Genomic DNA, 54,241 nt, shown 5'->3' on the forward strand with positions numbered 1-54,241 from the left:
CCTGCTTGCTAAGGACCTTGATCTGCCATTAATAATTCATTCGAGGGGTGCTGAGGATGATATAATCAGGTTACTGAACAAGTATGGGCCTGTCAAATGCGTAATGCATGCATTCAGCGGTAGTAGGGAACAGGTAATGAAATTGCTCGAGCTTGGTTGTTACTTCTCAATACCACCGACCATAACCAGATCCCGACAAAAGAGGGACTTGGCCATGATGCTACCTCTAAATCGAATACTTCTCGAAAGTGATACGCCTGAACTTGGGCCTAGCCCTGGTGAGGAGTCAAGGCCTGTTCATATTAAGGTTGTGCTGATGGAATTGTCGAGGATCCTTGGTATTGACCCAATGGAGTTAGACAGTGTTATTTCTGAGAATACATTAACAATATTTCAATTAGGTAGGAAATGATCAGTCCTGCGTGGTTTCTTCACGGTTCATCTCTCCGGTCCTCATCATTGGCATGAATTTCTCTCTGGAGGGTAATAAATAATTTATTAACTTGCCATAGTATTACTTAAGGAATTGCTCATGGGAATTATCGATAGGATTATTGAGGAGTTTAGAAATAGAGGATTTAGAATTAGGATTGTCCGTGATGACTCAATAAAGGCCGACCTTAATAGATTAAGGGCTAAGGCCTGGGTTATTCCAGGGAGTTACTTTCCATGGTGGTCAAACCCACTTGACATGATTGAGGAGCTGGAACTTAGTGATGTCAATGCGTTATTCGTTATTTCTGAAAGGCCGTACGTGATTAGTGATTACATTGTTAATAATTTGTCGAAAGCTCGTTATTGGTTTAATAAGGAATTGAATATAAAAGTATACGCAATAAACATCGATAGGCTGGAGGAAGACCTAGAGGATGGTATTAACCTCGCAATAACGAACTTCTATGAGGAGGTCAGCAACGTAATGCTAAGAGGGAGTACCTGCCCAAGCTGTGGCTCGCCAATGACCTTAATGTACTCCTCGAGGTATTACTCACATAGGTGGAAGACGTGGGTCAACGAATACGTTGAAGTCTGCGAGAGGTGTAAGATTATTTCTCATAAATTGACCATTTCATATTTACAATAGTGAACTTTTACCCGAAAATAATGCTTATTAACCACTAAAGTGATAACCTATGGAAGCAGGTTTTTATGCCTGATTTACCATTTATGCCGTTAGATGCAAGGTTCGCAGATGTGCTCGGATTAATAGACACACTCGTCAATGAGTTTAAGGGGGGGCAGGCTGATATATTCATGATCGCGAAGGAGATGGAGTCCGACATCGATGATTTAATGCCTGCGCTCAATGCGGCTGTTTACCTTGGGTTTGTCGAGGTTAAGGGTGGTGATATAAAGATCACGAATGAGGGTAAGGAGTTTCTTAATGCTAAAATTAGCGATAGGAAGAAAATACTCCGGCAAAAGCTGCTTAATCTTGAGCCATTCCATACAGCTTACAGCCTGGGTCTGCGTAAACCATTTACAATCGATGACCTTATTGAGAAATTGAATGAGAAAGGCTACGTGGAGGCCAGAGAACCAGGGATTAGGCACTTGCTCGAGATATTACTAGCCGAGTGGGGGGGTGTATTCGCAGGCATGCTCAAGAAGAGGGGGGGTGATGTGTATATCGCAATACCGTGAAACTAAGTCACTTATTAACCCTGATGAACACCATCCCCCCCGAAACAATAACCTCCTCAATAACTCCATCATTCAATAACTGATTATATATCAATCGCCAATTATCAGAAACACTATTGCTAAGCCACTCCTCAAATTGAGGCTTTGGCACCATCCCCCCCTGGATCTCACTCCTTAGTTTATCCACAAGTCTCTGAAGGTTTAGTTTATTCCTGCCATTACCAGCATCATTAGAGTTATTTTTAGTACTGCCCACTGTGAAACTTTCAATAGCCCTTCTCTTTATATAAAATGTACCATCCAACGTACTATACATAACCTCAAAGAGGCCCGATCTACTTAACCTATTAATTAAGTCAATACCTATCTTCACGCCCAGTAAATGCTCCACCTCATCAATACTAACCCACTTATCATCAATAACCCCCCCATCAACCTCCTTATCAAGTCATCACTTATTGCCAATGTCACGCGGGAAATGTTGCGTACTGATATAAATCTTAAATAATTAATTTAAAAAGAGCGATTAATGATTACATCGTTTAAAGTACCCACGGTACTGGTAATCGGCAGGATAGGTAGAGAGTTAACTGTGTGGAGTATAGATGGTACTACCACGCCGCTGGGCAGTGTTAATGGTATTGAATTAGTTGATGAGCTCAAGATAGAGAGACAGGTAGTAGGCCACGTAGCAATTGCGTCCTTTGGGCAGTACGTAATTAAGGCCATGGACCTGGGTAGTAGGTATGGCTCATACACATTGAGCGAGGACTCCCTGGTCAGGATACCTAGCAGGGGTGGTATTGACCTTAGGAAGTACAATGATTGGGTAACCATAAGAAACGCCTTTATACTGATTGGAGACCCGAATTCTGGTTACTCTGATTATTACCCATTAATATGTCCATATAGGGTTGGTGATACGTTATTCATTAATGCGGGATACACCAATTCAGGAAGTATTAGGGCGGTATTAACCATACTTGGCATTCTACGTAACTATGCAGAGAGAGGTCGAGTAAATGCATCATGCATGTGCAGGATACCCTCAATGCCCCCCCTAGAAATGGCATTGATAAGCGGTGATAAGTACCTACTGGTTAGGACCTACCTCAATGATGGTCAGTCAATGGTAAGTAATAAGTACCTGGTCATACTGACCAAGGGAGGTAACGTAATTAATAGGTACTCGACGGATAATGACCCGGTGGACATTGTCATTAAAATGCTTAATGAAATGAGGAGCATCTAGGTAAGTAAAAGTAAGGATTAATAGTAACCATACTTTGTATTAATTTGTGAGTATAAACACAGGGCTTGAATTCGTCGCCGAGAATGTACTACCAATAATAAGGAGTTTAGTCGCCAAGAGATTACTCGAGAGTGGCTATAGCCAGCTTAGGGTGGCTAGGATACTGGGTGTAACGCAACCGGCGGTTAATAGGTACGTAAGTAAAGACTACGGTGAACTGCTCAGTAGGGCTGAGTCCCTAGGTATTAGTAAGGATTGGATCCTCAGGGTTGTTGATAACGTCGTTGAGTTAATACTAGGTAATAGGGAGTACGAGGCCCTTGAGTACCTAACCAATGCAGTATTAATGGAACTTGGTTCCCTAAGACTGTGCGATGCCCATAGGAGACTTGTACCATCACTACCAATAACCTGCAATGCATGTTCGATATTCATTACGGGTGTCTCCGATTCGGTAATTAAAAATATGGAGAAGGCATTATCAATTCTTGAAACGCACCCTGAAATTCAGGTTGTAATACCAAGGGTGTTGATGAATATTGTTGAAGCGAGGCCGGGCGCGGTCAATGAGAATGACGTAGTTGGTGTGCCAGGCAGGATTAATGCTCATGATGGAGGGTAATCATAGGCTCAAGGCCTATTTACGGCGGTAGTAAGCACTTAGGCAAATTAATCATTAAGTGCATGAATGTGAACCCGAGATACAGGTCTGTGGCTAGTATTAAATATGATAGTAAGATAGAGAATGCACTAAGGGAGTTGGGCATTCGTTACGCCAAGGCTGGTCCTCACGAGAGTTATAGCGAGGATGATGTCATAAATGCCGTGGCAAACTCACTCAATAAAGACCCAACAATAGAGGCTGTGATTGACCTTGGAGGTTATGCCCTGGAACCCGTCACCTACGTGTTTGGTATCGACTCGATAGACGTAGTATTAAAGGTAATAAAAATAGCCTCAAGGATTTCCTAAGCCTTTACCTTACTGACCAGGTAATTCACTATGTACCTAGCGGGGGGGTTAATGCCGGTGGCCCTCTTGAACCCCCCCTGCCAGGACATTGTTGGGTTAACCTCAAGTATGAAGTAGCCATCTTTAGTCTCGGCAATATCAACACCACCATAGTCAAGTCCGAGGACCTCGATAGTCTTCAACGCCAACTCACTTAATTCATCCGTGACCTTAGCGGGCTCAGGCTTAGCACCTTGAGCCACATTGCTCTTCCACGTAATGCCCCTCCTAAACTCGGCGCCTAATACCTCATTACCAACAACCACAACCCTGTAATCACCATTACCAACCTTATCAAGGAATTTCTGCACGTACATAGGCTTGTTTAGGTTCGTTAGGTAACTGAATATGTGCATGGCAACATCGGCATCATCAACCTGAAAAACCCGAATCCCATGGCACCCCTAATCTGCTTAATAACGGACTTTCCAAACTCCCTAACCGTGTTGTAGGCAACAAACATATTCTCGCTGACCACAGTATCGGGGGGGACAGGCAACCCGTGCTTAGCCAATAGCATTAATGATATGAATTTATCACTGGCCATCATCCAATTCATCACAGGATTCATTACATAAACACCACTAAGCTCAAGGGCCCTAACAACCCATAACCTATGCACGAACTGCTCAAAATCCCTAATTATACCGATATGCCTAAGTATCGCACCTGATACACTCAATTCCTCATAATTAGACCTACCAATTAATTGATAATAGTTAATGCGGCCCTTACTGAACCTGACCCCAATCATGTCAATGTAGATCCTCCTAACCCTATGGCCCAAGGACCTAATAGCGTCCTCTAAGTCAACCACGTCCTCAGGGTTATACTCAACCTCGTAAGGTCTGATAATTCCAATATCCACAAGTACGACACAGTAAAGTCTCCTTTTATTAATTTAGCCCAGGTATTAATTACAAAGGAATTATAGAATTAAGTATACGTAAAGTAAACGTATACCTACTTAAGCCTAATCTTGCTTAAGTCAACGGAGGCGGGAATAATTCCCTTTCTGAATCTACTCACATCTGAGTGAATCGGCCTTGTAGCATCAATACCAACCTTTGTGGTTATGCCTTGCACAGGATCAATAGCCACAGGATCAAGCGTGGAACCCCCCCTAGCATACTTAATGACCACTAGATCCTCATCAGCCCTGAACCTAGTCGCTATTGCCCATTCAACCTCACTTGGCTCATCTATGTTTACATCATCATCGACGACCACCACATGCTTAAGGCTTGGGTGGGCCGCAAAGGCAGCCATAATCGCGTTTTTGGGGTCACCATCACTCTGCTTCTTAATGGCAATGACCGCATGCAGCCATCCACAACCACCATCGGTGAGCCTGACAGCCCTAACCTCAGGGACTACGTTACTAACGAACTGCCAGATCTTAGCCTCCTTTTCAATACCCATTAGGAGCTTGTGCTCGGAATAACCAGCCACGAGGGCTTGGGCAATTAATGGGCTGTCCCTCCTAACGTAAATCCTCGTGATCCGGACAACTGGCTGTTCCCTAACCTCGTCATATGTACCCAGTATGTCCATGCATGGCCCCTCCCTAGCCGTTTCCTTGGCCGATATATAGCCCTCCATCACGACCTCCGCATAGGCGGGTGCAGGTACCCCATTATCCAGAACCTTAACCTTAAGTGAGCCATCAAGCAGTGCATTTGCCATATTCAATTCAAAGACCCCAAAGGGTGGTGATGAGGCTGCTGCTACGAGAATGGCTGGATGTAGGCCCCATGAAATTGATATGGGCGTGTCCTTACCGATCTCTCTATTCCTCATGTAAATCCTGTATAGGTGCCTGGGTACAAGCCTAATAACGAACTTATCAGGGCCTATTGGGGGGGTTAACCTATGGATACTTGCATTCAGTATGCCATCCCTTACATCCATGCCTATCACCACCGCGCTCGTTAGACAGGGCCCCGGTTCAAGTTCGAAGTACCTTGGTATGGGCATTTTCGTTAAGTCAGTGTTAGGTAATGGTTCATAAACGGCATCACTTACCTCAACTGGCTTGTAGGATGGCGCGGCATTCTCAGCCCAAAGAAGTCTCCTGTAAAACTCAGTATCGCTTTTTACATTGAGTGCCTTGTACACCTTATCCCTGGTATTAACTACATTGCCAATTACGTGAACATGCCTAAACTCACGTACGTTGGTGAACTCTAAAGTTGGTCCTTTATCGAATCGTGTGATTACATAAGGTATCTCGTAATTAATGCTTAACTCCTCATCAACGAACCTTAACATATCTGAATCTCTTAGATCGACCAAGTACTTTCTTAGGTCCATTGGTTCGGCACTAATTTTTTAGGTAAATAATTTTACTGCATCGTTAATGAATACGAAATATTATTTGATTGGCACGTTTATCGTGCCTTAACCTGCTCAAATATTGTATAACCGCACTTGCCGCATGAATAACGTGGCACTGGGACCTTGTGATAAGCCATTACCGAGCCACACCTCGGACAAATCCTCCTAAGGAACTTTATGGTGCCCTTCTCATAATCAACCTCATACCATGTGTGCGCCCTGGCCTTTACTTCCTTTGGCATTCGGGCATGGGCTTAATTCATCCCTTATAAGATTTTCCTTTATGGTCATGAACCATAAACTTATAAGGGACTTACTGATTTACTGCTTGCGATGATTAATGTGGCCAGGGCTGAATGATGATGTAAGAATCGTTTTATGATACGTGAAAAGTTGTTGATTTCTTATTGAATAATATGGGCGCTTATTCATATCTTTACATATGCTTATTGCTTTATTTCTTAGCGCCTGGGTTTAGTGGGCTTAAGGGTTCTTGTCGTGTTGCATTTATTTCCTGGTTAGGGTATGTTTGTTTAATGTGTGGAGATTAATGATGGGCTGAATGCAGTGAGGATTGAGCAACCAAAGGCTGGTTACAGGGAGGTTGGGCTAACCAAGCAGGGCAGGGCTACGTAGTATGCGTGGGCATGGACGCAATTAGGAAGTACTTCAAGCTCGTTAGCAAGGTCTGTGAGAAACTAAGGAGGATACCTGAGGAAGCAAATAAATGAGGGCAAAGGCAATAGTAAAGGCAAAAATGGCGAAACTAACCAGGACCCACGGGCTTAACAAAATAATCCTAATTCAAAACCCACACAAGATCCTTGCCCAAGATCTCAAGTCAGTTCATCAATAAATATATTATACCTACCTTAGTTAGCGACATTGCTAAGTCCATGTAAGTTTAAAGATTCACAGTTTTCATTAATTTCAGAATTAGAGTGGTGGCGGTTCTGCCCTCGTTGAGGTACCTATTAAGGGTCTAGGTCTTGAGGGCCGTGGTCAGCGGCCCAACGGTCCCGACCTAGCCACGTATAAAGAAGACAATACTGAGGAACAGGGGGGGTCCTTGGGATAACTCAAGCCCTTAATAGGTCTCCCTTTCTGATAATCACCATAGTGATACCCACTTCGTGCTTTCGCTCTCCCTAAGTACGTCTTGATAAACCTTCTTTGTCCAACGAGCAATCGACTGCCAACTATACCACCGATTCACGGAGTCCCTCGCATTCCTCGCTATGTTTCTTCTCAACTCATCATTGCTGAGTAGGATCTTGGCCACGTTTATTATCTCATCAACGTTATTAGGCGCTACCTTAACACCGTTGTACCAGTCACGCACTATCTCATCGGGTCCGCCAACTCTAGTTGTGATCACGGCTAGACCCGTGGCCATGGCCTCGAGTATTGTTATTCCAAAGGGCTCATACCTACTTGGCAGTATTGCCAAGTCCGAGACCTTCAGTATTGAGTAGAGCGTTTCATCATCGACCCTGCGTGAAGTATACCTTGCTCCAAATACCCCCAGTCATGGGCCAGACTCATTAGGTATTCCCTCATTGGTCCATCACCAACGATCAGAAGCTTCAAGTTCCAATCCCACTTCAGCAATTCCTTAAATGCCGCCAATACTAGGTCTGGTCCCTTCTCATGGACCAACCTACCAACGAAGACTATTATCTTCTCACTGGGCATTGCGTATAGATCCCTGAAGCCGGGCCTTACCTTAATAGAGTCTATGTAGGACACGTCAATGCCGTTGGGTATCATTATCAGTTTATCCTTTGGTAACCCATGCACAATCGAGACCTCGCTCATCATATAATTACTGCAGACAATCACCTTCCATGCCTCGTAGGTTGTCCTCCACTCCCACGAGTGAATTATGAATTGTTCCTCATTATGAACACCACCGCGCCTACCGGCCTCGGTGGCGTGTATTGTGGCGATTAAGGGCTTATGAAGCAGATGCTTAAGTGCGATGCCCGCGGGTCCCGTTAACCAATCATGGACATGAATCAAGTCAAACTCCCACTCATCATAAAGCCTGAGGGCTTCCTCAATCATCTCCTCATTGAAGTTCAATACCCAGGTGATGAAGCCCGTGGACCTAAACTTGAATGGGTCAACCCTCCTAACGTGAACCCCCCCCTCGACCTCCTCAGAGGGTGGTGAGCCAGGTAGTGCTATGCTCATTACGGTAGTATCAACGCCATCCCTAACCAAATGCCTGGTAATGTGATAAACATGTCTTCCTAATCCACCAACCATATGAGGCGGGTACTCCCAGCTGAGCATTAATACGCGTATTACCACAGGGATGTGTCTATGTACTTATTTAAAAGTAAGATTCTACGGCAAATGGTGATTTAGGTAGCCGTGTAATAAAATTTAAAATTAATGAAGATTTAGCTTTATCACGTGAAGATCGTACTTGTCGCTGTGCCGGGCAGTGGTAAGTCAACAACGTTGAAATTCGTTAAGGAGCTTCTCCCCCCCGACGTAACTGTCGTTAATTATGGCGATTACATGCTCGAAATCGCCAAGAGACAGTACGGGATCACAAATAGGGATGAGATGAGAAGGAAGCTGCCTGTGGAGGAGTACAGGAAGGTCCAGGAACTTGCTGCTGAAGAGATTGCTAAATTGCCTGGTGACGTTATTATAGATACCCATGCCAGCATTAGGGTTCAGGGTGGGTTTTACCCGGGTCTTCCAGACAGGATAATGGTAAAGCTTAGGCCAGATGCGATTGTGCTCATGGAGTTCGACCCAAAGGATATACTCGAGAGGAGGGCTAAGGACGTGGGCTCAGGGATAGGGAACCTGATTCTCCTGAGGAGATTGAAATGCATCAATTGGCCAATAGGTATTACGCATTCGCGGCTGCCAATGCTGGAGAGTGCTCGGTCTACATCCTAGACTTCAGAAGGAAACCTCAGTCAAGGCCCTTTGAGCATGCTGAAATTGCTGCTAAATTTATCGTTGATTTAATAATGAAAGGCAGGGGTGCAGGTAATAATAAGTAGTTTCATTATCAAGGCGCGAAATGCTTAAAATAATATGGAATTCTTCGAAGGGTTGTATGAAGGCGTTAATTATTGTTGCTGATGCATCATACAAAGGAGAGTACTCAATGACGGTACAGGCACTTAGGCAGTTGGGTATGGAGGTTAGTACGGGGGGGCTGGTAAGTAAGGCTGTAAGTATTAATTTTGACGTAGACTTAACAGATAAGTTGGGTGAGGGTGTCCTTGATGGCTACGACATTACTGCTTCATAGGCGGTTACTGGGCGTATTACGCCGTTACTGGTAAGGAAATGCCCGGTAAGACCAAGCCAATAGTAAATAAAGAGGTCTTTGAGAAGTTACTTATTCAATCAATAAGTACTGGTAAGAAGACGATATTACCCCCCCTGGCAACGCCAGCTTACGCGGCTAAACTTGGTCTATTGAAGGGTAAAAGGGCGACTGTTTACCCAACTACGGACCTAATAAGTGTCCTTAAGGGTAATGGTGTTGAGTTTGTTAATGGGGATTTCGTAATTGATGGTAATGTAGTTACCATGAAAAGGGTGACTGTAGATTTACTTACCAAGGCACTTAGTAAGTAATTGACCTTAGGTTTCATAGATTAAATTAATTTCGTTAATATAAGGGTAAAGAAATAGTTTAAATTACCAATATGCCTGCCTTAATTGGTAATGGCTTCACCACAGCGTAAATCGCTGGAGATGTATGAGATTCCTCGGGTCGTGGTATTCGGACCTAGTGCCATTAGTAAGGTACCCGAGATATTAAGTAAGTTGGGGCTTAACGGATTAAGGGGTTTAATCCTCATTGGTCCTCACTTCGGTAAGCACCTCATCGATAAGATTGAGTGCAGGATATGCGATATTGAGGAGGTTAATGAGGTAAGTCCTGAAAGGATAATTGAATTGTCAAATAAGTATGTTCATATTACGGACTATATAATAGCCCTGGGCGGTGGTAGAATAATTGACTTTGGTAAGGCCATGGCCCACATAATGAATGTTCCATACCTATCCATACCAACGATAGCGTCTCATGACGGAATAGCAAGCCCCTACGTATCCCACATACTTCAATTAGACCTTAATAGGTATGGAGTTGGTAAGGTCCAGAGATCCCCCCCCATAGCCATCATTGCCGACACTTCGATAATACTCGAAGCACCAAGGAGGTACTTACTGGCCGGCATTGGTGAGTTAGTTGGTAAGTTAATAGCCGTTAAGGACTGGGAATTGGCGGTCAGGGTTAAGGGTGAGGAGTTCAGTGAGTACGCGGCGGCCCTCGCCAGGGATAGCGCATTAATAGTCCTTAGGAATAGGGATAGTTGAAGATTCATAATGAGGAGAGCATTAGAATAGTGGTGAAGGCGTTACTTGGTTGTGGGGGGGTTGCATGGCAATCGCAGGTAGTTCGAGACCGTGCAGCGGCTCTGAGCATTTATTTAGCCATGCAATAGATATACTGGCAAGGGAGAAGGGATTTAGGCCCGCGCTGCATGGTGAGCAGGTGGCGCTTGGCGCGATAATGATGGCTTACTTACATGGCATGAGGTGGAGGAGGATAAAGTCATTCCTACAGGGCTTGAACATACCGGTCACAGCCAAGGAACTCGGTCTCGATAAGGAGATAGTAATAGAAGCATTAACAATGGCCCATAGCATAAGGCTGATAGATTTACCATATTAGGGGCGGGCTTAACGCGTAAGGCTGCTGAAAATCTTGTTGAAATTACGGGAGTAGCCTAAATAACCTTGATCAATATATAGCTAAGTGCAAGGCCGATGATTATTGATACTATGAACCCAAGTATTAACTCATTGAAGTATCTAAGGTTTATTATCCTAAATCTATGCGCCGCACCAACACCCACTAGGCCGAAAGACGTGGTTATAGTGACGGGCATCGGTACAGAGAATAGTGTCCCTATTTCCATGGCAATGAATGAGAATAACTGTACTGTGAAACTGGTCAGCGAGCCTATCGTAAACAAGCCAGAGCTAAGCCTATACAGGGTTCTCCAGCCAATCAATAGTACACCCAGTATTGAGCCGGCAATGACTAGAAGCATACCCTTATAACTAAAGCTTAGTAACGCCCATATTAATCCAAGGTTATTCGCGCCAAAGGAGAATGACAGTAAGAATACGGTGATTATCGACAGTGCGCGATAAATCCCGGCATATTTAAACGAAATCCTTGAGAACACGCTCAGGGATTTATAAAGGAGGTATGAAAAAAGCATCACTATTATAGGTAAAGATAACCAGTAACCAAGCACAAAGGCGGCGTTTCCCAGAATATGACCTACAGCCAGTGAAGCACCAACAAGGCTCGCATATAGTGAGCCTGTTAACGACATTGGGACTCTCATACTCTCGCCAATTATGAATATCACTATGGTAACGGCCATGGCCACCATGGCGACATCGCCACTCACCACATTAGCCTTCATGTAGGTACCCTGCAACCATAGGCCAAGTACATAACCGAGCAATGCAATTGCTATGGCATACTTATAATCAATAGACCTGGACCCAACGGCAGCCCCCCCTGCGTTAGCTGATAGGTTATTCCCAGAGACTAGGAACGACAGCAGGAATGCCAAAGCGTAATTTATAAACAGCGTATACGCCATATTGGGCAGGTATGACCCTTTAATAGCTTTTAAACCCAACCCATGTACTCATCATCGCTTCAAATCACTAATTATTAACTCAGCTACCCTCTTACCACTCATTATCATTGAGCCGAATATAGGCCCCCCCATCCTTGGCAGCCCATACACGGCTGCGACTGCCATGCCGGTCACGTAAAGACCCTCCATAACCCTACCCGTATACTTAACAACCAAGTCCTCGGCAACTGAGGCATACGCCGACTTCTCACCGGGCACCTTTAAGCCAAGGTCTGGGTTCTTCCTCGCGGCCACCGCCACGACCTCCGCATCATGTCCCGTGGCATCAACTACGGCCTTAGCCTCTATGAAGAACGGGTCTGTGTGTATGTTAGCCATTTGTATTGATGACCAGTAAACGGCGAGACCAGCTATTCTTGGGGGGGATTATCCCTAATTATGACATCCTCAACATTAATTCCAAGCAAAAACTTAGCGCCTGCGTCGATGGCCTTAGTCGCGAGTTTCGCCATCATTTCGGCAGGGTCAATGACAAATAATCCATCACCCACGTCCTGAAGCCTAACGCCGAAATCCTTACTAAGAATCTCAGAGGCCGGCGTCTCAACGACTATGCTCGGTAAGTGGCTTGCGGCACCGCCAATACCACCACCAAAGGAAAACCTCCTCTCAAGCACCACGGTCTTTAAGCCCGCCTTAGCTAGGTAATAAGCCGCGGTCATGCCTGAGGGACCGGCACCGACAATGGCGACATCAACGCTTGAGTACTCATCAAGTATTTTCAAGGCGCTCCTCATTATTGCACGGGTAATACTTGACTCCGAGATTGATACACCCACCATACAATCACCAAATTATTATTCATAAATAAACAAGTTATAAATTAATTCCCCAATAACTATTAGCTAATAACCTGCCCAAAGCCCACGGGCAAAACAAAACCCACAGGAACCAACACCAGGGTGGCGCCCCCGGCGGGATTTGAACCCGGGTCTGCGGCTCGACAGGCCGCCATACTAGACCGGGCTATACCACCGGGGCTACGTAGTGATTGGCTTTGTTGAGAATTTAAGTTTTTTGCCCTGATTGTTTATCGGCATTGTGTTAGGAGACTTCCTATGGTTTAAGTGGGATGTGGCATCTCCTCATTGCTGTATTTCTTGTCTAATTATTGACTGAGTAAACGCTTTAAATTGGCAGTTTCCCGCCTTAGGTATGGCGGTGAATAACACGAACAGTAACATGGGTGATAAAGAGGACGAGGAGTTGAGCAAGTTGTTGGAGAGGAAGGCTAGGGAGTTGGCTAAGGCCGTGGGTAATGAGCCTGTTGAGTTGAGCGCTGATAATTTTGATGATTTCGTAAGGAGTAGGAAGGTTGTGGTTGTTGATTTCTGGGCGCCTGGTGTGCGCCGTGTTTCCTACTTGAGCCAATCCTAAAGGCGTTGGCTAAGGAAATGCCTTGCGTTGGTTTTGGTAGGTTGAATACTCAGGAGTGGCCTGACGTTGCGGCTAAGTACGATGTAATGAGCCTACCGACCGTGATAATATTTAGGGATGGTGAACCTGCGGATTTCGTGGTTGGTGCAGTGCCTAAGAAAATAATTGCTGATAAGATAAGGAGGGTTCTTAACGAGAATTAAAAACAATAATTTTTACATGGGTAAAATAACCTAATTACTTAATATTCTCCTCCCTCTCAACCTCACCAAGTGACTTGTCAAGTACGTCTATGGCTTTATCAATGTGCTCCTGCTTAACGGTTAATGGTGGTGCAAACCTAATGACATTGCCATTCCAACCACTGGTCACGAAGAGGACACCCCTCTTCAACGCCCTGTTAAGGCATATGTCGCTGGTCTCCTTGGTCGCCGGCTCCTTGGTCTTCCTATTCTTAACGAGCTCAATGCCGATCATGAGCCCTAACCCCCCCCTGACCTCACCAATGAGTGGGTGCTTGTCATAAAGCTCCATTAACCTCTTCATTGCGTACTCACCCATCCTCTTGGCATTGCTCAGCAACTCCTCCTTATGCATGTTGTAGTAGTCAACGGTTGCCTTAACCGCAGCCATAATCAATGCTGAGGCTCCAAAGGTCGAGTGCTCATCATTCAACTGCATTGCTGAGGCAATCTCCTTCCTGGTCACCACGCTGATGCCGGTAATCCGCCGGTCATGCCCTTAGCCGCGACAACGATGTCGGGCCTAACATTGAATTGCTCGAAGGCCCAGGTGGTGCCTGTCCTGCCCATGCCTGTCTGGACCTCATCAAATACCAGCAATATCCCGTAGGTATCAAGGACCTTCTTTAGCCTCTCAAAGAAGTCCTTCGGTGGCACTACTATGCCGCCAACGCCCTGTATTGGCTCAGTGATTAGGCAGCACACGTCCTTAATGGCCACGTAATTAATGTAGTACTCAATGGTCTCAACGGCTGCCTTGCCGCACTCCTCAGGTGTCATGTCACCGAATGGGCACCTGTATGGGTATGGGAATGGGGCTATCAAGGTGCCTGGTGGTAATGGGCCGTACTCCTTTCTTCTCATTCCATGGTATGAGCTGGTTAGGTATGTCCTACCGTGGTAACCACCCATTAGGTACATCACGTAAGTATTCTTCGTAAATCTCTTCGCAATCTTCAATGCCAGCTCAATCCCCCCCTCGGAACCACTTAACTTGAAGTGAACCTTGTTGTACATATTCTTATCAGGAAATAGGCTCAACACGGCTTTTGCAGCATTTAGTAATTCCTCGGTGTACCAGTTATAGCCGTTACCAGCGATTAATCGCTTAGCTGTTTCAGTAATGGCGTCGGTGAGCCCCGGTGGGTTATGGCCGAGTAATGCCGTGGTTACTACGGTCATGAAGTCCAGGTAAGTATTCCCATCGACATCATAGACATAGATGTCACGGGCCTCCCTAACAACAATCCTATGGGTTGGGTACAGGTTCGTCATTAGGTACTCATCTATTTCCTTAAGGATTTCCTCGGTCTTTCCCATTAAGTTAATTAAGAATTCGTTCCTTTTAAGCTTAATCTATTAATTATTTTTCTGGCATAAAGAATATAATATTTTTACCATAGATTTTTCAAACTTTTTGAATTTTTCAATACGTTCATAATCTATAAAAATAAATAGATTATTTATTCATTTAGAAAGGTTTTTAAGAACCAAGGTTGAAGGGACGTTGATTCTTATGGAAGAACAAGAGACGCAGCCGCAGGAGGTTAAGGTCGTCCCTGAAGCGTCAATGACCTTCTCACCGCTTGATTTATTATTTAATCCAAGGTCAGTTGCCATAATTGGAGCCACACCTAGGGAGAATAGTGTTGGTGGTGTCATTACAAAGAACCTCCTCACTAAGTTTAAGGGTAAGGTTTACCTGGTCAATCCCAAGTATGACGAGGTTAACGGCATTAAGTACTATAAGTCAATACTGGACGTTCAGGATAATATTGATCTGGCGGTCATAGCCGTACCGGCGCCCGCCGTGCCTAAGGTTACGGAGGAGTGCGTGAAGAAGGGTGTTAAGGTCGTGATTATCATTAGTGGCGGCTTTAGTGAGGTTGGTGAGGAGGGCGCGAAACTTGAGGAGGAGTTGAGGAGAGTTGTTCAAAATCGCATTAGAGTTCTTGGGCCGAACTGCATTGGTGTTTATAATGCATTTAACGGCCTGGATACGTTCTTTCTCCCCGAGGATAGGATGGGTAGACCAAGGCCAGGTCCTGTGGCATTAATTAGCCAAAGCGGCGCGGTGGCTGGCGCAATACTTGATTGGGCTGCTAGGAGGAACATCGGTGTTGGATTGGCCGTGAACTACGGGAATAAGCTCGACATTAGTGAAGCCGAGCTTCTTGAATACTTTGCCAGAGATAATAGGGTTAAGGTCATTGTGATGTACATGGAGGGATTGAAATACCCAGGAGAAGGAAAAAGAACGCTCGAGGTTATGAAGGAGGTAACCAGTGTTAAGCCAATAGTTGTTTACAAGGCAGGCAGGACCAAGGCAGCAACGGGCGCTGTTAAGTCCCACACAGCGGCTCTGGCCGGCAATTACGAGGTGTACAGGGCAATGCTCAAACAAGCCAATGTCATAGAGGCTGATAACCTGACTGACGCCTTCGATATGGCCAAAGCCCTAGCAACACAACCACTGCCAAGGGGGGGCAACAGGGTACTGGTACTAACAGATAGCGGTGGAATGGGTATACAGGCCGTTGATGCCCTTGACATGCGTGGCCTACAGGTTCCAGAATTATCCGAGAGTCTTCAGGAAATACTGAGGAAGCAATTGCCGCCGCTCGCCGTTACCCGTAATCCCATTGACTTGACGGGTAGCGCCACGGATGCCATGTACAAGTTCGTACTGGACACGGTACTACCAACGAGCTACGTGGACATGGCATTAATAATAGCCCTGATGCAGATACCTGGCCTATCAATAAACCTAGGTAACTACATAGTGGAGGCCAGGAGGTTTGGCAAGCCAATAGTTGTTGTCAGCTTTGGTGGCAATGAATATGTGGCTAAGTTCGAGAGCAACCTGGAGGAAAACGGAATACCGGTATATCACGCGCCACATAGGGCTGCTAAGGCGTTGTGGGCTCTCTACGAATACGCAAAAATTAAAGGTGCGGCTAAGGAGTGGTGATGAGCATGAACCCAATAATTGCGAAGGCCCTTGAGGAGGGTAGGTATAAACTACTCGAGCATGAGTCCTTTGAGTTGCTTAGGCAGTATAACATACCCGTACCCGACTTCGCCCTGGTTCAGAATGTTGATGAGGCACTCAAGGTGGTTAAGGACATTGGTTACCCAGTGGTACTCAAGGTTGTTTCTCCAGATATAATCCATAAATCCGATGTTGGTGGTGTTATACTCAATATAAACAGCGATGACGAGCTTAAAAACGCCTGCGAGAGGATCAGGAATAATATTAAGGAAAAGGCGCCGTATGCTAGGATTAGCGGCTTCCTGCTGCAGAGAATGGTGCCTGAGGGCCTAGAGACGATAATTGGTGCAACTAAGGACCCAATTTTTGGTCATGTAATAGCCTTCGGCCTTGGTGGCGTAATGGTTGAGGTACTGCAGGACGTGAGCTTTAGGATTGTGCCTATCACCGAGGAGGATGCCAGGGCAATGGTTAGGGAGATAAAGGGGGGGTATAGGCTCTTTAATGGTTATAGGAACATGCCCGTGAGGGATGAGGAGGCGGTCATATACATAATAACGAAATTCTCAGAACTCCTATCCGATAACCCAAACATTGTTGAGGCCGACCTAAACCCAGTCATTGTGCTTGAGAGGGGGGGTAAGGGCGCGTACGCGGCCGATGCGAGGTTTATAATTGGGTCTATGTAATGTACGTGAGTTAGGTTTAAAATTAATACCGTGGTTTTCGCCTTGTATGAACAAGGCATTACTGGTGTTTAGGTTGAAGATGTCACTCGCGATAATAGCAATATTATTACTGGGCGCCGCGTTTACGTACGGCATCATGTGGTGGTTGACGGGAGGTCGATAGGCGGTATTGCGCTTGTCACTAGTTTAGTTGTTATGGCGTTTTTCCTAACGCTGTTCCAGTGGTTGATTGGTCCATTTCTGATTAATGTCATGTATAGGGCTCACGAGGTTAAGCCTGATGACCCAACCTACGGCTGGGTCTATGACATGGTTGCCGACGTTGCAAGGGCTAATGGCTTTAAGGATGTGCCCAAGGTCTACATAGCCGATGTACCGTTCCCCAACGCCTTCGCCTATGGAAGTCCAATAGCCGGTAAGAGGGTTGCGATAACACTGCCCCTACTGAAGATACTGAAGCCTGGTGAGTTGAAGGCCGTCCTTGGCCATGAGATCGGCCACCTAAGGCATAGGGATGTGGAGGTCTTAATGGCCGTTGGTTTGCTGCCCACGGTCATTTACTGGCTTGGTTGGTCACTCTGGTGGGGGGGTGGTTGGTGGGGGGGAGGTTGGTCTGAGGGTAGGGATAACAATGGAGGACTACTGCTCTTAATAGGTTTAGTTCTTATCGCCGTTAGCTTCCTATTCCAATTGTTCGTCCTTTACATTAATAGGCTGAGGGAAGCCTACGCGGATATTAACGGTGCATTGACCGTGGAGAATGGCGCCCGTAACCTACAGAGGCCCTTGCAAAGATAACGCTTTACATGGATCCGAACGTGGTGAAGAGGACTACGAACGGCACATTGAGGATGCTATTCTTCGCACCGCCAGTAAGTACTGAGTATATTGAGAGTAATGTTGATGATTTAATAGAGTATTGGAGACATTATAAGCCGTCAATTTGGGAGGAGCTGTTCATGACGCACCCACACCCAGCAAAGAGGATACAAATGCTTGATAGATTGGTTGAATATTTACCGTAATTCTTAGTTTTTAACTAAGTCTTAGGATTTGAATTTAAATATACAATGGGATTCTTTATTCCTCCTTTATTGCTGATTGAAGATAAAGAACTCTATACTTATTCCTGAACTTAAGCAGGGCAAAGGTAAATATTTGTTCACCACTAACGTCATCGCTTGTTGCCGTGACCCTCACGTATCTAGCGCTGTCTAGGTCCTTAACGATATTACCATCTATATCGAAGAACATCACATCCTTAACACTAAGTCCAATACTTGCCAATGCATCCTTAATGCAACTGATCACTGATGGTTCATCAACATCATAGCATTTACCACCCATGAACTCGCTCATCACTCTGCCATGCAATTCATACACCCGCTTATTCAAATTGCTCATCCAAATGCTATCGCCATACCACTAAATATATCTTATCTGCCCATCTCACTATAAGGCAATCATAAGTATTCCCAATGATAAACAGGGATACTGCGGGTTAGGTAATGCTTATTTTTAACTAAGCATTATTCAAATTTGATGGAGGTCTTAAACACTGGTAGGAATGTCATGGACATGCTCAATGAGCTCCTCAATGACTTAAATAGGGATGATTTATCCCTCATTGAGAGGCTGCCCTATGTTCGTGAGTATGAGAGGTATAGGGACGTGATCACAAACATACTCAGGGAATTCCACATAGCGCTGGTTCTCGTTAGGATAACCTTCAACGATGGTTCTCGCAAGGGCTATGTATTCCTAATAAGAGGCGAGGGTGGTGAGTTGGGTAAAATACCCACGTCTGGCGTTGTCGAAGGTTATGTAGTGAGTGTTAAGGGTAATGATAGAAAGAAGCTTCTATATAACCCAGTAAACTTTAGTAAGTCTGACGACGTGGCTGCTAGGATTATGGAATTTGCAAGTATGTATAGGAAGGCTGAGGAGAGAATATCGCAGCTTCAATTACTCCGCGAAGCCGAGAAGGACTACGCATTGTTCTATGAGGAGGCTGGCGATTAATGACTTAAATTATAGGTATTTATTAATTAAGGGTGGTGAGGAACACGCCCTTATCTGAAGGTACCAATGATGAGTACCGCAGACTGAGTTTACCTATCTACTAATTGCGACTGCGACCTTAATCTACCCTTTATTTCCTTAATCATTAGGTAGGTCTCTTCGGGACTTGGTATCTTTAACCTAGTCCTGTAATACCTATAAACCTCTTCTTCAAAGTTCAGTTCGGTCATTACTCCCCCCCTGCTATTTAGTATCTTCATGGCATCCCAAGGATCCTTTGCATTAATTATAAGGTTAGCCAGTGGTAGGTCGTTCATTGCCTTCTTTAGGTCCAGGTAGTAAGTTATTGATGATGATATGTCCAACCTAACGTACCTGGTGTTCCCCCTTATGCTAACATTCCCATAATGGCCCCTTGCAGCCTTAAAAACTAAGGCACTGGCCTCGGTTATTGCCCTATTGAGTATGTCCTCGAGTATCGCCAAGTCATCCCTAGTCGGCCCATAGGCACCCAGAAATGCGCCCTTGCTGGCTAATTGGCTTATTCTTGTTAATACATAGTCCCTATCTAACTCCCCGTCTACGCCAGCCCGTAATACCGAGTACTGTTGGGACACCCGTGATTTCCTGAACCTTGCTTAAGACAGCGACTGAGTAACTATCCGTAAGTGGGCTGTAGAGTCCATCTTCATTACCTAAGGCGAGCACATCGCCACCGACGTCTATGCCTATCACGGCATCAATGCCATATTTATTCACGTAGTCGCTAAGTTCCTTAGCCACGTTATTTACAGACCCTGAGATGCTTATTCCCAATCCATCATCCTTAATTACACTTAGTACATTGGCTATTTGAGGAATAACGTGCTTACCCTCCCTAACTGCGTAGGTGTCTCCATTAACAATGGCCAGGTAATTACCAATTGCCTCAGCATTTTTAAGCTCCTGAATTCTGATGGGTCCTGGTACAATATCGTTCACATACCTTTCCCAAAGCACGGCGCCGAGTACGGCGTTCTTATCCTCATTAATGGCCAGACTATAGGTAATTGTTGAACCAACAACATCACCCCCCCCACCGCCAATACCAATCACTAGGACACTCCTTATATTAATTCCAATAATTTCATCAATCACGGGTAAGGTTCATATTCAATCATTTAAATGCATTAGCCAGGTCTTTAAAATTCGTGGAAGTCACGGTTCATTATTAATTATACCATCAACCGTGAAATAATACGTATTATTCACGTACATATTAATTAATACCACCACGTGAAAATTACCATTTATTACAGTCACTGCATTACATAGTCTGATGCTTGGTGATGCATGTAATGTATAATCTATTGTACCCTCATAAACTGTATAATTATGTGCCTGCCTAATCATGTGAAAAACACCAACATAGTAAAGCGTTATGTTTATATTGTTGGGTTCATGATTAACTTTACCCGCTAGGTACCTATTAATGTCTTGCACGGCCTCTGTTATATTATTGGCTTGGATAGTCACGTTGATTTTCATGCCGCTGGCTATGCCATTAATTACCTGTGCATAGTAGCATAAATTGAATGGATATGTAACAACGACGGTCCCCCCCTAATATTATTAGATTGAGTAGTTGCCTGGATGATTGCGCTGTACACGGTCTCATTATCCTTGCCGTAAATCTCGTAATTAATTATCTCGTACCTTACGGCATACCCAGTCCTATTACTAATAGTGTTGAGGGCATAATTTAATGTATTCGTTAGGTTCTTAGCAAGGGCGTTGCATGAGTAATTCATGGGGGTTTACAATAACTTGGCATGCATCGTTGTGTAGTATCTGCGGTAACGTGTTATTTAATTGCTTAAACACGTTTATGGATAATAGGTAGGTATTCTCGAGGGTTAATGCTCTCGATGTCTCATCATTCACATAACTTATTAAGTATGTAGTTAGCACGATTATAACCAGTAATGTTATGATTATTGGCAATAATGACTTATAGATCATTCATTATCACCTAACGTATGCCACGTACACGTTAACCTCAAGCTGCGAACCATTACTTAGTATCCTTGGGCACATGACTAAGTAATTACCCATTGTAACTTTATTCGTTATTATGACATGATCTAGATACATATTGCCAGTGAAATTACCTAATTGGCATTCCGTGAATAGGTAAGTTCCCATCGTTGCTCTGTAGTCGATAATTGATAACCTCAGTAGTTGGTTTGTTAGGTATATGGTGAGGATGAGTATTGCGACTATTAGCATTATTGAGATTAGTAGGTCAGGGAATACCAAGGAGTCTGCGAGTGCCATTAATAATCACCATGGCATAATTACTCACGGAGTTTACTAGGTAGAGCGTTTTTATTAGGAAGCCCTCTATAATGATTATGATCATAAATATCATCAATATGAGTATTGACGTTAGTATGTACCTAATCAATGTAATCACCTAATCGCTGAATTAATCCATTGAATTATTGAGTTGAGTTCGCTGATTATTTCGATATTATTCCGTAATAACTCTATATACATGGTTATCACGGTCATTGAAAGTACAATGGAAATGACCATGAGTATTAAAGTCCCATACTCCTGAAATAATATATTCATTAGTTCCTCAAGGAACTTCACAATTACTAATTACCAACCCAATATATAAGCCACTACCATAGTCATTATTGAGTAAATAACCGTGTACTACTAATTACATGACTTATCAACCGCTTAACCTCATCAGCCAAGTATCTCTTGCATTCAACCTCAAGGACCTCACCCTTAACATGCCTCTCCTCACTAAGGGCCTCCTCAATCGTGTTTCTAGCCACCACCTCATATACTCGCCTCAACCTTGTCATCACTAGCCCTAACAACGCGTCCAACCCTCTGAATCATCTGTCTCTGGGAACCAGTCCCCCCCGACAGGATGATCGCTACATCCGCATCGGGCACATCGATACCCTCATCAAGGACTGTAGTAGTCACAATAACCTTATACGTACCTCTAGCAAAGGCCCTGAATATCGAGTCCCTATCACTTGTCTTGGAGGTTATCAATGCGACAATGGGCCCCCAACTCCTCCTTAAGGACCTTATACAACTCCTCGGCCTGCCTTATTAACTGCGTAAAAACAATAATCTTACTACCAATATTAACCTCCGCCTTCGCTATTTCCCTGGCAACGTCTATCTTGGCGCTCGCCATACTCGCAATGTTCCTCAGTACAATGGCATTATCACCAGCCTTCTCATAACTCCTCCTCTCCTCAGGCGTTAGGTCAACATAGATCCTAAAATGCCTAACTGGAACAACCAACTTAGCCTCAACCATGTCCCTATAATCAGCCTGGTAAACAATATCACCGGCGCTCAGGAAGATCAAGTGCTCATTACTATCGCTCCTCCTCGGCGTAGCAGACAAAGCCAACCTAAAGGGCGCCCTAAGCTTAAACGCAACCTCCTTAAAGGTATCGGCAGGAACGTGGTGCGCCTCATCAAATATAACCATATCAAACCTATTGCTTATCTCCGTAATCCTATTAACTGCCGAGTTATAGATCGCCACAGTGACCTCCCTAACATCATCATAACCACCACCCAACCTACCAGCCCTAATGCCCAGGTACTTCATTACCCTCTCATACCACTGATTCATTAATTCCTCCGTTATGACGAGTATTATCGCTGGTGCCTTAACCGTGGCCAGTGCTTTAAGGGCTATGAATGTCTTACCACCGCCGGTTGGTACGACAATCGTACCCCCCCTCTTACCAGCCCTCAGCCAAGCGTCAAGGCTCTCTCCTGGAAGGGTAAGAGCTTCACCTCGTCCTTAGGGACCTGTATCTCTCTCGGGCTCCATGGTAAGTCAACAACCTTATAACCACTCTTTACCAGTAATTCTCTAATGGTATTCCTAACGAATACGGGGGGGAACCTAATCATAACCTTACCATCATTTCTAACAACATCATCCTTACGTATGAGTCTCAGATCACGCCTATTCAAGTTTCCCTCCTTATCGGTGATGTAGTACGGAATGGTTAAACCATTAGCCTTTCATAAAGCTCCTTCGACAGAAAGTGAAGCTCAGCAGTATCAAGGCCAAGCCTAGCTGTCCACCACTCAATCCTCCTCATGAACAAGTCTCTCAACTTATTATTAGCCAAGGCAAATTCCCGAGCTCTTTTCAGTGCGAGCTCCATATCACCAATCACCGCCTTGCCAATGAGCAACTGCCTAATGTTCTCCACGGCCTTATCAACGTACTCTTCATATGAAGATACACCGCCTATATAGTTCCTATCATTCTTAATGAAGTCCCTGACCAAGCACGATAGTGAAACAATGAATAAACCACCCTCCTCACCCAACACACAATCACTGGGTATAGAACCGAGGCTCCCCCCCAAATCCTCGACACCGATAACGCCGCCTGATGAGTTTACGAGAATAGTCTTCATCAATTTCTCAGTCTCCTCGCTAGTTAGTTCGAGTAATTCCTTCAACTCCCTAATTAATGAGACGGAGTAAACCTTACCGGACCAATACTCACCATTCCACCTAAAGCCAAGTTCCTTCAGCCTATCCTTAACCCTCGATACCCTATCCCACGGCCACTCCCTCCTAATCTCAACATCACCATTTATGACAACCCTAAATAGCACTAACCATGTACTAACTGCACAGTACTTAAAGCTTACAAAGGTTTAAGCTTCATAATCCATAATGAACCTAATTGACTACCCAAGATGGCCATCACTCGCAAGGGAGTCGATACTTAACGTTCCCATGGACCTAAGAAACATTAGATTAAACATCGACGGTAAGGTCATAGATTACAATGGAGAAATAGATTCGGTGGTCATCACCGGTATGGGTGGTAGTGGCGTTGTTGGCGACATAATCAATGACTTGTGCTGGTTCTGGGATTGTAGAGTACCCATAATCGTGAGTAAGAACATGAGGTTGCCAAGGAGGTTGTCAAGGCCGTTGGTCATAGCCATTAGTTACTCGGGTAACACTGCCGAGACAATAATGAGCGCCAATGAGGCCCTGTCCAGGGGATACCCAGTGATCGGTATTACGACAGGCGGTAAATTAAGCGCGGTACTCGGCAGTAAGGGCGTACCCGTTGTCCTAATTCCAAAGGCCTCGGCACCCAGGTATGGACTACCTGCGCTGCTATACCCAGTGCTCATTATCCTGGAGAGATTTGGCGTTACCTCAGTGGCTAATGAGTTGGAGAGTGGTATTGCTGGGATCGAGAATGCCCTTAAGCACGTCGACGATGCGGTAAACCTGGCTAGGCAGTTAGTGAATTCGATACCGGTGGTTTGGGTCACGGAGAGTAGGCGTGGTGTTGGTATTAGGTTTAAGAATGACCTTAACGAAAACGCCAAGTACTACTCAGTGGTCTCGGTAGTGCCCGAGGGTGCTCATAATGACATAGCCGCAGTCACGACTAAGCAGGTTGGTTTAAGGCATGTTGCGATAATGGGGCCTAATGACTACGAGGGGGGGTTGTACGAGGAGGTCCTCATTGACGTAGTATCGTCATTCGGGGCAAAGCCAATAATCATAAGGCTTGAGGGTAAGACGCCCCTAGAGACCGAGATGTATGGTGTGACCTACCTAGGAATAGTGACCTTGGCCCTAGCGGGGTTGCTGGGCGTTGAACCGGTATCTACGGAGCCAATTGACAGGCTTAAGAACCTACTTAGTGAGAGGAGGGTGTTCCAGGTCTGAGTTGTTCAAGGCCTGAGTTCAGGTAAAATCTCGTGAATGCAATGGCTATGGTTATTACGGGTATTAAAAGCAGGGCCATTGACAACCTAATACCTATTAGGTCTGCTGAGATTCCAAATAGTGCTGGCACTATTATTCCTAAAACGCCCTGGAACGCCGCGAAGTAGGAATTCGCGGCGTTCCTCTCCTCGATGCTCGTACCCCCCCTACTAATCATTAAGGTTGAGAGTGGGTATGTCGAGCCGTGGGGTATGCCGAGTATTGACATTGAAATCGTGAATACCACGTAGTTAGGCGATAGGTAAAGCAGTGTAATGCCTGTCATGGTTAATACTATGGAGATCAGCATTGGCCTGAATAGGCTACTTGGGACGTGAATGGTTAGGTAAAGCCTGGTAAGGAAGGAAGTAAGGAAGAATGGTACGAATGAGAAGTAGGCCAAGTACTTACTAACGTGGTACACACTCTGTGCGTAAATGGCGACAAAGGCTGTGAAGACCACGAAGGGTATACTGTACGTGGAATTCGCAAGCAATGCCGATATTAAACCCCCCCTATTTCTGAGTATCCTGCCCGTATTAACTACCCTCCTCGTTTCCTTGGGGTCCGGCGGGAACCTTACCTTGAATGATAGAGCTAGGGAGAGTATTGCCAGTGGTATGAATAGTAGGAATACGTACCTATAACCAAGGCGGGTTAGTACGTATGTCTCGAATAATGGACCAGCAACGAGACTCGTACTCAAGGCCAGCGTGTATAGCACGAGTATTCTCTCTGCAGTAAATTGATCACCGACTATACTTGCTGACGTGAGTATGTTGGGCATTATTAGGCCGTAGGCAAACCCAGTGAGTATTGAGATTACCCAGATGCTTAGTGAATTGGCTAAGAAGTACATGGGCAGTAAAGCCACTATTAATGCATTTGAGGCAATAAATAACAACCTCCTTGTTGATCCAGGTAATCTAGCGTTTATAAATACTATGGACGCTAGGTTCACGGCAGTGACCACCGATGCCAGAAAACCAACCAGGTAATTAGGGAATAGTAAGTCATACTTAGCAAGCAGGGGGGGTGTCGTTGTCCCAATCATGTTATTAGTTGCGCGGGCGGCGAAGGTTATTAGGAATATTATGATTGCGTAATGGGTTATTTCCCGATTAATACGCACAATTATCAACGGAAACTTACCGCTTAAAAACTATTCCCATCCTTCACATTGATTTTAACGGCATTTATTAATCCCCCCCTTAGTAAACAGGCATGAGCCAATTCATGTATTTACTAACTTTACCGTGAACCACATCCATGTAGTAACTCCTTACCTTAAGGGTTACTGGACCTGGTTCTCCATTGCCAATAACCCTACCGTCTATGTTCACCACGGGGGTTACCTCAGCGGCCGTCCCCCCCGTGAAGAAGACCTCGTCGGCCGTGTACAGCTCCTCCCTGGTTATTCTCTTCTCAATAACCGTTAGCCCCCCCAGGTCTCTGGCTATGGTGATTACAGTATCCCTAGTGATGCCCTCAAGGATTGAGTCATAAGTCGGTGGCGTGTAAAGTACGCCATCCTTAACAATGAATATATTCTCTCCGCTACCCTCGGCTACGTAACCATCACGATTAAGTAAAATGGCCTCGTCAAACCCGGAGACCTTGGCATCAAGCAGCGCGATTACTGAGTTTACGTAGATACCACCGACCTTAGCCTTCATTGGGAACATGGAGTTATGAACCCTCAACCAACTAACGACCTTAGCCCTAACGCCCTTGGGCTCCAGGTAATGACCGAAGGGTATGGCTATTATGGCCGTAGATGTTTCCAAGTTCCTGATATCCAGGTTAACAGTACTAGCCGATACAAAGGTTATTGGCCTTATATAGACGTTTTCATGTACCTCATTAGCCTTTAGCAGCTCCACAGTTGCTTTGATGAGTTCGTCAATGCTATAGTTAATCCTGATGCCCATTATCTTGGCTGAATTGCGAAACCTAATATAGTGATCCCTAGCCCTAAATATGTACAGGTTATTACTATCAGAGCTCCAATAGGCCCTTATGCCCTCGAAGACCGACGTACCGTAATGCAGGGCATGCGTAAGTATGGGTATTACAGCCTCCTTCTCAGGGATTAACTTACCGTCCATCCACACATACTTCATTGATTAATGCACAATAGGTTCCTTATTAAGTATTATCATATATATAGTGTATTTGTGCATTACTCATGAACTGGGGCTGGGTATGTCCTTACCATGCGGGCATTTACTTGGTTTCCCTAGGTATTCATAGAGCCTATCCACGACCTCCTCAGGCAAGGCATAATCAAACATCCTAGCCAATTCACAGGCCTTGTCTGGGTCTATCCCTGCCCTAACTAATAATGTCTCCACAACCCTATGGGCCCTAATTAATGAGTTCATCTCTCTAATGCCTCATCAGTTATGAAGATACCACCATCCCTCTTCTCCACGAATCCCTTCTTAATTAGGTGATTTATCTCCTCATACGCACTTGCGCTCGAGACACCAAGTGCCTTCGCAACCCCCCCAAATATTGTTGCGCCAGAGCCCTTATCATTCATCCCCTTAATCACCAGCAAATATAGGAATTCCCTACTGGATATTCTCACATGTAGCCCCCCCATACTACACTTAGTAAAGGTCTAATTAAACCTTATTCCCAAATAATGGGTCAAACCGCCGTTACTACCGCATAGGCCCCCCCAGCAATAATTAACGCCGTTGTAACAATATATAACACAATAGCCCTAGCCCTGCCTATTGCATAATCACCAACGACGTCCTTCCTCGAAGCCAAGCCTATCAATAAGTAGGTGGGTATGGCCAGGGCTATTGCGTTGAATATCATTATACCCAGTATCAAGTTAACGAGGTCCCTCATGAAGAGTATAATTAAAGCGGCGGGCACGATCTCAACTACATAAAATGCGTAGAAGCCCCCTGGCCTCACACATCCTCCTACTAAGCCTGCGGGCCAATTGAAGTACTCACTAAGTCCATAGGCGAAGCCTAGGCTTATCACGAATATGGCAAGTAGCGCAGCGGCGATCATGCCCACGGCAGCCACCACGAACCAATACGGGCTAATGACCCTGCTTATCGAGAGAAGTGCCGATTGAAAATTATCAATAACCCCCCCACCCCCCCTGACCCTAAGCCAATAACCGACCAATAGGCTACCAATCATCAACGTCTCACTTATTACGGCGCCCATCGCTGTCTCAAACCTCTCGTGAGTGTAATGCTCCCTCCTTAAGCCCTTATCAACAATCGCCGACTGCTGGTAATAAAGCATCCAGGGCATTACCACCGCGCCTATGTTCGCCGCAAGCAAGGTCACGTATAGGGAATTAGCGTATGAGCTCGGTAAGAACATCGATAGTAACGCGCCATAAACCTCCTGGGGGGGCTTAATGGGTACTATGACAAAGGCCGCTAGGTACACCAGTATGAATGCGGAGATCGCAAGCAACACATTCTCAACCCTCTTATACGAACCACCCATTAGTATTATCGCCGTGTGAAACACCAGGACTAAGATCACGGAAATAACCACGGGCACACCAAAGAGAAGCCCAATGGCTGATATGGCTGCGTACTCACCTATGTAGCGGCTCCATCTATTATGAGCATGGCAATCAGCGATACTGCCGCAACCTTATCTCCATAGACCTCCTTAAGCAGCGTTCCCATGCCCTTCCCACTACCCAGCGCCGCCCTAATGGTCAATTCCTGAATAAAGTACAGAGGTACTGTCAGAAGTATTAGCCAGGGAATTATCGCAAGCCCAGCATAATAACCACTCTGCATTGCCGTTAGTATACTTGGTGCATCGACGTCGGCAAGCATCGTCAACCAACCCGGACCAAGTAACACCCTAAGTGAGTCACCAACTTCCTTAATACTCCTCGATACTCTCTCCTGAAAATTCACGTCAGAGTCACAGATGGTCTACTTAATTAACATTTTTTCTTGTGACAAGTAAAGGAGCAGTGTATGTACTATGTACCGTGGACAACCCTAACCCTACCCTCAACACCCCCCCTGAGCAATACATAGAATAGTACCACAGCGATGGCGTAAAGCATAGACGTTATGTACAAGGGCAGGTCTAAGTAGCCAGTATCCATCAAGTAACCACCAATGCTGGGACCCACGGCTCGCGGTATTGAGGATATCATATTCCAGATACCAAATACCCTTCCTCGTTCCTCCCTAGGTGCTAGCTCATTAATGAGCGAGGTTAGTAATGGGTTTGCCATGTTCATGAGCGTGTTCCTAATTATGAATAGGACCAGTAATAGTGGCAGGTTGTATATTGATGGCATTATTGCTAGTACTCCCGTAGCCAACCCCCCCTCAAGTCACCACGGAAATTACTCTACTATGTAGAAATCTCGATATTGTTGGCGCCATTAACGTACCCAGGGCTAGCGTGGCATTTGATATGGCGTAGACAATGCTCAGGTTTGCAATGTTTATGTGGAACTTAAGGTAAAACCAGAGGCTGAATAATGGTATTATCACCCCCCCAGCTCCGAGGCCAATTATTGCCTCCGGCATAAGTCTCTTTATTAACCACGATGAGCGCAGTTCACCAAGGTCCTTAAGGCTGATCCTCTCGATCTTGGCATTGACAATGGCTGGATCCAAATGCTTAATCGCATTGAGCACTAAGGGTATTGTTAAGTATACGGCGGCCGCCTCGATGACGAAGATTAGCTCATAACCAAGATGTCCAAGGTAACTGGGTAACACAGTAATTGCCGAGCCAACAACACTAAAAATTACGTTAAAGGAGGATGATAGACTAAATACCTCGTCAGAAATACCTCTTTGCTTGGCGTATTCGCCGACTATGGCTGTTAACACTACGTACCTATTAAACAAAGCCGACATTAGGTATGCCGCCGACACGATTATGGGCACGCCAGTAACCATTAGGAGTATTAGGGATCCGCTGATTATTGATAGCATCGTGAAGAGCCTAGTGCGATCCATGAGGTCCGTTAGATATCCAATAACTAATGAACCGAGGGCGTTCATTAATGAGAAAAGACCAAGGATGATGCCGATTAACGTGGTTGACATGCCAATACCCAGCATGTATATCGATAAAATGACCGAATTAGCACCCCAAATAATTCCGCTTAATGAATTAGCTGTTGCCAATAACAGCCCAATGCGATCAACTCGTCTTAATGACATCCTGGCTGAATTAAGAGGCGGTATTAATAAGGTGTATTTTTCATTTAGAGATAGAAAGCTCAAAGTAAATAGGCATGTAAATTAATTTGGTCAAAGTATAGTATGAAAATGAGGGAAATATTTAAAAATAAATAGGGCTATCAATCGCTCAATATGGCAGGTAAAAACCCAGTTAAAACCCTGGTAATAATCGCAATGGCCTTACTAATTCTGGCAACATCAATAGCTTATGCGCAGCAGGTGTCGTCTCAATACCTCACATGTACTGAGGTTATCCCCCCCGGTGTTCCTGGTTCGACACAGAGTCACGTGATTGTTTGGTTCTGGCTTAGTAATGTCACAACGCCCAACGGGCTTGACTACCTCCTTTATCAAATGTATTATAACCCATCGAGCCCCCCCTACTTCCATAGTTTCATCACGCCCCCCCAGGAATTCGCCAGTTGGTACTCGCCACCAAGCAGCGTTATTAGTTACGTGGTTAACCTGGCCCGGCAGTACGGCTTAACCATTAATTACACCTTCCCAATGCTCATGGAGGCCACGGGCAGTGCATCGGCAGTGGACAACTTCCTAACAGCCCTTGAATCGGCACCAAGCTCGATACAGCAATGGATAATAGCCGGTGAATGCGTACCACTCGGCTACTTCACGGCTAATTCCAAGGCGCCTGCCTACAAGCCGCAGTATACTGTCGTGCATTTAAACACCACGGGCATAAACACGATACTAAAGTCAGGCGCCATAAAAATAAATGGAAAGCCAATGCAGATAATACAGAACCAGGTAGAGATATGGCTGCCCCAGGGCTTGGAATTCATGTATGATGAATTGCCGCTCTTCAATAATGGCTATATGGGTCAGGGCTTGACCATAGCCATTGTTGATGCCTTCGGCGACTTTAACCTAACCCTAGCCAACCAATACATATACCAAAGTACTGCATGTCAGGACTTGGCAACCTTCGATACCATATTTGGCTTGCCGCCAGCCTCGTGCCAAGTCATCTACCCAACAGGTACGCCGGTGCTCACTCCATATGACTTAAGCACTGCGGAGGGCTGGGCCGTGGAGAGCGCCCTCGATATTGAGTATGCCCACACGATGGCCCCCCCTGGCGCCAATATACTCCTCGTTGTATCGCCTACGTCGGGTGACGATTTGTTCGTTGATGTGGAGTACGTAGTCGCTAACCACTTAGCCAAGTTCATAAGCCTGAGCTGGGGGGGCGCCTACGAAGACATGTTCTACTACCCACCGCCAAGCTACAACCTACTCTATGGCTATGACGAGATATTCATGCAGGCAGCCGCGGAGGGCATCGGGGTATTCGCCGCATCCGGCGACAGCGGTGCCTTTGACACTGACTGGCTTTATCTTAACATGACCATGGAACCCAGTGTATTATACCCAGCCAGTGATCCATGGGTGACCGGCGTCGGTGGCACAACACTTTACGGAAACATCACAAACGCGGTGACCATTCGCATCGAGTACGCCTGGAATTGGAATAGTACTTACTTATGGGGGGGTAGTGGCGGTGGTTACTCCTTCACCTTCCCAGAGACCCCTGGTCAGTCACTGATAAACATAATCTATGAAAGAGTGCGTGTACGTGAACCTGACCTGGGCATTGTCTTCTACACGGTTGGGCACAGGGGGGGTGTGCCGGACATTGCGGCTGACGCTAATCCATTCACGGGCGTTATAATAGTCCTTAACGGTACAGTATTCCCATACCTAATCGGAGGCACCAGTCTAGCCACGCCATTGTCGGCGGGCATGACGGCGACGATACAGAGCTACCTTGGCAGCTCATTTGAGATAGGTGACTTAGCACCAACCCTATACCTACTGTATTATTACTACCCGTATGAGTTCTATGCATTAAGTTCCGTGTATCCAACTAACGAGTTCTCCACGGGCATATCTGGAGCGATGTTCCTAACGCTCTTTGGCCAAAATGGGCTTTACTACGTCATACCAGGTCAATGGAACCCAGTTGATGGTCTTGGGCAAATAAACACCTACGGCCTAGCCTACCTACTTCAGCAATTAGTTGGTTAATCACAAATGGGGGGGTGAGTTGGCCCTTTAAAACTTATTTTGCTTGTGTTTCATGTTTAATAAGAAATTAAACCAATAATGCGTCCTTGGCTCCCTCTATTATTAGCGATACGGCCCAAGCCATTATGATTAGGCTCATGAACCTACCAATGAACCTGAGCATGTTACTGCCCATGAGCCTAATTATTGCGAAGCTAAACCTAATTATTAAGTAAGTTATTAGGGATGCAATGAGTATACTTATTATGACCTCGGGAATTCCGTAGTACGTGGTGAAGAGCATCACGGAGGTTATTGCGCCAGGTCCAACGAGCATTGGCGTCACTATTGGCGTGAATATGAAGTCCTCAGCTTAGGCCCATGGTCCTTGGCGCCCCCCCTTCCCTGAGTGTGTCAATGCCGATTACGAGGAGTACTATGCCGCCGGCGATCCTGAAGTCGGCAATACTTATGTTAAAGGCGGTCAATATGTATGGCCCAGCCACTGCAAAGGTTATCAGTAGTGATGGGACGGCAATGGCAATTATCCTAAGGGCCCTCCTAAAGATCTCAGGTTTATCTATACCTGGCATGCTAATCATTATTGGCAGCGCACCAACTGGATCCACTATTGCGATTAGCTGGGCAGTCATTATTAATATGTCAATTGCGATACTCATCGTTCAATAATAGTGACCAAGTCCTTTAAAAGAGTTCACTATGTACGTTATTCAACACATACGCATTATAATTCTAATTTTCTGGACTTAATTAGAAACTTTAATAAATTAATTTAACAACCATGTTCTTAATATGGCATCAGGAATTTCTAGGGTAAGGAGGATTAGGAGAAGCATGGTAATCACTAAACTACCATATGTAACGAGTATATACATAAATTATCAAGTCCTGATACCGGCAAGCTTAGTTAAGTCTCTCAATATCGAAAATGCCCTATATGCAAACATAACCATTGAGTACTTCGGCCAGGAGATAATGCTTGAGAGGGTTAAGTTGTTGAGGACTCGTAACACGGCCAGTAGGCAATTCACAATCCCAAAGGAGGTGAGGGAGAAGTACGGTATAAAGCCTCTTGACGAGATTAAGATAAAGTCCATAGTGATTGTTGGATAAGTGTGATTTAATGAGGTAAAAATATAAAAAGGCCCTTAACTCCATAGGCACGTATGCCCATTAGCGACCCTGAGAAGCTTAGGATAGCCGTTGAGCATAGGTTCAATTACTGGATATGCAGGGAGTGCGGGGGGGCCAGGAACCCACCGGGCGCTGAGAAGTGCAGGAGGTGTAAGAGTAAGAACCTAAGGCCCAAGAGATTTAAGAAATAAGCATACAATCAATAAATTCCTAAGGTATTTTAAGGTATTACTGGGTTTACGTACTTATACCATGGGTACTTTAAAGGACTTAGATAAAAATATAAAGAGGTAGCCTAAGCTTTATGTAATGGAAGACGAAGATAGATACGAAGAGGAGCCTGAAAACGAGGAAATTAATGAGGAGGGTGATGGGGGGGGTCCATTGGCAGTGAAGATTACTCATCACTTATTGATAAGGCGCCTGAGTGGAGTGTCGGCGTGATACTTTACAACGGCAACGCTACCCACTGGCTAAGTCCAAGTACAAGAGGAGTGAGTACTACTTTTCACCGAGTTGGAGACCCGTGGCTAAGAACGTGAATGGCGAGGTCGTGGTACTCAGGGATGGCAAAGTAAGCAAATACAAAATAAGTAGGCGCGGAGACAAGTATCTGCAGGTTGTTTTGGTCTGATAACGCCTTATCCGGCATTATTAAAATAAAGACCTCTCGTTTTGCCGTAACTTCACGTTCAAGGGCCTCAATTCATTAGCTAGTTCCATCGGTTCAATGCAAAACCATATTATTTTGAGGAATCTAAATGTGAATGCACTTTATCCCCCCCTAATTTAGGGCGTTGATGAGCATGGCCCCCCCTGCCCTATCTTCAATGTTGCCGTTGTTTCCCATAAACATGCCCCCCCAGTATCGCCAGTAACTTACTAATAACCTCCGTTGGGCTTCTACCGAGTATTACGATCTCTGGTTCCTTACCCCCCCAATCACCAAGGTGGTAAATAATGTCGGGGACCCTGCCCACGCTCTTTATGGCTTGTTCAGTGCCCCCCCAGGGTATTGATGCGCCCTCCCTAGCCTTAACGTCAGGTGGTTCCTGCTTCCTATCATAGCCACTAACCACATAGCCAAGCTCCCTCGCGGCCTCTATCACCCTATCATCATACTTAATATTCATTGCAGACCTGATCTCTGGGTCATACTTCATTGCCGTGAGTATGTAACTAGCGACGTGAGAGCTGGCACCGAAGGTTGGTGGGCCACTTGGCTTGGCCCTTCCCATGTACCTAACTATCCTACCCGGCACTGCAGCGACGTCATTTAAATCCCTGGCATAGAAGGCAGGTAATGAGTAGCCCAGGTTTGACTGAACCTCGGTATGTAATTCCCAATTATGTCGGCGTTCTCCTCAATCATTCTCAATGCCTCGTTCATCTCATCAATAACGTCAGCCCTATAGGCCCTGAGTTCAAGCCATGCCATTGGGTTGACGGGTCCATGGCCATGCCCAAGAGGTAATGAGTACTTAATTGCCGTGGTTATTAATTCCTTAGCCAACTTAATCGCCTCCCAGGGATCCAGGCCCCTTGCTAGGCCGGCTGCTATGGCTGCTGAAAATGAGCAGCCAGTCCCGTGGGTGTTCTTGGTATCGATCCTCGGAGCCCTCAACTCCCTATACTCGCCCGAATCCCTGAAGTAAACAATGTCAATACTCTCATTGCCTGTTAAGTGGCCGCCCTTAACAATGACAATCTCTGGGTGCAACTCCTCGGCAATGGTCTTGGCAGCCCTCTTGGCTTCGTCAAGGGTATCAACATGAAAACCAGCTAGGTGCGATGCCTCGGGCGCATTTGGGGGGGTCACAACCTTGGCGATGGGTATTATAACGCGCTTCAAGGTCTCCATTGCCTCAGGTCTAATTAGTGGGTCACCACTTTTGGCGTACATGACGGGATCAACAACCAGCGGGAATCCCCCCCACCTTCTTACTGATCGAGCTACCGCCTCCATGATAGGCGAACTACTTAGCATGCCTGTCTTAGCGGCATCAACGCCTATGTCCTCGGCGACTGCGTTTATCTGGGCCTCGACTATTGATGGGTCGATCTCCTGAACTGCCCTGACACCTAGGGTGTTCTGAGCGGTAACTGCTGTTAGGGCTACCATGCCATAAACACCGAGGGCATGGAATGTCTTTAAGTCCGCCGTAATACCAGCACCGCCGCCAGAGTCTAGTCCCGCTATTGTTAGTGCCCTTGGTATCTTCATGCAAAATAATTCACTTATTATAATTTTATAAAGCTTCTATCAGTGCTAGCAATTCACGTGAGAGTAGGCTGAAAGTAATTAATTAATCGAAATGATAATTAAGGTATTGGTGAAGGAAATGAGGAAGGCCCTGGAGGTATTCCTCGTGATATTAATCACGGTGGTAACTCCATTAATAGCGCATGCGTCACAGAGCATAGGCGACATTAATAATGCTGCGAGTAATGTAACGAACACAATAAATAACTTCATGAATTCAATAACCAACAGTACGGAGAACGTGATTAATGATGCACTTAATAACTTAATATCCTTCACCAACTTTCTTAAGAACGTGATATATAATGCATCGACGGTACTCGCACTACTCTTCGGTATTATTGGGGGGGGCTTCCTATGGTTATCAGGTATTAGCCCTACCGTGGACGCAGGCTCGTAATATCTGCAATATTACTTGCGTTATTGGCTATTGTAATAGTCCACATATGAGTGAGCAATTAATATATAGCGAATTAATAAGTCGGTGGTGCATATGTTCATAGACCTCCTCAAGAGCATGGGTTTCAGGAAGAGTAATAATGATAATTCCTGGCTTAAGGATTATGGAAACAACGTGACGCTTAAGGTCATGCCCACTGACTTAAATGAGGTAGAGATTGAACTTGACATGCCAATACCAACAGGTCTTAACCCAGATTTGTCGAGTGATCCTAAGGACTTTGTATATTTAATAATGAGTATGCCGATCGACAAGGACCTGCTACAATCACTGCATAACGCATTAAATGATTTAATGAGCCTGAGACTAATAATGATTATGAGCAACTAAGTGCCCCCCCTCCCCCCCTGCTGCGTGGATTGCCTAACCCTTATTAATTCCCTAGCTATGAGCATGAGTAACCTCCTCTTATTTATCGAACCAAACCTCCTAATCACAGAGTCCTTCCTCACTGCGACGTAGCCATAAGGCCCCCCCTCAAACCAATTACTCGGGTGTTTCTTATCGCTGTAAACCTCAAACTCAAGGCCAAGGTTACTAACTGCCCTTGTTAACTCCTCAATTGTCGGTGACTTCACGGCCACACTACTAGGCACCTTCCTACCAAGCCCTACTCTTGCCAGCGTCAAAGTAGGCAACCCAAATAATCCAATAATCCCTCTTATCCACGATTAATCAGGAGAACCACTAATTAATAATGCTTTACCTAATTACTTCTCAAGGAGTACGGCATTTACCACACCGTCTTGCCCAGGCCTTGACGTGACCACGGCCCTACCCCCCCTCTCGGTCTCGATAATCGTGCCCTTAACAATGATATCCCTCTTAGCCAATTCCCTATTCGCCGGCGTCTCGAGTACCCTAAGTATCTTCACCTTAACGGCCTTACCCTCCTTAGGAATGTATAGGTTAGCATATTGCGCACTGACGACCTTAACCTTAACATTACCACCAAAGACCCTAAGCACGTTCCTAACATCGCTATTGGATAATGTGGTATTGGTCGGTGGGCCACCACCAAGCGCCTTCCTCTTAACCTTATACGGCCTAGCCTATAACCACCACTGGGCTTCTTGGAATCCCTGTCCTGGTAAAAACTCAGTAGCTTAACCACGAAGTCCCAACGCGGGCATTGCCTTTAAAAGATTTTGCCTCGTGGAATTAATGGTGATGATGCGTCCCGTTGCGGAATAATGACGAACCTAACTCCTCGCTGAGGTGCAGATTTTGCACATACAATAATGTATTAAGGCATTGATAAAGCAATGAAATAGGCAATGGGTAATGCCCCCAATTAATGAGTATAGGCATGAGAAAGCCTCCCCTAACCTAATTGAAAGGCTCCACAGTAGGGTTAGTATTAGGCTAAGTGGGCAGGGCATTAATGGGTTTAGGGAATTGCTGAGGAGGAGGTTGCGCGAGAATAGGAACCTGGCTATCTCGCTAAGCCTATGCATGGGCTGCGGCGCATGCCTAACGGTATGCCCCCGCGTACTTGACAACGCATAATATCAAGAATTCACCACTCGGTAGGATAGCCCTGGCAAGGTCATTAATGCGTGGTCCAGTTAATGAAAAATCAATAAACGAGGCATACACGTACTTCTGGCAATGCCTAACATGCAGGAGATGCGCCTGGGTCTGTCCCTTCGGTGTTGACGTTGCCGATATCTCGAGGACCATTAGGTCACTACTCTACGAAATAGGCCTGGCCCCCCCTAATTACGTAGCGGGAGTAATAAACAACCTGGAATCCACGGGGAACTTCCTTGGCTTGCCCGAGGACGTAATTAAGGAAATAATACTGAACGTGGTTGATCAAATCAAGCTTGAGAAGGGCGTTAACGTTAAGGTTAAGGTTAATGAACCAGCCTACGCCATGCTACTTCCATCGGCCTGTGCGGACTACACGGTGGCCGTAAATACGCTTAAGGGCTACATATTATTACTCAATGAGTTGGGTATAGACTTCACCCTAAGCACTAGGGCGCCTGACATAACGAATTATGGCCTATTCATGGATGAAAGACACATGAGACTCATTGCGGAGAGAATAGTCGAGGAGTCGCGTAGGTTAAGCGTGAAGTTGGTGATAGCTGGTGAGTGTGGTCATGGCTGGAGGGTATTCAAGAACTACGTGATACCAAGGCTTAGGGAGTACGGTATTGAGGGGACGCACATACTCTACATAGCCGCGAATGCCATAAGGAGGGGTTTAATTAAATTGGATACGTTGGTCAATGGCGACTTGACTTACATATACATGGATCCATGCCACTACGCCAGGGGGGGCGGTGACCTTGTTAAGGAGCCGAGATTCATATTGAGTAATACCGTGATGCATTATGTGGAATTGAATGATAGGCCCGAACTAGCCATATGCTGTGGAGGAACAAGTGGAATGCTGGCTAAGGAAATGGAGGAATTATCCATTAAGTACGCGGAGCTCTGGTACTTAAAAGCCATTAATAAGGGCGCGGATTGTGTTGTAGTACCATGCGCAGCCTGCAAGCTACAAATGGACAGGGTACTACCAAGACTAAATAAATTACATAATCATGAACTAACATTCACAGGGCTAATGGACCTAGTGTATAAGGCCATGATACCGAAAGCAGCGAAAACGTAGTCCCTAATTTCAATGAGCAATACCTTTAATTTTGAAAAATTTAATCCCGATCCAATGATTGACTACGCATTTTATAAACGCGTCATGGAGTTTCTGGCCAGGTACCTAGGTCTTGAGAACGAACCATTATACATGAGCGTTCTTCGTTACGACAATGTATTGAATGGGATTAAGGTTCTCATAGCCATTTATAGGGTAAAAACGAACGAATTAATTACCTACTGCGCAGTGAGGTTTGACAACATGGTTGGTAAAGCCGAGCCGATGTGCAATGGGGATAGGAAATACGTGGAGAGGGTGTATGAGGAGATGGCTTAACGAAAGAAGCAATACACTGAAAAGCTTAAAATTGCTCATGGAATGATAACTAAGGGGCCGTAGTCTAGCCTGGCTAGGATGCACCAGGTAAGGCCTGGGTCCAACGGCCTGGGGGGGAACAATCCCCGTCCAGTGCGCCGGTGAACCCGGGTTCAAATCCCGGCGGCCCCCACCACAGATCGTTCATGATTAAATACGGGTTCATTGTCATTATTAATGACATGAAAGATCATGATCACCGCTCATGGCTGTGGGTCAGGTGCACGTTACATGCTCATTTCCTGAAAAGACCCTGTGCTTTTTGGCTTGTCCTCTAGGATTATTCCTCAATGCATTATAGTCTTCTGTAAAGTTCTGCATCTATAAAGTCATCAGCATTTCCTTAAAGGAGTTTAAAACCTCATTATTAAAACCCTCTTAAACTCCTCATCATAGTCCCTCCTAACCTTATAATACAGACCGACGCTCATTATATTAAATCGCTCATCATTTATTACTTGCATAATTTATTGCTCGGTCAGGTTAAATATTGATTCGTTTATCGTCACCACCCTACCATCACAATCCTCAACTCTTATGCTTCTTTCACCACCATTTATGGAAATGAGCACGGCCTTCACCCTGCCAATGTTGTCTATCGCGATGGCCCTCTGTATTATCCTCCTAAACTCCTTATAATGATCTCCACAACAAAAGTATAGCTTGGCACCAGTGACTTCCTGGTAGGCCCCACTCCACGGCTTACCGCACACCTTACACCTAAGCGTTCCATCAATACTCAGGTAAGTACCTGTCTCCCTATTATCACCGCATAATGCACACCCGGTGTGTTCATCACCAACCTACCTGCCATTAATTAGTACCCTCATAATACTAAGTCGTTGGTTATCCTGATTTATTGTGTTTCGCGGCTTCTAATCTTTTATGAACAGTTATATTTATTGATATTTATTTCAATATAAATAAATATATTACACACAGCCAAGCATTTAAACCCGCCCACGCATTTCTAACCGTGATGTTAGGGAGTACGGCTGAGGGTTGATGATGTGGTCCTTCGCTGACGACTTAGTAAAGTTTTTAATTTGTGTCTTTGACCGTTGGTTGTATGGTAATGCTTGATGTCTTGGCGAATGCGTTGACGATGATTAAGAATGCGGAGGTTAGGGGGGGTCATAGGGAGGTGGTTATTTGGCCGTCTTCCAAGCTTGTTGGTAATGTTCTTAGGGTTATGCAGAGGTATGGCTATGTTGGTGAGATTGAGTTTATTGAGGATGGTAGGGGGGGCGGTAAGTTTAAGGTTCAACTCCTCGGTAAAATAAACGATGTTGGGGCCATAAAGCCCAGGTTCAGTGTTAAGGCCTCTGAGTTAATGGAGTGGGAGGAGAAGTACCTACCTGCCAGGAACGTGGGCATACTAATACTCAGTACCTCGAAGGGTGTGTTATCACACCTTGAAGCTAGGCGGATGAATATTGGGGGGGTGTGCTCATCGCCTACGTCTATTGATGGTAGTAAATTTAAAAAGGGCATTAACAAGGTGCTTCTGCGATGTCTACGGAGGAGAACAAACCAACGGGGGGGCAGGAAGCACAACAGCAATCAACAAGTGAGCAAGCCACCCAGCCGGAGGCTCAGGTGCAGCCTCAGCAGGCTCAACAGTCTCAGCAAGCCCCCCCTGAGCAGGCGGTGGCTAAGCCCGAGGTTAAGGAGGTTAGGTTGCCTAGGCCCAGGGTTTCATTGAGTGGTAAATTGAGGCAGTTGTTGAGGCTTAGGTTGTTGATGGAGAGGAGGGAGCCGCGTTGGATGAGGATGGATGAGTGGAGGTACTTGAGGGTTGCCCATGGCGAGCATTGGCGTAGGCCAGGGTGATGATAATAAGATTAGGCTTGAGATTAAGGGTTACCCGAAGAGGGTTAAGGTTGGTTATGGGAAGCCGAGGCTGGTCAGGAACCTACACCCAAGTGGTTTTAGGCTTGTGATTGTTCATAGGCCTGAGGAGGTTGATAGGGTTGACCCAACGAGGGAGGCGATAGTGATTGGTAGGACCGTCGGTCTTAGGAAGAGGATCGAGATTGTAAAGAGGGCTATTGAGAGGGGGGGTGTGAGGGTCATTAACGTGACAAAGGACGTTATTGAGGAACTAAGAAGAAGCCAGTAATCCTCAAGCCTTTAACTTCTCATTGAACCAATCAACGATAGCCCTTAGCCTAATTATCCTGTGGCTGGGCTTACCGGATCTGGAAAGGTCATGGTTCTCCCCCCCAGGGAAAACAACCATCCTGACCTCCTTACCCAGGTACTTGAGTGCTGTGTATAGTTGTATTGCCTGTTCGAACCAGCATCGGTAATCCTCGAGTGAGTGTATTATCAGTAGTGGTGTCTTGACGTTCTTCACATACATAATCGGTGACTTAGCCATGTAGCTCTCGAGGTAGGTCCAGAAGTCCCTATTCTCACCGCCGCCTATTTGGTCATTGGCGAAGTAGGCCCTATGTCACTGGCACCAAAGAAGCTTACCCAATTGGATATTGACCTATCGGTGATGGCTGCCCTAAACCTATCTGTGTGCGTTATTACCCAGTTGGTCATGAAGCCGCCGTACGACCCACCAATGACGCCCAGCCGATTTGGGTCTATGAAGTCATAATTCCTAACTACGTAATCAAGACCCTCCATTAGGTCCTCATAATCCCTCTCACCATAATGCCCGCGTATATCCGCGAACTCCTCATCATAACCATCACTACCCCCCCTAGGATTCATGAAAACCACGGCAAAACCCTCACTAGCCAATAACTGAAATTCAAACATGAATGAGTAGCCATAGGCAGTCTTTGGGCCACCGTGAATCTCCAGGACCGCTGGGTACCTAATCCCCCCTGCCTAAGCCCCCCCGTAGGCCTCATTAACCAGCCCTCGACCTCCCTACCATCACTGGCGCGGAACCTGAAGGGTTCAGGTCTCGAGAGCTCTACTGAGTTGACCCAGTCATTGAAGTTCGTTACTCTCTCCTCACTGCCATTGAACCACCTATATAGTTCAGTGGGTCTCAGTGGGTCCATAGAAATGAAGTAGATAGTGCCGTCCATCATGACCACGAAATCCTCAATACTCCTTTCGCCGCCAACCACGGACTCAACACCACCATTGACGCTGGCCCTAACGAGCCTTGTCAACCCACCATCCATCACTATGAAATAGACCCAGTCACCGACCCACTGAAGCCTTATTGGTGGTGGTGAACCCCCCCTAACATCACTATTTAGGCCGTTACCAACATTCCTATCAATGCCCCCCCTCATTAAATCAATAACCTCACCACCCTCAGGTCTCACAAGTAATACGTGGTTATGGGTTGCAAGGCCCCTATGAAGATCATTACCAACAAGTGCCAGGTATTTACCATCCAGTGACCACCTAATTGCCGATACACTATAATTACTAAGGATGGTGTGTCTCTCATTGGTTTCCAGGTTTATTACCCAAACCTCATTCCTATAGGGCTTAAACTTATCGGTGCTCACGGCCATGGCCACCCTCCTACCACCAGGCTCAACGTCGTAGGCAACAACATCAAAGTCTCCATTGGTTACCTGCTTAACAGAGCCGCTTAAGTCGAGCGAGAACAGGTGCGACCTAAATGTGTGTATGAATCCCCCTGCCATTAAACCAGAGGGGGCCAATCATCAACGTATTTAACATCTTCCTGGACAGGACCCACATTACTAATGAAGTACATGACACCATTAATAATGCGTAAATCATTAACTCCACCACTAACATAGGCTATTTTCGTGGCCTCACCACCATCGAATGGCAGGTACCAAACCTCAACACCTGGCTTGTCCTTACTAAGTCCCCTCCTGGATAGGAACACCAAGCCCTTACCGCCTAAAATTCTTGGTGAGAAGTCACTATTACCCCTAGTGACTTGTCTCAGGGACTTACCATCAAAGATCCAGACATTCCTCTCGTAATCCTCCATGGAATCCGCGATTTTAGAGACCGTGAAGGTGAGGACACCACCATTAACGTCCGCATTTAAATCATGGATCATCCTTACCAATCTTAAGTCCTCAAGCATCAACCTCCTAACCATTAATAATACGGGAAATCCTTAAGCTATTAAGATTTCACCCAGGGCAAAGGTCAATGAGCGAACACACTGGTCATGATGATTATTAGAAATACGAGTTCAGAGAGTTCGTAATAACCATAGTACTTAAGATTGTTGCGGTTACGTGATAAGTAACTTAATGCGCCATTCACGTATAGGTAAGCTCCACCAACATGTATTACTAAAAACAACGTGATTATGCCCAGCAACACCATACTGTAGTGGCTAAGTAGTGCGTAGTTTAGGAGTATCACATAATAGGTGCTTTCATAAATAGCTATTGGCAAGCCAATAGGCCTTGGCACGGTTAAGTACCTCAGACTAATTAATGCAAATGCCGCATGTATAATGACCATGGGTACTGTGAGAATAAGCATTAAATCTGTGGGTGACACACTGCCATGCAATACTGCGGTGTTAAATCCCTTATTTACGTGGTTAGGCATGGTTTTACCATCGTAATTAGTACCGAGAAGTCCAATGGGAATGAGAGATTAGGTCGTGGTTTAACAAACAATAATGAATATAATCAATGTTTATTTAACCGTTAGCTTCCTGGCCTCTCTCTCGGTCTCCCTCAACATCACAATGTCTCCAACCCTGACCGGCCCCCTTCACGTTCCTAGTTATTACCCTACCTTGTCCCTGCCCTCGAGTATCCTAACCCTAACAATACTGACCTCGCCAGCAATACCGGTCCTACCCAGTATTTGAACTACCAACGCGGCGACGGAATCCTCATACGGACTAAACCTCTCGACCTTCGTCTCCTCACTCACTTGGATTCACCCTTCCTGGCAGCCCTCTTGGCTGGAGCCTTCTCAGCAGGTGGTGCAGCCTGTGGTTGCGGTAGTTGTATTGGGTTGAGGCCGGCCTTAACCCTAACATCATTTATCTGCCTAACAAGGTTATCCAACTCAGCCGATGCCTGGCCTGGGTCTATGATTACGGCAGATGCCGCCGAAGTGTTCTGCAATCCAGCGGCCTTGCCAAGTCTCTCCTTACTCGGTACATAAACGTACGGCACACCCTTCTCCTCGCAGAGTATTGGTAGGTGCGCAACAATCTCCGGTGGGTCAACATCCTCGGCAATCAGGACCAACTTAGCCAACCCTCTCTCGACTGCCTTTGTCACTTCATTAGTACCCTTCTTGATTTTACCGGTCTCTCTGGCAGCTGACAATACCTCATAGGCCTTCTCAGCTATTTCCTGTGGTACTGCGAATCTAACGTAAAATGGCTTCCCCCCCTGCGGTGGGTTCGCGTAAAATGTCTTTGGGTCTACACTTACTGTTGCCATACTCGTCTAAATCGTGAAATTGGCATTTATAAGTATTTTTCAATACGAAGCAATGAAGGGAATTACTTCGAGGCTATGTGCAGCGTACTCCTTGTAGCCTTGAGACCAGGTTCACCGTGCTGCACTATCTTCGACGTTATCGCGTACTCACCTAGGTAGTGGCCGACGTGCCATGGGCTGATCGTGACTGGTAAGTACGTAATGCCGTTGTAGACGGCGATCGTTAAACCAACCATCTCGGGTAGTATTATCATGTCCCTGGCATGGGTCTTAAGGGTTACCTTCTTGCCCTCAGCCATGAGTTTTTTGGCCCTCCTAACCTTCTCGAGGAACTTCCTATGCTCAGGCTTTAAACCTCTCATTAACGACCTCCTCTGCCTAGCCGGCAATAACTTAATGAACTCCTCCATGGACATCCTAGAGATCTCCTCAAACGTATAGCCCCTGTACCTAAATCCCTTCCACTCCTCCTGCGGTATCACGGCAGCGGTTAACCAACCCTTCCTACCAGCCTCTGCACCCTCCTCTTCCTCCTTAGTCGCCGCTGCGGCGGCCGGCGCAGCCGCCGGCTTCTCGGCAGCCTTCTCCGCCGCCTTACCAGCAGCCTTGGCTCCAGCCTTCTCCTCAGCCTTACCTGGTGCCTTTGTCTCCGGCTTCTTCGACATTCAAAACCGCAGTAATTACCTTATTTATAACTTTTACTCGTTACGTGATTTAGGCTTTGTTCATCATTTTACATAATTAAAGCGATAACAAAATGAATTAATTTTAATAAGGTATTAACTCTATACAATACCAATATGGCGGAAGAGGTAAAAACTCTTTGGCAGCCCAATCAAGAGATAATTAAGAACTCAAACATGTTGAGATTTGTCAATTGGCTTGGTGAGGTTTTTGGCCTTAGGTTTGAGGTTTCCATCGATGACCCCCCCTTAAGGAATGTGGGTAATTATGATAAGCTTTGGAGGTGGAGTGTCGAGGATCTCGAGAACTTCTGGGTCAGTGTTTGGCGTTACTTCGGTGTTATCCCCCCACTCACCCTATACTAAGGTTCTCGAGCCAAAAACCATGCCTGGAGCCCGCTGGTTCACTGGTTCTAGGCTTAATTATGCGGAGCACGTGTTTAAGGCCGCCCGTTGGGGCGAGGAGGCCGTGATCTACGTTAGGGAGGATGGGCTTAGGAGGAGCCTTACGTGGGACCAGCTGTATAGGGAGGTTGCTGCTTTGGCTGATTGGCTTAGGAGTGTTGGTGTTGGCAGGGGGGGTGATAGGGTCGCCGCGTATGTTAGCCAGGTCCCGGAGGCCGTGGTGGCGCTGCTGGCCACGGCGAGCATTGGGGGGGCCATTTGGGTTGGGGGGGTTGGTGCCGAGTTGGCGCCTAGGGCCGTAATCGATAGGTTTAACCTCCTCCAACCCAGGGTGTTGATTACGGTGGATGGCTACCCATACAGGGGGGGTAGGGTGTTTGATAAGTACGGCGACATCAAGCAAATAGTTAACTCGGTACAGAGTATTGAGAGGGTCGTCGTGGTACCGAACACGAGGGACTCAGTGGAACTAAGCCTTAGTAAGCCAGTGCATGATTGGAGGGAGGTCACAGGCAGGAGGGGGGGTGTTGGGCTCTCTTTCGAACCCATGGAGTTCAATGAACCACTATGGGTGTTATTCACGTCGGGGACTACGGGTATACCGAAGCCCGTGGTCCACAGCCACGGTGGCGTCCTCCTCGAGGCATATAAGGTCGGCCTCCACATGGACTACAAACCAAGCGATAAGTTCACCTGGTACACAACACCTTCATGGATGATGTGGAACTTCACGGTTAATGCCCTGCTCTTCGGCACAACAATACTCTTCTATGATGGTGACCCGACGACCAGGAACTTCGAGCCTACTGGGAGATTACGGAGAAGGAGGGCCTCACAATACTCGGCCTCAGTGCGCCTTATATCCACGCTGCCATGAAGTCCACCATAGAGCCTGGCAGGCAATTCAACCTGAAGTCGCTTAGGGAGATCGGCTCAACGGCGGCGCCCCCTATCGCCTCAGGGCTTTGAGTGGGTTTACACCAAGGTTAAGGAGGACGTGTGGCTAGCGCCGATTAGTGGTGGTACTGACGTTGTCTCGGCATTCGTTGGGGGCTGCCCAATACTGCCCGTGTGGGATGGTGAGATGCAGTGTAGGTGGTTGGGGGCTGCGGTTAATGTGTATAATGAGGAGGGTAAGCCCGTGGTTAATGAGGTGGGTGAGTTAGTCATTGAGAAGCCCATGCCCTCAATGCCCATCTACTTCTGGAACGACCCAGACTACAACTGGTACAGGGAGTCCTACTTCAGCATGTTCCCGGGTGTGTGGAGGCATGGTGATTGGGCGTTAATAACGGATAGGGGCACGGTAATAATCAGCGGGCGTTCAGACTCGACAATAAAGAGGAAGGGGATTAGGATTGGGACCCTGGACATATACAAGGTCGTTGAGTCCCTGCCGGAGGTCGTGGGTAGCCTAGCCGTTGAGGTCAAGAATAAGCTAATACTCTTCGTAGCCCTGAGGCCCGGCCTACAATTAACTGAGGAGTTGAAGAGGAAGATAAATGATGCATTAAGGGGTCAGTTGGGGCCTTACTACATCGCTGACTACATAATTCAGGTCCCAGACATACCAATGACCAGGAACTACAAGAAGCTTGAGGTCCCCATTAAGAAGGTCCTAATGGGCTGGCCCATTGACAAGGCCGTGAACATAAACGCAGTCCTAAACCCCGAGGCCTTTTACGCCGTTATTGAGGCGTTGAAGCCGTACATGGATGAAATAATGAGGGAGTGATGCCCTTAAACCTTAGTTATTTATTTTATAAAATATCAATTGGAAATAACGGAGTAGTTAATGGATCCAAGGTTCAGGAGGATATATGCAAAGTGCGTTGTCGAAGTCGAGCGCGGGACCCTACCAGACCTAGTCAATGATAGGTATGACTACTTAATGATAGACCTGGCAAGCATAACCTACGGCCTCAGGGACCCAAGGGCATTCCTGGTGAACGTTAGGCTTGCCCTTGATTACGATTACCTAAGGCCAAGCGTGGTGTTCGTGATTGATTACTCAAGGCCTGAGCATAAGGCCGTCGCCGAAACCAGGGTTAGGTGGCTTAGGGAGCTAGGTCTCGATTACGTACTGGCAGAGGACGAGCCAGCCGAGGTTAGGGCCGCCAAGGAATGCCTGAGGAGGGGGGGTAGGTGCATAGTCCTGAGTAGGGACTATGATCCGCTCACCGTGATGGATGAGATGATACAGCCAATAAAAATAACCGAGAGGGCGTGGATAAACAGGAGAATAACAATAAATAAAGAATGCCTAGGTAATTATTTAAAAGAGAAAAATAATTAATGGCATAATGCCAAATATTTTTATTTACTCACTTAAATAAAAACTCATGCTTAATTCTCGTTAGTTTTGTTTCCTATAGGAAACAGTTTAATTATAAATCTGTTTCCTATTTATCTTGAGTTCACTGCATGAGTATTGAGAGTGTGCTTAGGGAGGTTATTGAGGAGTGGTTTGCGTTTAACTTGCCTAGGGTTATACCTAGGGATATTTCGTACTTATTACCTGAGGGTTCAGCCTCGCGTTGGTTGGTCCCCGTAGGGCTGGTAAGACGTACTTCATGTATTGGATTGCCCAGGACTTAATGAGTAAGGGTTGGCCTAGGTCAAGCATTGTCTATATTAATTTTGAGGATGTTAGGTTAAGCGTTCTTAAGCCGACGGACTTCAGCGTGTTTCTTAAGGTCATTAATGAGGAGGCGCGTGAGTACAATGGCAGGATATTGCTAATGCTTGATGAGGTTCAAAGCCTACCAGAGTGGGGTCGCTGGGTGAGGACCCTACTTGACAGGGGGGGTAGGTACTTCGTGGTACTCAGCGGTTCATCATCAAAGGTGAGGGCTAGTGATGTGGCTACGGAGTTGAGGGGGGGTCGCTATATCGATAGGTTAGTGCTGCCATTCTCCTTCAGGGAGTTCCTAAGGGTTAGGGGCTTTGAGCAGGAGTTCCTGGGGGGGGTGCCCGAGAGACACGGTAAATTACTTAATTACTTGAGGGATTACGTACTCAATGGTTCCTTACCCGAGGTGGTGCTCAAGCCGGAAATGGCAAGTGACTTAGTCAGGACATATAGGCAGACAATTATTTATAGAGACATAATCGAGAGGTATAAAATTAGGGATGCGGCATTCTTCGAGACCTTCCTAGAGATTGTTGAGAATAACTTTGGCGGTTATGTCTCAGTGACGAAATTAGGCAACTACTTTAAGAGCTAGGTATTAGTAAGAGTAAGAGAACGCTCAGTAATTATCTCAAGTACCTGGAGGAGTCTTACTACGTAATACTTGTTCGAAGGTTTGGGTTTTCAAGTAGAGAGGTCATTCAACAGCCGAGGAAGGTATACCCAATAGATACGGCGTACTTCAGGAGGAGATCCATTGGGCCAATGATGGAGAGCGTGGTCGCCGTAGAATTAATGAGGAGGGGGTCTTGGTTATAACTACCTGAGGATAAATGATTACGAGGTTGATTTCGTAATTAATCAAGAGCCCAGGGAGTATATCCAAGTCACCTACGCCTCGGCAATGGACGAAATCGGCAAGAGGGAGTTCAAGGCCTTGGTCAGGCTAATGAGGTGCTTGGGCGTGGGATGGCTAGGGTAATTAGTTGGGACCTGGAGGATGAGGTCGAGATCGAGGGACTCAGAATTAAGGTAACGCCACTCTGGAGGTGGTTACTCATGGGCTAATGCTTAAAGCCCATGGTCGTAACGCCAAATAGGCAATGCAGGAGCTAAGGTGTGGGGGGGAAAGCAATAATGAGTTGTTGAGGGCTATGAAGGTCATTGAGGAGTTAAGCCCCTACTGGGAATTAATAGGGATTAGGGTTGAGGACGTGGGTAGGGACTGCGCCATAGGCCTTGTGGAGGTGGGCAGGAAGCACCTACAGATACTGGGCACGGCGCATGGTGGAGTTCACGCGTCGCTAGTCGACGCAATGGCCTGGGTAGCATAATAAGCCATTACTACCCAAGGTACGTAATCGCAGTAACCACAGACCTAACGGTGAAGTACCTAAAGCCAATAACCGAGGGAGTACTTAGGGCGGTGGCGAGGATAAAGCACATCAAGGAACCAATGGCACTAATAACAGCGGAACTAAGGAACAGAAGCAACGAATTAATAGGAACGTCAACAATGACCTACTGGGTAACACCGACGGACAAGACACTGAACGATGTAATAAATGAATTAAGAAGTAAGGCGTGAATTACATTGGAAGCTTTTCGAAAATTCTTCCTTAGGTTGTTCTGTGGCAAAATTTTGCCACGGTTCGATTTGTTGGAAGTTGTTTTTCGTAATTCATTGTGTGGTGTTCATGGTATTGTGGATTGATATTGCTTTTAAGTTGTTCTTGCCTTGTTTGCTTTTTGTGGAGGTTCCTCGGGGAGGTTTCGTTGGTGGTTTCGGTGCTTAGGGCTTGGCTTTGGGGGGGGTTTTCCTTATTGGTGCCAGGGCCCTGGCTTTTTATGGCATTAGTAGGGAGACGGGCGATTGGGGGGGGTTTAACCATTGATAAACCATTCAGTATTGAGGTTAGGGATGTGGTAACTAGGGAGTTGAGGGGGGGTTTGGGGGGGTTCTCCGTGCAGTGGCGTAGGTGGGGGGGCTTCTATGTCGATGCCAGTGCTGTTCATATCGACATTAACTACATGCCTTTGACGCTGGATGAGGAGTTCATCAGTAGGTCTAGGGCTTTGGGGGGGGATGTCCTCGTTCCATCGATTGAGGATTTAATAATCCTTAAGTTAATGAGTGGTGAGGATAAGGACGTGGAGGACGTCAAGAGACTGCTCAGGCTACCTAACCTTGACCTACCCTACCTACTTCGGCGTTGATAAGGATTTATTAGGGATTGCCAGGAGGATTGGATTGAGGATTGATGGTTAGGGAATTCACGTTTAATGAGGGTTGCGTGGTGGTTGATAATGTCAGGATGCCTACCGAGGTTGCCAGGGCATTGGGTGTTTATGGTTGCTCCTTCACTGGCTGGACTGCCTTAGCCATTCACGCCGGAAGTAAGTTGTTGATTCCCTACCACCCGAGCTACCTCGAGATCGCGTGCCCAGACATCGAGGCCGTGATTAACGGACTCAGGGGGCTCGGCCTAGTGATTTGGCGCGGGAGGCGCTGGGCCACGGTTGGTTGGGTCTACAGACCACTTAGGGTGGCGCTTGGCGAATTGAGGGTCTTCAATGAGGAGGTTGAGAGTGAGGGTGAGAGGTGTGGGTTGGGCGTGGCCTCGATAGTCGATGCCGCCAGGCACATAACGCGTTTTAGGGAGCACGTGAGAGACCTCAGGCTCGTTGAGAAGTACTCAAACGGCAGGATTAAACCACCGCAAAAATCAATCGTAAAAGGGAATCAATTTTAATGGGTAATGCCGCGGCCGTCAATCGCTAGTCAGAACCACCCCTCATCTCCCTCAAGGCCTCAACAGCACCCCTTATGTACTCCTCCTCCCTACCAGGAACCACAGCACCATAGATAGTCAAGGTCCTCCACTGAGTCCTAGTCGCATACACATACTCAGCAGGACCCACATAACAACGAGAACCATCACCATGATAAAACCTGAAATAAACCCTACCATTAGACCTAAACGAATGCACAGACCTAACAGGCCTACCACACCTCGGACAAACCAACAACTCACCCATCAACAAACAAATACTCAACCAAACTTATAAATTACTTTCACCATAACTAATACCTATTATATTAATAAAAACATCATAACATAACAAAAACACGGTAGTTATATAACCAAATAAATATTAAATACAGCAAAACACAACCACAAACATCACAATGACTATTTTCCTTAACTAATTCGACATATCATGACTATTTTTCAATAAGTTGAGCCATGGCAAAATTTTGCCACGGAACGATTCAGGGAATAAATCTCTAAATTCTTTTTATGGTTTGTTTTTCGTGGTTTGTGCGTTGTTTTTATATTGGCGTTTGTTGTTTGTTGTTGGTGTTTGTGGGTTTTGATTTGAGGGATGTTGGTGGTGTTAGGACTAAGTTGTTTTATCTTGAGGCTGCTTCCGTGATGGGTGTTGATGCTGTGAATCTTGAGGCTTGTGGTGGTGCTCTCTGTGGTTCTGTTGTGGTTAGGGATTTTGGTGAGCCTTGGTTTTTCGTGGATGTTGTTGGTGAGGGTACCCTGAGGGTTGATGATCTTCAGTTCGCGGTTTTTAATTACGGTGATGAGGGTGAGAGTAGGTGGGTTAGGGCGTCCCCCCCAGGTAGGCATTCCTTATCGCTTGTTTTGTCCCCCCCTGTTAGGATGTTTGGTGAGCGTAGGGTGAGCTTCAATGGCATGTACGTTGTTTATAGGGAGCCTTCACTGTTCAACTTTGTACTGAGGGCTAGGTTACTGCTTGATGTTGCCGAGGCCTTCGAGGACTTAAGGACTGACTACCTCAGGGTGCTTAATGAGGCCCTTGACGTGGTTCCCCCCCTGGACTCCGTGGCCAATTGGCAGTTGGAGTTTGCGGTTAGAGCTCACATTGTTGAGTCTCCCGGCTTCGTTAGGGCATTATTTAATTACTACGATGTTAAGGAATTGACGCACTTGAGACCGCCGGACTTCAACGAGCTTGGTAGGGCTGCTAAGGAGGGTTTGAGGGTCCTTGAGGAGGGTATTGGGGGGGAGTTGAGGGTTAGGAGGGGGGGCCATAGGGGGGGGTGTCGTGTATGTGGCTGGCCATGCGCACATTGATCTTGGTTGGTTGTGGAGTAGGGACGTGACTAGGGAGAAGGTTAGGAGGACGATCATCAATGTCCTATCACTGCTCCAGTCCTATCCAGAGCTTACGTTTCTGGTATCAAACATGGCTTACCTGAGGTGGCTTAGTGAGGATGGGGGGGATTTGTGGGCTAGGGTTAGGGAGGCTGTTAGGGCTGGTAGGATGGTGCCCGTGGGTGGTATGTGGGTTGAGAGCGATGCTAATCTGCCGGTGGTGAGTCTTTGGTTAGGCAGTTCCTCTATGGGCAGAGGTTCCTCCTCAGGGAGTTCGGGTTTACGACGGAGATTGGTTGGTTGCCCGACACCTTCGGGTTCCCCCCCGCTTCGTTACCGCAAATACTCAGGAAGGCGGGGGGGATTAGGGTTTTCTTTGAGCATAAGATGTATTGGAACACGGTTAATAAGTTCCCATACTCCGTATTCCTGTGGGAGGGTATTGATGGCTCGGTGATACCCACGATTAACTACGCAACCTACGGCGCCGACCTAACGCTAGGCAAATAGCCAGGGCTTGGTCGGACCACACAAGCCCTGAACTACCTGCCTTCCTACCCTTCGGTAAGGGCGATGGTGGTGGGGGACCAACGTGGTTAATGCTCGAGAGGTACAGGTGTATAGGGACTTACCCGGCATGCGAGGCTCGTAATGGGCAATCTAAAGGACTTGGTTAATGAGGTTGTTAAGGATAACTCATTACCGAGATGGAGGGGTGAACTATACCTTGAGATTCACAGGGGGGGAGTCTACACCAATGGCATAAGGCTCAAGCAGTTGGTTAGGGCCCTTGAGAATAGGCTCAGGGAACTGGAGACCTTTAGCGTAATCGCCGGTGTCAGGAGGAGTTATGAGGAGCTTTGGTACCCACTACTCGAGGCTGAGTACCATGACCCAATGGGGGCCACATCGACTAAGGCAGTCTATGAGGAGGTAATTAACGAACTTGAGGATGACTTGAGAAGGGCCGGTGAGGAGTTAATGAGCGTGCTAAGGAAGGCCCTTGGCACGGGTCGCTTCGTAACAATCGTAAACCCACTGCCCTGGGCTCGAAGGGAGTTGGTCATGGTTAAGGAGGAATTGAGTGGTGTACCAACACAGAGAGTTAACAATGGTTACCTAGCACTAATTGAGGTCCCAGCACTTGGTTGGAGATCCTTTGAGAAAGGCGCAGGGAGTTCCTTGGGCGATGTTACTGTTGGTAGTAATTTTGTTGAGAATTCCGTGATTAGGGTTGTCTTCGATGGTTCGTTGAGGATCTACGATAAGGAGGCGGGTAGGTGGGCAGTTGAGGACGGTTACCTAATGGCTTGTGAGGACATGCCCAGTAGGTGGGATGGTTGGGACATAGATGCCTACTATAGGAGGGTTTGTAGGAGGTTGGAACCCACGGGCTTCAACATCGTGGAGGGTGGGCCATTGAGGGGGGGGTGCATCGAGGTTAATTACGTGTTTAGGGAGTCGAGTATTAGGCAGAGGATTTGCGTGAGCGCCTTTAGTAGGCGTGTTGATGTGGAGAATGAGGTTGACTGGAGGGAGAGGTTAACACTGCTCAAGGCCGTTTATAGACTGGGCATATTCGGGCAAAACGCATCCTTTGAGATACCCTATGGAGTGATCAATAGGCCAACGAGGCCCAGCAATACCTGGGAGGTGACTAAGTTCGAGGTACCTGCTCTGCGCTGGGTCGATGTTTGGGACCCGGATTACGGCATTGCCATACTCAATGATGGTAGGCAGGGCTACTCGGTGGAGGAGAATACCGTGGCAATAACACTGCTCAGGTCGCCCATTTACCCAAACCCATTCCTGGACTACGGCCATAA

71 protein-coding genes, 2 tRNA genes and 14 pseudogenes (2 of these 87 cut by a window edge) are annotated in these 54,241 nt (G+C 46.3%); 44 read left to right on the forward strand and 43 right to left on the reverse strand.

Annotated elements, in window-relative coordinates:
* The 3 genes from JCM11216_RS03800 to JCM11216_RS03810 form a co-directional block, all read left to right on the forward strand.
* Positions 1–412 carry the 3' portion of a TatD family hydrolase gene (locus tag JCM11216_RS03800; protein ID WP_243675095.1) on the forward strand. Its footprint begins 311 nt before the window's first position, so 412 of the gene's 723 nt are visible here — the last part of the coding sequence; the start codon falls outside the window, past its left edge; its stop codon occupies positions 410–412.
* Between the two features lie 120 nt (positions 413–532).
* Entirely contained in the window at positions 533–1,084 is a 552-nt protein-coding gene (locus JCM11216_RS03805; protein ID WP_054853349.1) for a hypothetical protein, read from the forward strand.
* Between the two features lie 83 nt (positions 1,085–1,167).
* Positions 1,168–1,644: an AAA-associated domain-containing protein gene (locus JCM11216_RS03810; RefSeq protein ID WP_243675096.1), complete on the forward strand. Its 477-nt coding sequence runs from the start codon at positions 1,168–1,170 to the stop codon at positions 1,642–1,644.
* Between the two features lie 7 nt (positions 1,645–1,651).
* On the opposite strand, the gene JCM11216_RS03815 is transcribed toward JCM11216_RS03810, so the two are convergent.
* Positions 1,652–2,035, reverse strand: coding sequence for a hypothetical protein (locus tag JCM11216_RS03815; RefSeq protein ID WP_243675097.1), 384 nt, complete (start codon positions 2,033–2,035; stop codon positions 1,652–1,654).
* 138 nt (positions 2,036–2,173) lie between these two features.
* Here JCM11216_RS03815 and JCM11216_RS03820 point away from each other — a divergent pair, with 138 nt between their 5' ends.
* Together JCM11216_RS03820 and JCM11216_RS16050 are read left to right on the forward strand one after the other, a co-directional pair.
* Positions 2,174–2,896, forward strand: a complete 723-nt coding sequence (locus JCM11216_RS03820; protein ID WP_054853351.1) for a hypothetical protein — start codon at positions 2,174–2,176, stop codon at positions 2,894–2,896.
* A 466-nt stretch (positions 2,897–3,362) separates the two neighbouring features.
* A pseudogene (locus JCM11216_RS16050) lies at positions 3,363–3,868 on the forward strand (hypothetical protein).
* On the opposite strand, the pseudogene JCM11216_RS03830 reads toward JCM11216_RS16050, so the two are convergent.
* The 4 genes and pseudogenes from JCM11216_RS03830 to JCM11216_RS03845 form a co-directional block, all read right to left on the reverse strand.
* Positions 3,865–4,775: pseudogene (locus JCM11216_RS03830) on the reverse strand (RimK family alpha-L-glutamate ligase). The pseudogenes JCM11216_RS16050 and JCM11216_RS03830 sit on opposite strands and share 4 nt — an antisense overlap.
* Before the next feature lie 95 nt (positions 4,776–4,870).
* Positions 4,871–6,220 (reverse strand): UbiD family decarboxylase, encoded by a 1,350-nt coding sequence (locus JCM11216_RS03835; RefSeq protein WP_054853352.1) that lies wholly within the window; start codon positions 6,218–6,220, stop codon positions 4,871–4,873.
* A 77-nt stretch (positions 6,221–6,297) separates the two neighbouring features.
* Positions 6,298–6,486, reverse strand: coding sequence for a 30S ribosomal protein S27ae (locus JCM11216_RS03840; RefSeq protein WP_054853353.1), 189 nt, complete (start codon positions 6,484–6,486; stop codon positions 6,298–6,300).
* Between the two features lie 997 nt (positions 6,487–7,483).
* Positions 7,484–8,515 (reverse strand): annotated as a pseudogene (locus tag JCM11216_RS03845) (glycosyltransferase); the annotation flags it as partial.
* 150 nt (positions 8,516–8,665) lie between these two features.
* Between JCM11216_RS03845 and JCM11216_RS03850 the strand changes: the two are divergent.
* The 4 genes and pseudogenes from JCM11216_RS03850 (at position 8,666) to JCM11216_RS03860 (ending at position 11,023) form a co-directional block, all read left to right on the forward strand.
* A pseudogene (locus tag JCM11216_RS03850) lies at positions 8,666–9,273 on the forward strand (adenylate kinase).
* A 56-nt stretch (positions 9,274–9,329) separates the two neighbouring features.
* On the forward strand, positions 9,330–9,527 hold the full coding sequence (locus JCM11216_RS16055; protein ID WP_243675098.1) for a hypothetical protein: 198 nt from the start codon (positions 9,330–9,332) through the stop codon (positions 9,525–9,527).
* Positions 9,528–9,565: 38 nt separating this feature from the next.
* Entirely contained in the window at positions 9,566–9,859 is a 294-nt protein-coding gene (locus JCM11216_RS16060; protein WP_243675099.1) for a hypothetical protein, read from the forward strand.
* A 90-nt stretch (positions 9,860–9,949) separates the two neighbouring features.
* A pseudogene (locus JCM11216_RS03860) lies at positions 9,950–11,023 on the forward strand (sn-glycerol-1-phosphate dehydrogenase).
* Here JCM11216_RS03860 and JCM11216_RS03865 read toward each other — a convergent pair.
* The 3 genes and pseudogenes from JCM11216_RS03865 to JCM11216_RS03875 all read right to left on the reverse strand — a co-directional run bounded on the left by JCM11216_RS03865 (position 11,020) and on the right by JCM11216_RS03875 (position 12,954).
* The gene (locus JCM11216_RS03865) at positions 11,020–11,913 is read right to left on the reverse strand and encodes an inorganic phosphate transporter (protein WP_054853354.1); all 894 of its coding nucleotides are present in this window, start codon (positions 11,911–11,913) and stop codon (positions 11,020–11,022) included. The pseudogene JCM11216_RS03860 and the gene JCM11216_RS03865 sit on opposite strands and share 4 nt — an antisense overlap.
* Before the next feature lie 51 nt (positions 11,914–11,964).
* Positions 11,965–12,755 (reverse strand): annotated as a pseudogene (locus JCM11216_RS03870) (sulfide-dependent adenosine diphosphate thiazole synthase).
* Between the two features lie 121 nt (positions 12,756–12,876).
* A tRNA-Asp gene (locus tag JCM11216_RS03875) sits at positions 12,877–12,954 on the reverse strand.
* 174 nt (positions 12,955–13,128) lie between these two features.
* Here JCM11216_RS03875 and JCM11216_RS16065 point away from each other — a divergent pair.
* Both JCM11216_RS16065 and JCM11216_RS16070 read left to right on the forward strand, forming a co-directional pair.
* Positions 13,129–13,350, forward strand: coding sequence for a hypothetical protein (locus JCM11216_RS16065; protein ID WP_243675100.1), 222 nt, complete (start codon positions 13,129–13,131; stop codon positions 13,348–13,350).
* A 5-nt stretch (positions 13,351–13,355) separates the two neighbouring features.
* The gene (locus JCM11216_RS16070) at positions 13,356–13,553 is read left to right on the forward strand and encodes a thioredoxin domain-containing protein (protein ID WP_243675101.1); all 198 of its coding nucleotides are present in this window, start codon (positions 13,356–13,358) and stop codon (positions 13,551–13,553) included.
* Positions 13,554–13,587: 34 nt separating this feature from the next.
* Here the strand turns inward: JCM11216_RS16070 and JCM11216_RS03885 are convergent.
* Positions 13,588–14,867, reverse strand: a pseudogene (locus JCM11216_RS03885) (aspartate aminotransferase family protein).
* Positions 14,868–15,108: 241 nt separating this feature from the next.
* On the opposite strand from JCM11216_RS03885, the gene JCM11216_RS03890 reads away from it, so the two are divergent.
* The 4 genes from JCM11216_RS03890 to JCM11216_RS16075 all read left to right on the forward strand — a co-directional run bounded on the left by JCM11216_RS03890 (position 15,109) and on the right by JCM11216_RS16075 (position 18,298).
* A complete protein-coding gene (locus tag JCM11216_RS03890) occupies positions 15,109–16,563 on the forward strand; it encodes a CoA-binding protein (protein WP_243675137.1) in 1,455 nt (484 codons plus the stop codon).
* A 5-nt stretch (positions 16,564–16,568) separates the two neighbouring features.
* Positions 16,569–17,273 carry an acetate--CoA ligase family protein gene (locus JCM11216_RS03895; RefSeq protein ID WP_054853390.1) on the forward strand — a complete coding sequence of 235 codons (705 nt, stop codon included), beginning with the start codon at positions 16,569–16,571 and terminating at the stop codon, positions 17,271–17,273.
* A 138-nt stretch (positions 17,274–17,411) separates the two neighbouring features.
* The gene (htpX, locus tag JCM11216_RS03900; protein ID WP_243675102.1) at positions 17,412–18,071 is read left to right on the forward strand and encodes a zinc metalloprotease HtpX; all 660 of its coding nucleotides are present in this window, start codon (positions 17,412–17,414) and stop codon (positions 18,069–18,071) included.
* Positions 18,072–18,079: 8 nt separating this feature from the next.
* Positions 18,080–18,298 (forward strand): hypothetical protein, encoded by a 219-nt coding sequence (locus JCM11216_RS16075; protein WP_243675103.1) that lies wholly within the window; start codon positions 18,080–18,082, stop codon positions 18,296–18,298.
* Positions 18,299–18,353: 55 nt separating this feature from the next.
* Here the strand turns inward: JCM11216_RS16075 and JCM11216_RS03905 are convergent, their stop codons facing one another.
* Positions 18,354–18,677 (reverse strand): hypothetical protein, encoded by a 324-nt coding sequence (locus JCM11216_RS03905; protein WP_054853355.1) that lies wholly within the window; start codon positions 18,675–18,677, stop codon positions 18,354–18,356.
* A 138-nt stretch (positions 18,678–18,815) separates the two neighbouring features.
* Here JCM11216_RS03905 and JCM11216_RS03910 point away from each other — a divergent pair, with 138 nt between their 5' ends.
* Positions 18,816–19,295: a hypothetical protein gene (locus JCM11216_RS03910; RefSeq protein ID WP_054853356.1), complete on the forward strand. Its 480-nt coding sequence runs from the start codon at positions 18,816–18,818 to the stop codon at positions 19,293–19,295.
* A gap of 89 nt (positions 19,296–19,384) precedes the next feature.
* Here JCM11216_RS03910 and JCM11216_RS16080 read toward each other — a convergent pair whose 3' ends face one another.
* The 12 genes from JCM11216_RS16080 to JCM11216_RS16115 form a co-directional block, all read right to left on the reverse strand.
* Positions 19,385–19,912: a DUF1152 domain-containing protein gene (locus JCM11216_RS16080; RefSeq protein WP_243675104.1), complete on the reverse strand. Its 528-nt coding sequence runs from the start codon at positions 19,910–19,912 to the stop codon at positions 19,385–19,387.
* Positions 19,860–20,432, reverse strand: a complete 573-nt coding sequence (locus JCM11216_RS16085) for a DUF1152 domain-containing protein (RefSeq protein ID WP_243675105.1) — start codon at positions 20,430–20,432, stop codon at positions 19,860–19,862. Before JCM11216_RS16085 ends, JCM11216_RS16080 begins: the two co-directional genes overlap by 53 nt.
* A 60-nt stretch (positions 20,433–20,492) precedes the next feature.
* The gene (locus JCM11216_RS03920; RefSeq protein WP_054853357.1) at positions 20,493–20,810 is read right to left on the reverse strand and encodes a hypothetical protein; all 318 of its coding nucleotides are present in this window, start codon (positions 20,808–20,810) and stop codon (positions 20,493–20,495) included.
* A gap of 246 nt (positions 20,811–21,056) precedes the next feature.
* A complete protein-coding gene (locus JCM11216_RS03930) occupies positions 21,057–21,296 on the reverse strand; it encodes a hypothetical protein (RefSeq protein WP_054853359.1) in 240 nt (79 codons plus the stop codon).
* A gap of 6 nt (positions 21,297–21,302) precedes the next feature.
* Positions 21,303–21,611, reverse strand: coding sequence for a hypothetical protein (locus JCM11216_RS03935; protein ID WP_054853360.1), 309 nt, complete (start codon positions 21,609–21,611; stop codon positions 21,303–21,305).
* Positions 21,580–21,750: a hypothetical protein gene (locus tag JCM11216_RS16090; RefSeq protein WP_243675106.1), complete on the reverse strand. Its 171-nt coding sequence runs from the start codon at positions 21,748–21,750 to the stop codon at positions 21,580–21,582. Before JCM11216_RS16090 ends, JCM11216_RS03935 begins: the two co-directional genes overlap by 32 nt.
* The gene (locus JCM11216_RS03940) at positions 21,747–21,932 is read right to left on the reverse strand and encodes a hypothetical protein (protein ID WP_054853361.1); all 186 of its coding nucleotides are present in this window, start codon (positions 21,930–21,932) and stop codon (positions 21,747–21,749) included. The genes JCM11216_RS16090 and JCM11216_RS03940 overlap by 4 nt, the downstream gene beginning before the upstream one ends.
* A 44-nt stretch (positions 21,933–21,976) precedes the next feature.
* Positions 21,977–22,159 carry a hypothetical protein gene (locus JCM11216_RS16095; RefSeq protein WP_243675140.1) on the reverse strand — a complete coding sequence of 61 codons (183 nt, stop codon included), beginning with the start codon at positions 22,157–22,159 and terminating at the stop codon, positions 21,977–21,979.
* Entirely contained in the window at positions 22,131–22,355 is a 225-nt protein-coding gene (locus JCM11216_RS16100) for a helicase-related protein (protein WP_243675107.1), read from the reverse strand. Before JCM11216_RS16100 ends, JCM11216_RS16095 begins: the two co-directional genes overlap by 29 nt.
* On the reverse strand, positions 22,333–23,019 hold the full coding sequence (locus JCM11216_RS16105; RefSeq protein WP_243675138.1) for a DEAD/DEAH box helicase family protein: 687 nt from the start codon (positions 23,017–23,019) through the stop codon (positions 22,333–22,335). Before JCM11216_RS16105 ends, JCM11216_RS16100 begins: the two co-directional genes overlap by 23 nt.
* Before the next feature lie 56 nt (positions 23,020–23,075).
* The gene (locus JCM11216_RS16110) at positions 23,076–23,303 is read right to left on the reverse strand and encodes a hypothetical protein (protein WP_243675108.1); all 228 of its coding nucleotides are present in this window, start codon (positions 23,301–23,303) and stop codon (positions 23,076–23,078) included.
* A 35-nt stretch (positions 23,304–23,338) separates the two neighbouring features.
* On the reverse strand, positions 23,339–23,962 hold the full coding sequence (locus JCM11216_RS16115) for a hypothetical protein (RefSeq protein ID WP_243675109.1): 624 nt from the start codon (positions 23,960–23,962) through the stop codon (positions 23,339–23,341).
* A 61-nt stretch (positions 23,963–24,023) separates the two neighbouring features.
* On the opposite strand from JCM11216_RS16115, the gene JCM11216_RS03950 reads away from it, so the two are divergent.
* A complete protein-coding gene (locus JCM11216_RS03950) occupies positions 24,024–25,043 on the forward strand; it encodes a bifunctional phosphoglucose/phosphomannose isomerase (protein ID WP_054853362.1) in 1,020 nt (339 codons plus the stop codon).
* Here JCM11216_RS03950 and JCM11216_RS03955 read toward each other — a convergent pair.
* From JCM11216_RS03955 to JCM11216_RS16140, 8 genes are all read right to left on the reverse strand, one after another.
* On the reverse strand, positions 25,015–26,214 hold the full coding sequence (locus JCM11216_RS03955; RefSeq protein ID WP_054853391.1) for an MFS transporter: 1,200 nt from the start codon (positions 26,212–26,214) through the stop codon (positions 25,015–25,017). The genes JCM11216_RS03950 and JCM11216_RS03955 overlap by 29 nt on opposite strands.
* A gap of 79 nt (positions 26,215–26,293) precedes the next feature.
* Positions 26,294–27,205: a branched-chain amino acid transaminase gene (locus tag JCM11216_RS03960; RefSeq protein WP_054853363.1), complete on the reverse strand. Its 912-nt coding sequence runs from the start codon at positions 27,203–27,205 to the stop codon at positions 26,294–26,296.
* A gap of 63 nt (positions 27,206–27,268) precedes the next feature.
* Complete coding sequence (locus JCM11216_RS16120) at positions 27,269–27,466, reverse strand: iron dependent repressor, metal binding and dimerization domain protein (RefSeq protein ID WP_243675110.1); 198 nt, start codon at positions 27,464–27,466, stop codon at positions 27,269–27,271.
* Complete coding sequence (locus tag JCM11216_RS16125; RefSeq protein ID WP_243675111.1) at positions 27,463–27,675, reverse strand: hypothetical protein; 213 nt, start codon at positions 27,673–27,675, stop codon at positions 27,463–27,465. Before JCM11216_RS16125 ends, JCM11216_RS16120 begins: the two co-directional genes overlap by 4 nt.
* A gap of 62 nt (positions 27,676–27,737) precedes the next feature.
* Positions 27,738–28,628 carry a divalent metal cation transporter gene (locus tag JCM11216_RS03970; RefSeq protein ID WP_243675112.1) on the reverse strand — a complete coding sequence of 297 codons (891 nt, stop codon included), beginning with the start codon at positions 28,626–28,628 and terminating at the stop codon, positions 27,738–27,740.
* A gap of 41 nt (positions 28,629–28,669) precedes the next feature.
* A complete protein-coding gene (locus JCM11216_RS16130) occupies positions 28,670–28,999 on the reverse strand; it encodes a hypothetical protein (protein ID WP_243675113.1) in 330 nt (109 codons plus the stop codon).
* 68 nt (positions 29,000–29,067) lie between these two features.
* Entirely contained in the window at positions 29,068–29,418 is a 351-nt protein-coding gene (locus JCM11216_RS16135) for an MFS transporter (RefSeq protein WP_243675114.1), read from the reverse strand.
* A gap of 7 nt (positions 29,419–29,425) precedes the next feature.
* Entirely contained in the window at positions 29,426–30,172 is a 747-nt protein-coding gene (locus JCM11216_RS16140; protein ID WP_243675139.1) for an MFS transporter, read from the reverse strand.
* On the opposite strand from JCM11216_RS16140, the gene JCM11216_RS16145 reads away from it, so the two are divergent.
* Together JCM11216_RS16145 and JCM11216_RS03980 are read left to right on the forward strand one after the other, a co-directional pair.
* Entirely contained in the window at positions 30,066–30,359 is a 294-nt protein-coding gene (locus JCM11216_RS16145; RefSeq protein ID WP_243675141.1) for a hypothetical protein, read from the forward strand. The genes JCM11216_RS16140 and JCM11216_RS16145 overlap by 107 nt on opposite strands.
* A gap of 68 nt (positions 30,360–30,427) precedes the next feature.
* On the forward strand, positions 30,428–32,341 hold the full coding sequence (locus JCM11216_RS03980) for a S53 family peptidase (protein ID WP_054853364.1): 1,914 nt from the start codon (positions 30,428–30,430) through the stop codon (positions 32,339–32,341).
* 67 nt (positions 32,342–32,408) lie between these two features.
* On the opposite strand, the pseudogene JCM11216_RS03985 reads toward JCM11216_RS03980, so the two are convergent.
* Positions 32,409–32,922, reverse strand: a pseudogene (locus JCM11216_RS03985) (MarC family protein).
* A gap of 211 nt (positions 32,923–33,133) precedes the next feature.
* Here JCM11216_RS03985 and JCM11216_RS03990 point away from each other — a divergent pair.
* From JCM11216_RS03990 to JCM11216_RS16150, 3 genes are all read left to right on the forward strand, one after another.
* Positions 33,134–33,454, forward strand: coding sequence for an AbrB/MazE/SpoVT family DNA-binding domain-containing protein (locus JCM11216_RS03990; RefSeq protein ID WP_054853365.1), 321 nt, complete (start codon positions 33,134–33,136; stop codon positions 33,452–33,454).
* A 53-nt stretch (positions 33,455–33,507) separates the two neighbouring features.
* Positions 33,508–33,666, forward strand: a complete 159-nt coding sequence (locus JCM11216_RS03995; protein WP_054853366.1) for a 50S ribosomal protein L40e — start codon at positions 33,508–33,510, stop codon at positions 33,664–33,666.
* A 236-nt stretch (positions 33,667–33,902) separates the two neighbouring features.
* Positions 33,903–34,109, forward strand: coding sequence for a hypothetical protein (locus JCM11216_RS16150; protein WP_243675115.1), 207 nt, complete (start codon positions 33,903–33,905; stop codon positions 34,107–34,109).
* A gap of 193 nt (positions 34,110–34,302) precedes the next feature.
* Here the strand turns inward: JCM11216_RS16150 and JCM11216_RS04000 are convergent.
* Positions 34,303–35,699: pseudogene (locus tag JCM11216_RS04000) on the reverse strand (bifunctional hydroxymethylpyrimidine kinase/phosphomethylpyrimidine kinase).
* A gap of 109 nt (positions 35,700–35,808) precedes the next feature.
* Between JCM11216_RS04000 and JCM11216_RS04005 the strand changes: the two are divergent.
* Both JCM11216_RS04005 and JCM11216_RS04010 read left to right on the forward strand, forming a co-directional pair.
* Positions 35,809–36,138: a hypothetical protein gene (locus tag JCM11216_RS04005; protein WP_243675116.1), complete on the forward strand. Its 330-nt coding sequence runs from the start codon at positions 35,809–35,811 to the stop codon at positions 36,136–36,138.
* A 93-nt stretch (positions 36,139–36,231) separates the two neighbouring features.
* Positions 36,232–36,528 (forward strand): hypothetical protein, encoded by a 297-nt coding sequence (locus JCM11216_RS04010; protein WP_054853367.1) that lies wholly within the window; start codon positions 36,232–36,234, stop codon positions 36,526–36,528.
* Here JCM11216_RS04010 and JCM11216_RS04015 read toward each other — a convergent pair.
* Both JCM11216_RS04015 and JCM11216_RS04020 read right to left on the reverse strand, forming a co-directional pair.
* Entirely contained in the window at positions 36,525–36,827 is a 303-nt protein-coding gene (locus JCM11216_RS04015) for a signal recognition particle subunit SRP19/SEC65 family protein (RefSeq protein WP_243675117.1), read from the reverse strand. The genes JCM11216_RS04010 and JCM11216_RS04015 overlap by 4 nt on opposite strands.
* Positions 36,828–36,908: 81 nt before the next feature.
* Positions 36,909–37,312, reverse strand: a pseudogene (locus tag JCM11216_RS04020) (30S ribosomal protein S8e).
* A 170-nt stretch (positions 37,313–37,482) separates the two neighbouring features.
* Between JCM11216_RS04020 and JCM11216_RS16155 the strand changes: the two are divergent.
* From JCM11216_RS16155 to JCM11216_RS16160, 4 genes are all read left to right on the forward strand, one after another.
* Complete coding sequence (locus JCM11216_RS16155; protein WP_243675118.1) at positions 37,483–37,707, forward strand: 4Fe-4S binding protein; 225 nt, start codon at positions 37,483–37,485, stop codon at positions 37,705–37,707.
* Complete coding sequence (locus JCM11216_RS04025; RefSeq protein WP_243675119.1) at positions 37,694–38,827, forward strand: (Fe-S)-binding protein; 1,134 nt, start codon at positions 37,694–37,696, stop codon at positions 38,825–38,827. Before JCM11216_RS16155 ends, JCM11216_RS04025 begins: the two co-directional genes overlap by 14 nt.
* Positions 38,828–38,881: 54 nt before the next feature.
* A complete protein-coding gene (locus tag JCM11216_RS04030) occupies positions 38,882–39,145 on the forward strand; it encodes a hypothetical protein (protein WP_054853368.1) in 264 nt (87 codons plus the stop codon).
* Positions 39,146–39,198: 53 nt separating this feature from the next.
* Positions 39,199–39,316 (forward strand) — tRNA-Pro (locus tag JCM11216_RS16160).
* Between the two features lie 335 nt (positions 39,317–39,651).
* On the opposite strand, the gene JCM11216_RS04035 is transcribed toward JCM11216_RS16160, so the two are convergent.
* Complete coding sequence (locus tag JCM11216_RS04035) at positions 39,652–39,897, reverse strand: TA0938 family protein (protein WP_243675120.1); 246 nt, start codon at positions 39,895–39,897, stop codon at positions 39,652–39,654.
* 356 nt (positions 39,898–40,253) lie between these two features.
* On the opposite strand from JCM11216_RS04035, the pseudogene JCM11216_RS04040 reads away from it, so the two are divergent.
* From JCM11216_RS04040 to JCM11216_RS04045, 3 genes and pseudogenes are all read left to right on the forward strand, one after another.
* Positions 40,254–40,654 (forward strand): annotated as a pseudogene (locus tag JCM11216_RS04040) (30S ribosomal protein S8).
* Positions 40,655–40,696: 42 nt separating this feature from the next.
* On the forward strand, positions 40,697–41,017 hold the full coding sequence (locus JCM11216_RS16165) for a hypothetical protein (RefSeq protein WP_243675121.1): 321 nt from the start codon (positions 40,697–40,699) through the stop codon (positions 41,015–41,017).
* Positions 40,989–41,306, forward strand: coding sequence for an eL32 family ribosomal protein (locus tag JCM11216_RS04045; protein WP_243675122.1), 318 nt, complete (start codon positions 40,989–40,991; stop codon positions 41,304–41,306). Before JCM11216_RS16165 ends, JCM11216_RS04045 begins: the two co-directional genes overlap by 29 nt.
* A 3-nt stretch (positions 41,307–41,309) precedes the next feature.
* On the opposite strand, the pseudogene JCM11216_RS16170 reads toward JCM11216_RS04045, so the two are convergent.
* The 7 genes and pseudogenes from JCM11216_RS16170 to JCM11216_RS04070 all read right to left on the reverse strand — a co-directional run bounded on the left by JCM11216_RS16170 (position 41,310) and on the right by JCM11216_RS04070 (position 45,230).
* Positions 41,310–41,959, reverse strand: a pseudogene (locus JCM11216_RS16170) (prolyl oligopeptidase family serine peptidase).
* Entirely contained in the window at positions 41,908–42,813 is a 906-nt protein-coding gene (locus JCM11216_RS16175; RefSeq protein ID WP_243675123.1) for a hypothetical protein, read from the reverse strand. The pseudogene JCM11216_RS16170 and the gene JCM11216_RS16175 overlap by 52 nt, the downstream one beginning before the upstream one ends.
* Positions 42,813–43,247 carry a hypothetical protein gene (locus tag JCM11216_RS16180; protein WP_243675124.1) on the reverse strand — a complete coding sequence of 145 codons (435 nt, stop codon included), beginning with the start codon at positions 43,245–43,247 and terminating at the stop codon, positions 42,813–42,815. Before JCM11216_RS16180 ends, JCM11216_RS16175 begins: the two co-directional genes overlap by 1 nt.
* A 50-nt stretch (positions 43,248–43,297) precedes the next feature.
* Positions 43,298–43,711 carry a hypothetical protein gene (locus JCM11216_RS04055; protein ID WP_054853370.1) on the reverse strand — a complete coding sequence of 138 codons (414 nt, stop codon included), beginning with the start codon at positions 43,709–43,711 and terminating at the stop codon, positions 43,298–43,300.
* 90 nt (positions 43,712–43,801) lie between these two features.
* Positions 43,802–44,044, reverse strand: a pseudogene (locus JCM11216_RS04060) (30S ribosomal protein S28e).
* Positions 44,041–44,565, reverse strand: a complete 525-nt coding sequence (gene rpl7ae / locus JCM11216_RS04065) for a 50S ribosomal protein L7Ae (protein WP_054853371.1) — start codon at positions 44,563–44,565, stop codon at positions 44,041–44,043. The pseudogene JCM11216_RS04060 and the gene rpl7ae overlap by 4 nt, the downstream one beginning before the upstream one ends.
* A gap of 62 nt (positions 44,566–44,627) precedes the next feature.
* Positions 44,628–45,230 (reverse strand): 30S ribosomal protein S19, encoded by a 603-nt coding sequence (locus JCM11216_RS04070; RefSeq protein WP_054853372.1) that lies wholly within the window; start codon positions 45,228–45,230, stop codon positions 44,628–44,630.
* 195 nt (positions 45,231–45,425) lie between these two features.
* Between JCM11216_RS04070 and JCM11216_RS16185 the strand changes: the two genes are divergently transcribed.
* From JCM11216_RS16185 to JCM11216_RS04100, 10 genes are all read left to right on the forward strand, one after another.
* Positions 45,426–45,614, forward strand: coding sequence for a hypothetical protein (locus JCM11216_RS16185; protein ID WP_243675125.1), 189 nt, complete (start codon positions 45,426–45,428; stop codon positions 45,612–45,614).
* 70 nt (positions 45,615–45,684) lie between these two features.
* The gene (locus JCM11216_RS16190) at positions 45,685–46,530 is read left to right on the forward strand and encodes an AMP-binding protein (protein WP_243675126.1); all 846 of its coding nucleotides are present in this window, start codon (positions 45,685–45,687) and stop codon (positions 46,528–46,530) included.
* Positions 46,531–46,650: 120 nt separating this feature from the next.
* Positions 46,651–47,388: a hypothetical protein gene (locus tag JCM11216_RS16195; RefSeq protein ID WP_243675127.1), complete on the forward strand. Its 738-nt coding sequence runs from the start codon at positions 46,651–46,653 to the stop codon at positions 47,386–47,388.
* 60 nt (positions 47,389–47,448) lie between these two features.
* Positions 47,449–47,949, forward strand: coding sequence for a hypothetical protein (locus JCM11216_RS04080; protein WP_054853373.1), 501 nt, complete (start codon positions 47,449–47,451; stop codon positions 47,947–47,949).
* Between the two features lie 128 nt (positions 47,950–48,077).
* On the forward strand, positions 48,078–48,251 hold the full coding sequence (locus JCM11216_RS16200) for a hypothetical protein (RefSeq protein WP_243675128.1): 174 nt from the start codon (positions 48,078–48,080) through the stop codon (positions 48,249–48,251).
* Entirely contained in the window at positions 48,191–48,880 is a 690-nt protein-coding gene (locus JCM11216_RS04085) for an ATP-binding protein (protein WP_054853374.1), read from the forward strand. The genes JCM11216_RS16200 and JCM11216_RS04085 overlap by 61 nt, the downstream gene beginning before the upstream one ends.
* Before the next feature lie 508 nt (positions 48,881–49,388).
* Entirely contained in the window at positions 49,389–49,619 is a 231-nt protein-coding gene (locus tag JCM11216_RS16205; RefSeq protein WP_243675129.1) for a hypothetical protein, read from the forward strand.
* A gap of 50 nt (positions 49,620–49,669) precedes the next feature.
* Positions 49,670–49,873, forward strand: a complete 204-nt coding sequence (locus JCM11216_RS16210) for a hypothetical protein (RefSeq protein ID WP_243675130.1) — start codon at positions 49,670–49,672, stop codon at positions 49,871–49,873.
* Positions 49,874–50,034: 161 nt separating this feature from the next.
* On the forward strand, positions 50,035–50,502 hold the full coding sequence (locus tag JCM11216_RS04095; protein ID WP_243675131.1) for a nucleotidyltransferase: 468 nt from the start codon (positions 50,035–50,037) through the stop codon (positions 50,500–50,502).
* 44 nt (positions 50,503–50,546) lie between these two features.
* On the forward strand, positions 50,547–51,038 hold the full coding sequence (locus tag JCM11216_RS04100; RefSeq protein WP_054853375.1) for a hypothetical protein: 492 nt from the start codon (positions 50,547–50,549) through the stop codon (positions 51,036–51,038).
* 25 nt (positions 51,039–51,063) lie between these two features.
* Here the strand turns inward: JCM11216_RS04100 and JCM11216_RS04105 are convergent, their stop codons facing one another.
* Positions 51,064–51,324, reverse strand: a complete 261-nt coding sequence (locus tag JCM11216_RS04105; protein WP_054853376.1) for a hypothetical protein — start codon at positions 51,322–51,324, stop codon at positions 51,064–51,066.
* A 323-nt stretch (positions 51,325–51,647) separates the two neighbouring features.
* On the opposite strand from JCM11216_RS04105, the gene JCM11216_RS04110 reads away from it, so the two are divergent.
* The 3 genes and pseudogenes from JCM11216_RS04110 to JCM11216_RS04120 all read left to right on the forward strand — a co-directional run.
* Positions 51,648–52,394: a hypothetical protein gene (locus tag JCM11216_RS04110; RefSeq protein ID WP_054853377.1), complete on the forward strand. Its 747-nt coding sequence runs from the start codon at positions 51,648–51,650 to the stop codon at positions 52,392–52,394.
* A 25-nt stretch (positions 52,395–52,419) separates the two neighbouring features.
* Positions 52,420–52,925, forward strand: a pseudogene (locus tag JCM11216_RS16215) (hypothetical protein).
* Between the two features lie 141 nt (positions 52,926–53,066).
* Positions 53,067–54,241: the 5' portion of a glycoside hydrolase family 38 C-terminal domain-containing protein gene (locus JCM11216_RS04120; RefSeq protein WP_054853379.1), read on the forward strand. Its footprint extends 295 nt past the window's final position; only the first 1,175 of its 1,470 coding nucleotides appear in the window; it begins with the start codon at positions 53,067–53,069; the stop codon falls past the right edge of the window.

The organism is Vulcanisaeta distributa JCM 11216, assembly GCF_001315985.1.
In the GTDB taxonomy this organism is placed as follows: Archaea; Thermoproteota; Thermoprotei; order Thermoproteales; family Thermocladiaceae; genus Vulcanisaeta; species Vulcanisaeta distributa_E.

Coding starts and splice junctions, on each gene's coding strand:
- JCM11216_RS16055 (WP_243675098.1), top strand. CDS start 9,330: ATGAAGGCGTTAATTATTGTTGCTGATGCATCATACAAAGGAGAGTAC.
- JCM11216_RS16060 (WP_243675099.1), top strand. CDS start 9,566: ATGCCCGGTAAGACCAAGCCAATAGTAAATAAAGAGGTCTTTGAGAAG.
- JCM11216_RS03930 (WP_054853359.1), bottom strand. CDS start 21,296: ATGATCTATAAGTCATTATTGCCAATAATCATAACATTACTGGTTATA.
- JCM11216_RS03935 (WP_054853360.1), bottom strand. CDS start 21,611: ATGGCACTCGCAGACTCCTTGGTATTCCCTGACCTACTAATCTCAATA.
- rpl7ae (WP_054853371.1), bottom strand. CDS start 44,565: ATGGCAACAGTAAGTGTAGACCCAAAGACATTTTACGCGAACCCACCG.
- JCM11216_RS03910 (WP_054853356.1), top strand. CDS start 18,816: ATGGAGGTCTTAAACACTGGTAGGAATGTCATGGACATGCTCAATGAG.
- JCM11216_RS03820 (WP_054853351.1), top strand. CDS start 2,174: ATGATTACATCGTTTAAAGTACCCACGGTACTGGTAATCGGCAGGATA.
- JCM11216_RS16185 (WP_243675125.1), top strand. CDS start 45,426: ATGTTGAGATTTGTCAATTGGCTTGGTGAGGTTTTTGGCCTTAGGTTT.
- JCM11216_RS04100 (WP_054853375.1), top strand. CDS start 50,547: ATGGTTAGGGAATTCACGTTTAATGAGGGTTGCGTGGTGGTTGATAAT.
- JCM11216_RS16140 (WP_243675139.1), bottom strand. CDS start 30,172: ATGCTGGGTATTGGCATGTCAACCACGTTAATCGGCATCATCCTTGGT.
- JCM11216_RS03895 (WP_054853390.1), top strand. CDS start 16,569: ATGAACCCAATAATTGCGAAGGCCCTTGAGGAGGGTAGGTATAAACTA.
- JCM11216_RS03810 (WP_243675096.1), top strand. CDS start 1,168: ATGCCGTTAGATGCAAGGTTCGCAGATGTGCTCGGATTAATAGACACA.
- JCM11216_RS04045 (WP_243675122.1), top strand. CDS start 40,989: ATGGCGAGCATTGGCGTAGGCCAGGGTGATGATAATAAGATTAGGCTT.
- JCM11216_RS03950 (WP_054853362.1), top strand. CDS start 24,024: ATGAACCTAATTGACTACCCAAGATGGCCATCACTCGCAAGGGAGTCG.
- JCM11216_RS04030 (WP_054853368.1), top strand. CDS start 38,882: ATGATTGACTACGCATTTTATAAACGCGTCATGGAGTTTCTGGCCAGG.
- JCM11216_RS04055 (WP_054853370.1), bottom strand. CDS start 43,711: ATGCCTAACCACGTAAATAAGGGATTTAACACCGCAGTATTGCATGGC.
- JCM11216_RS16180 (WP_243675124.1), bottom strand. CDS start 43,247: ATGGTTAGGAGGTTGATGCTTGAGGACTTAAGATTGGTAAGGATGATC.
- JCM11216_RS03990 (WP_054853365.1), top strand. CDS start 33,134: ATGGCATCAGGAATTTCTAGGGTAAGGAGGATTAGGAGAAGCATGGTA.
- JCM11216_RS16075 (WP_243675103.1), top strand. CDS start 18,080: ATGGATCCGAACGTGGTGAAGAGGACTACGAACGGCACATTGAGGATG.
- JCM11216_RS04105 (WP_054853376.1), bottom strand. CDS start 51,324: ATGGGTGAGTTGTTGGTTTGTCCGAGGTGTGGTAGGCCTGTTAGGTCT.
- JCM11216_RS16120 (WP_243675110.1), bottom strand. CDS start 27,466: ATGAACTCATTAATTAGGGCCCATAGGGTTGTGGAGACATTATTAGTT.
- JCM11216_RS16200 (WP_243675128.1), top strand. CDS start 48,078: ATGAGTATTGAGAGTGTGCTTAGGGAGGTTATTGAGGAGTGGTTTGCG.
- JCM11216_RS03890 (WP_243675137.1), top strand. CDS start 15,109: ATGGAAGAACAAGAGACGCAGCCGCAGGAGGTTAAGGTCGTCCCTGAA.
- JCM11216_RS04080 (WP_054853373.1), top strand. CDS start 47,449: ATGGATCCAAGGTTCAGGAGGATATATGCAAAGTGCGTTGTCGAAGTC.
- JCM11216_RS04070 (WP_054853372.1), bottom strand. CDS start 45,230: ATGTCGAAGAAGCCGGAGACAAAGGCACCAGGTAAGGCTGAGGAGAAG.
- JCM11216_RS03905 (WP_054853355.1), bottom strand. CDS start 18,677: ATGAGCAATTTGAATAAGCGGGTGTATGAATTGCATGGCAGAGTGATG.
- JCM11216_RS16165 (WP_243675121.1), top strand. CDS start 40,697: ATGTCTACGGAGGAGAACAAACCAACGGGGGGGCAGGAAGCACAACAG.
- JCM11216_RS03835 (WP_054853352.1), bottom strand. CDS start 6,220: ATGGACCTAAGAAAGTACTTGGTCGATCTAAGAGATTCAGATATGTTA.
- JCM11216_RS16155 (WP_243675118.1), top strand. CDS start 37,483: ATGCCCCCAATTAATGAGTATAGGCATGAGAAAGCCTCCCCTAACCTA.
- JCM11216_RS03995 (WP_054853366.1), top strand. CDS start 33,508: ATGCCCATTAGCGACCCTGAGAAGCTTAGGATAGCCGTTGAGCATAGG.
- JCM11216_RS03805 (WP_054853349.1), top strand. CDS start 533: ATGGGAATTATCGATAGGATTATTGAGGAGTTTAGAAATAGAGGATTT.
- JCM11216_RS03865 (WP_054853354.1), bottom strand. CDS start 11,913: ATGGCGTATACGCTGTTTATAAATTACGCTTTGGCATTCCTGCTGTCG.
- JCM11216_RS04010 (WP_054853367.1), top strand. CDS start 36,232: ATGTTCATAGACCTCCTCAAGAGCATGGGTTTCAGGAAGAGTAATAAT.
- JCM11216_RS16175 (WP_243675123.1), bottom strand. CDS start 42,813: ATGGCAGGGGGATTCATACACACATTTAGGTCGCACCTGTTCTCGCTC.
- JCM11216_RS16205 (WP_243675129.1), top strand. CDS start 49,389: ATGCAGGAGCTAAGGTGTGGGGGGGAAAGCAATAATGAGTTGTTGAGG.
- JCM11216_RS03980 (WP_054853364.1), top strand. CDS start 30,428: ATGGCAGGTAAAAACCCAGTTAAAACCCTGGTAATAATCGCAATGGCC.
- JCM11216_RS03960 (WP_054853363.1), bottom strand. CDS start 27,205: ATGAAGTATGTGTGGATGGACGGTAAGTTAATCCCTGAGAAGGAGGCT.
- JCM11216_RS16065 (WP_243675100.1), top strand. CDS start 13,129: ATGGCGGTGAATAACACGAACAGTAACATGGGTGATAAAGAGGACGAG.
- JCM11216_RS16145 (WP_243675141.1), top strand. CDS start 30,066: ATGAGGTCCGTTAGATATCCAATAACTAATGAACCGAGGGCGTTCATT.
- JCM11216_RS03840 (WP_054853353.1), bottom strand. CDS start 6,486: ATGCCAAAGGAAGTAAAGGCCAGGGCGCACACATGGTATGAGGTTGAT.